Origin of the sequence: Actinoplanes sp. NPDC051470, assembly GCF_040682035.1 — a bacterium.
GTDB lineage: Bacteria > Actinomycetota > Actinomycetes > Mycobacteriales > Micromonosporaceae > Actinoplanes.
Genome location: NZ_JBFBAA010000003.1, coordinates 114,428 through 171,736 on the forward strand (window position 1 = coordinate 114,428; position 57,309 = coordinate 171,736).

General features: G+C 71.7%; 53 protein-coding genes and 1 riboswitch (2 of these 54 only partly in view). Of the genes, 11 read left to right on the forward strand and 42 right to left on the reverse strand.

Annotated elements, in window-relative coordinates; translation table 11 throughout:
* Positions 1–257, forward strand: the 3' portion of a protein-coding gene (gene rpsD / locus AB0M54_RS07655) for a 30S ribosomal protein S4 (protein ID WP_364325355.1). 352 nt of this gene lie to the left of the window's left edge; the window shows 257 of its 609 coding nt (coding positions 353–609); its start codon lies beyond the left edge, outside the window; its stop codon occupies positions 255–257.
* A gap of 52 nt (positions 258–309) precedes the next feature.
* Here rpsD and AB0M54_RS07660 read toward each other — a convergent pair whose 3' ends face one another.
* Both AB0M54_RS07660 and AB0M54_RS07665 read right to left on the reverse strand, forming a co-directional pair.
* Positions 310–2,094, reverse strand: a complete 1,785-nt coding sequence (locus AB0M54_RS07660; protein WP_364325357.1) for an ABC transporter ATP-binding protein — start codon at positions 2,092–2,094, stop codon at positions 310–312.
* On the reverse strand, positions 2,091–3,878 hold the full coding sequence (locus AB0M54_RS07665) for an ABC transporter ATP-binding protein (protein WP_364325556.1): 1,788 nt from the start codon (positions 3,876–3,878) through the stop codon (positions 2,091–2,093). The genes AB0M54_RS07660 and AB0M54_RS07665 overlap by 4 nt, the downstream gene beginning before the upstream one ends.
* A gap of 132 nt (positions 3,879–4,010) precedes the next feature.
* On the opposite strand from AB0M54_RS07665, the gene AB0M54_RS07670 reads away from it, so the two are divergent.
* Both AB0M54_RS07670 and AB0M54_RS07675 read left to right on the forward strand, forming a co-directional pair.
* Positions 4,011–4,640, forward strand: coding sequence for a TIGR03085 family metal-binding protein (locus tag AB0M54_RS07670; protein WP_364469771.1), 630 nt, complete (start codon positions 4,011–4,013; stop codon positions 4,638–4,640).
* A 68-nt stretch (positions 4,641–4,708) separates the two neighbouring features.
* Positions 4,709–6,079 (forward strand): amino acid permease, encoded by a 1,371-nt coding sequence (locus AB0M54_RS07675; RefSeq protein ID WP_364469773.1) that lies wholly within the window; start codon positions 4,709–4,711, stop codon positions 6,077–6,079.
* 12 nt (positions 6,080–6,091) lie between these two features.
* On the opposite strand, the gene AB0M54_RS07680 is transcribed toward AB0M54_RS07675, so the two are convergent.
* The 3 genes from AB0M54_RS07680 to AB0M54_RS07690 form a co-directional block, all read right to left on the reverse strand.
* Complete coding sequence (locus AB0M54_RS07680; RefSeq protein WP_364469775.1) at positions 6,092–6,874, reverse strand: methyltransferase domain-containing protein; 783 nt, start codon at positions 6,872–6,874, stop codon at positions 6,092–6,094.
* A gap of 355 nt (positions 6,875–7,229) precedes the next feature.
* A complete protein-coding gene (locus AB0M54_RS07685; protein WP_364469777.1) occupies positions 7,230–8,639 on the reverse strand; it encodes a PLP-dependent aminotransferase family protein in 1,410 nt (469 codons plus the stop codon).
* A gap of 1 nt (position 8,640) precedes the next feature.
* Positions 8,641–9,093, reverse strand: coding sequence for a hypothetical protein (locus tag AB0M54_RS07690; RefSeq protein ID WP_364325371.1), 453 nt, complete (start codon positions 9,091–9,093; stop codon positions 8,641–8,643).
* A 103-nt stretch (positions 9,094–9,196) separates the two neighbouring features.
* Between AB0M54_RS07690 and AB0M54_RS07695 the strand changes: the two genes are divergently transcribed.
* Both AB0M54_RS07695 and AB0M54_RS07700 read left to right on the forward strand, forming a co-directional pair.
* Entirely contained in the window at positions 9,197–9,880 is a 684-nt protein-coding gene (locus tag AB0M54_RS07695; protein ID WP_364469779.1) for a response regulator transcription factor, read from the forward strand.
* Positions 9,877–11,145, forward strand: coding sequence for a HAMP domain-containing sensor histidine kinase (locus tag AB0M54_RS07700; protein ID WP_364469781.1), 1,269 nt, complete (start codon positions 9,877–9,879; stop codon positions 11,143–11,145). Before AB0M54_RS07695 ends, AB0M54_RS07700 begins: the two co-directional genes overlap by 4 nt.
* Before the next feature lie 328 nt (positions 11,146–11,473).
* On the opposite strand, the gene AB0M54_RS07705 is transcribed toward AB0M54_RS07700, so the two are convergent.
* A complete protein-coding gene (locus tag AB0M54_RS07705) occupies positions 11,474–12,079 on the reverse strand; it encodes a PepSY domain-containing protein (protein WP_364469783.1) in 606 nt (201 codons plus the stop codon).
* Between the two features lie 318 nt (positions 12,080–12,397).
* Here AB0M54_RS07705 and AB0M54_RS07710 point away from each other — a divergent pair, with 318 nt between their 5' ends.
* Positions 12,398–14,221, forward strand: a complete 1,824-nt coding sequence (locus AB0M54_RS07710; protein WP_364469785.1) for a long-chain fatty acid--CoA ligase — start codon at positions 12,398–12,400, stop codon at positions 14,219–14,221.
* A 210-nt stretch (positions 14,222–14,431) separates the two neighbouring features.
* Here AB0M54_RS07710 and AB0M54_RS07715 read toward each other — a convergent pair whose 3' ends face one another.
* Positions 14,432–15,886, reverse strand: coding sequence for a PLP-dependent aminotransferase family protein (locus AB0M54_RS07715; protein WP_364325385.1), 1,455 nt, complete (start codon positions 15,884–15,886; stop codon positions 14,432–14,434).
* Between the two features lie 59 nt (positions 15,887–15,945).
* On the opposite strand from AB0M54_RS07715, the gene AB0M54_RS07720 reads away from it, so the two are divergent.
* The 3 genes from AB0M54_RS07720 (at position 15,946) to AB0M54_RS07730 (ending at position 18,078) form a co-directional block, all read left to right on the forward strand.
* Complete coding sequence (locus AB0M54_RS07720; protein WP_364469787.1) at positions 15,946–16,581, forward strand: hypothetical protein; 636 nt, start codon at positions 15,946–15,948, stop codon at positions 16,579–16,581.
* Between the two features lie 103 nt (positions 16,582–16,684).
* On the forward strand, positions 16,685–17,119 hold the full coding sequence (locus AB0M54_RS07725) for a hypothetical protein (protein ID WP_364469789.1): 435 nt from the start codon (positions 16,685–16,687) through the stop codon (positions 17,117–17,119).
* A gap of 92 nt (positions 17,120–17,211) precedes the next feature.
* The gene (locus AB0M54_RS07730) at positions 17,212–18,078 is read left to right on the forward strand and encodes a hypothetical protein (RefSeq protein WP_364325394.1); all 867 of its coding nucleotides are present in this window, start codon (positions 17,212–17,214) and stop codon (positions 18,076–18,078) included.
* Positions 18,079–18,114: 36 nt separating this feature from the next.
* On the opposite strand, the gene hisF is transcribed toward AB0M54_RS07730, so the two are convergent.
* Genes hisF through hisD form a run of 9 tightly spaced genes read right to left on the reverse strand, consistent with a single transcriptional unit; the run spans position 18,115 to position 24,082 of the window.
* Positions 18,115–18,873 carry an imidazole glycerol phosphate synthase subunit HisF gene (hisF, locus tag AB0M54_RS07735; protein ID WP_364469791.1) on the reverse strand — a complete coding sequence of 253 codons (759 nt, stop codon included), beginning with the start codon at positions 18,871–18,873 and terminating at the stop codon, positions 18,115–18,117.
* Positions 18,870–19,205, reverse strand: coding sequence for a Rid family hydrolase (locus tag AB0M54_RS07740; protein ID WP_364469794.1), 336 nt, complete (start codon positions 19,203–19,205; stop codon positions 18,870–18,872). The genes hisF and AB0M54_RS07740 overlap by 4 nt, the downstream gene beginning before the upstream one ends.
* Entirely contained in the window at positions 19,202–19,927 is a 726-nt protein-coding gene (gene priA, locus AB0M54_RS07745; protein ID WP_364325403.1) for a bifunctional 1-(5-phosphoribosyl)-5-((5-phosphoribosylamino)methylideneamino)imidazole-4-carboxamide isomerase/phosphoribosylanthranilate isomerase PriA, read from the reverse strand. Before priA ends, AB0M54_RS07740 begins: the two co-directional genes overlap by 4 nt.
* A 14-nt stretch (positions 19,928–19,941) precedes the next feature.
* Positions 19,942–20,259 (reverse strand): hypothetical protein, encoded by a 318-nt coding sequence (locus AB0M54_RS07750; protein ID WP_364325406.1) that lies wholly within the window; start codon positions 20,257–20,259, stop codon positions 19,942–19,944.
* Entirely contained in the window at positions 20,259–20,882 is a 624-nt protein-coding gene (gene hisH, locus AB0M54_RS07755) for an imidazole glycerol phosphate synthase subunit HisH (protein ID WP_364325409.1), read from the reverse strand. Before hisH ends, AB0M54_RS07750 begins: the two co-directional genes overlap by 1 nt.
* A complete protein-coding gene (locus tag AB0M54_RS07760; protein ID WP_364325412.1) occupies positions 20,882–21,040 on the reverse strand; it encodes a hypothetical protein in 159 nt (52 codons plus the stop codon). Before AB0M54_RS07760 ends, hisH begins: the two co-directional genes overlap by 1 nt.
* On the reverse strand, positions 21,040–21,651 hold the full coding sequence (hisB, locus tag AB0M54_RS07765; protein ID WP_364325415.1) for an imidazoleglycerol-phosphate dehydratase HisB: 612 nt from the start codon (positions 21,649–21,651) through the stop codon (positions 21,040–21,042). The genes AB0M54_RS07760 and hisB overlap by 1 nt, the downstream gene beginning before the upstream one ends.
* On the reverse strand, positions 21,648–22,775 hold the full coding sequence (locus AB0M54_RS07770; RefSeq protein ID WP_364325418.1) for a histidinol-phosphate transaminase: 1,128 nt from the start codon (positions 22,773–22,775) through the stop codon (positions 21,648–21,650). The genes hisB and AB0M54_RS07770 overlap by 4 nt, the downstream gene beginning before the upstream one ends.
* On the reverse strand, positions 22,772–24,082 hold the full coding sequence (hisD, locus tag AB0M54_RS07775; RefSeq protein WP_364325421.1) for a histidinol dehydrogenase: 1,311 nt from the start codon (positions 24,080–24,082) through the stop codon (positions 22,772–22,774). Before hisD ends, AB0M54_RS07770 begins: the two co-directional genes overlap by 4 nt.
* Positions 24,083–24,220: 138 nt before the next feature.
* On the opposite strand from hisD, the gene AB0M54_RS07780 reads away from it, so the two are divergent.
* Entirely contained in the window at positions 24,221–24,934 is a 714-nt protein-coding gene (locus AB0M54_RS07780; protein WP_364325424.1) for an LON peptidase substrate-binding domain-containing protein, read from the forward strand.
* Here the strand turns inward: AB0M54_RS07780 and AB0M54_RS07785 are convergent.
* From AB0M54_RS07785 to AB0M54_RS07910, 26 genes are all read right to left on the reverse strand, one after another.
* Entirely contained in the window at positions 24,849–25,556 is a 708-nt protein-coding gene (locus tag AB0M54_RS07785; protein WP_364325426.1) for a hypothetical protein, read from the reverse strand. The genes AB0M54_RS07780 and AB0M54_RS07785 overlap by 86 nt on opposite strands.
* Before the next feature lie 22 nt (positions 25,557–25,578).
* Complete coding sequence (dnaE, locus tag AB0M54_RS07790) at positions 25,579–29,106, reverse strand: DNA polymerase III subunit alpha (protein WP_364325429.1); 3,528 nt, start codon at positions 29,104–29,106, stop codon at positions 25,579–25,581.
* An 83-nt stretch (positions 29,107–29,189) separates the two neighbouring features.
* On the reverse strand, positions 29,190–30,692 hold the full coding sequence (locus tag AB0M54_RS07795; protein ID WP_364469796.1) for an AAA family ATPase: 1,503 nt from the start codon (positions 30,690–30,692) through the stop codon (positions 29,190–29,192).
* Positions 30,693–30,845: 153 nt separating this feature from the next.
* Complete coding sequence (locus tag AB0M54_RS07800; protein WP_364325435.1) at positions 30,846–31,817, reverse strand: hypothetical protein; 972 nt, start codon at positions 31,815–31,817, stop codon at positions 30,846–30,848.
* A gap of 24 nt (positions 31,818–31,841) precedes the next feature.
* Entirely contained in the window at positions 31,842–32,726 is an 885-nt protein-coding gene (locus tag AB0M54_RS07805) for an RluA family pseudouridine synthase (RefSeq protein WP_364325559.1), read from the reverse strand.
* Between the two features lie 38 nt (positions 32,727–32,764).
* Positions 32,765–33,313, reverse strand: coding sequence for a signal peptidase II (gene lspA / locus AB0M54_RS07810; protein WP_364325437.1), 549 nt, complete (start codon positions 33,311–33,313; stop codon positions 32,765–32,767).
* Between the two features lie 20 nt (positions 33,314–33,333).
* Positions 33,334–33,738 (reverse strand): TraR/DksA family transcriptional regulator, encoded by a 405-nt coding sequence (locus tag AB0M54_RS07815; protein WP_364325440.1) that lies wholly within the window; start codon positions 33,736–33,738, stop codon positions 33,334–33,336.
* A 204-nt stretch (positions 33,739–33,942) separates the two neighbouring features.
* On the reverse strand, positions 33,943–35,478 hold the full coding sequence (locus tag AB0M54_RS07820) for a potassium/proton antiporter (RefSeq protein WP_364325443.1): 1,536 nt from the start codon (positions 35,476–35,478) through the stop codon (positions 33,943–33,945).
* A gap of 145 nt (positions 35,479–35,623) precedes the next feature.
* A complete protein-coding gene (locus AB0M54_RS07825) occupies positions 35,624–36,430 on the reverse strand; it encodes a hypothetical protein (protein WP_364470041.1) in 807 nt (268 codons plus the stop codon).
* A 385-nt stretch (positions 36,431–36,815) separates the two neighbouring features.
* Positions 36,816–37,634, reverse strand: a complete 819-nt coding sequence (locus AB0M54_RS07830) for a DivIVA domain-containing protein (RefSeq protein WP_364325446.1) — start codon at positions 37,632–37,634, stop codon at positions 36,816–36,818.
* A 43-nt stretch (positions 37,635–37,677) separates the two neighbouring features.
* Positions 37,678–37,989 carry a YggT family protein gene (locus AB0M54_RS07835; RefSeq protein ID WP_364325449.1) on the reverse strand — a complete coding sequence of 104 codons (312 nt, stop codon included), beginning with the start codon at positions 37,987–37,989 and terminating at the stop codon, positions 37,678–37,680.
* A 23-nt stretch (positions 37,990–38,012) separates the two neighbouring features.
* Entirely contained in the window at positions 38,013–38,723 is a 711-nt protein-coding gene (locus AB0M54_RS07840; RefSeq protein WP_364325452.1) for a cell division protein SepF, read from the reverse strand.
* 199 nt (positions 38,724–38,922) lie between these two features.
* Entirely contained in the window at positions 38,923–39,633 is a 711-nt protein-coding gene (locus AB0M54_RS07845) for a YggS family pyridoxal phosphate-dependent enzyme (RefSeq protein ID WP_364325455.1), read from the reverse strand.
* Positions 39,634–39,687: 54 nt separating this feature from the next.
* Positions 39,688–40,815, reverse strand: a complete 1,128-nt coding sequence (gene ftsZ / locus AB0M54_RS07850; protein WP_364325458.1) for a cell division protein FtsZ — start codon at positions 40,813–40,815, stop codon at positions 39,688–39,690.
* A gap of 300 nt (positions 40,816–41,115) precedes the next feature.
* Complete coding sequence (locus AB0M54_RS07855) at positions 41,116–41,886, reverse strand: FtsQ-type POTRA domain-containing protein (protein WP_364469798.1); 771 nt, start codon at positions 41,884–41,886, stop codon at positions 41,116–41,118.
* Positions 41,887–41,890: 4 nt separating this feature from the next.
* Complete coding sequence (gene murC / locus AB0M54_RS07860; RefSeq protein ID WP_364325464.1) at positions 41,891–43,318, reverse strand: UDP-N-acetylmuramate--L-alanine ligase; 1,428 nt, start codon at positions 43,316–43,318, stop codon at positions 41,891–41,893.
* Positions 43,319–43,391: 73 nt separating this feature from the next.
* Positions 43,392–44,501, reverse strand: coding sequence for an undecaprenyldiphospho-muramoylpentapeptide beta-N-acetylglucosaminyltransferase (murG, locus tag AB0M54_RS07865; RefSeq protein WP_364325467.1), 1,110 nt, complete (start codon positions 44,499–44,501; stop codon positions 43,392–43,394).
* Positions 44,501–45,871, reverse strand: coding sequence for a putative peptidoglycan glycosyltransferase FtsW (locus tag AB0M54_RS07870; RefSeq protein WP_364325470.1), 1,371 nt, complete (start codon positions 45,869–45,871; stop codon positions 44,501–44,503). Before AB0M54_RS07870 ends, murG begins: the two co-directional genes overlap by 1 nt.
* A gap of 75 nt (positions 45,872–45,946) precedes the next feature.
* On the reverse strand, positions 45,947–47,050 hold the full coding sequence (mraY, locus tag AB0M54_RS07875) for a phospho-N-acetylmuramoyl-pentapeptide-transferase (RefSeq protein WP_364325473.1): 1,104 nt from the start codon (positions 47,048–47,050) through the stop codon (positions 45,947–45,949).
* On the reverse strand, positions 47,047–48,399 hold the full coding sequence (gene murF / locus AB0M54_RS07880; protein ID WP_364469800.1) for a UDP-N-acetylmuramoyl-tripeptide--D-alanyl-D-alanine ligase: 1,353 nt from the start codon (positions 48,397–48,399) through the stop codon (positions 47,047–47,049). The genes mraY and murF overlap by 4 nt, the downstream gene beginning before the upstream one ends.
* Positions 48,396–49,907 carry a UDP-N-acetylmuramoyl-L-alanyl-D-glutamate--2,6-diaminopimelate ligase gene (locus AB0M54_RS07885; RefSeq protein WP_364469802.1) on the reverse strand — a complete coding sequence of 504 codons (1,512 nt, stop codon included), beginning with the start codon at positions 49,905–49,907 and terminating at the stop codon, positions 48,396–48,398. The genes murF and AB0M54_RS07885 overlap by 4 nt, the downstream gene beginning before the upstream one ends.
* Positions 49,908–49,928: 21 nt before the next feature.
* Positions 49,929–52,175, reverse strand: coding sequence for a penicillin-binding protein 2 (locus AB0M54_RS07890; RefSeq protein ID WP_364469804.1), 2,247 nt, complete (start codon positions 52,173–52,175; stop codon positions 49,929–49,931).
* 5 nt (positions 52,176–52,180) lie between these two features.
* The gene (locus AB0M54_RS07895) at positions 52,181–52,804 is read right to left on the reverse strand and encodes a hypothetical protein (protein WP_364325485.1); all 624 of its coding nucleotides are present in this window, start codon (positions 52,802–52,804) and stop codon (positions 52,181–52,183) included.
* Positions 52,801–53,868 carry a 16S rRNA (cytosine(1402)-N(4))-methyltransferase RsmH gene (gene rsmH / locus AB0M54_RS07900; RefSeq protein ID WP_364325565.1) on the reverse strand — a complete coding sequence of 356 codons (1,068 nt, stop codon included), beginning with the start codon at positions 53,866–53,868 and terminating at the stop codon, positions 52,801–52,803. The genes AB0M54_RS07895 and rsmH overlap by 4 nt, the downstream gene beginning before the upstream one ends.
* 191 nt (positions 53,869–54,059) lie before the next feature.
* Positions 54,060–54,491: a division/cell wall cluster transcriptional repressor MraZ gene (mraZ, locus tag AB0M54_RS07905; protein WP_364325488.1), complete on the reverse strand. Its 432-nt coding sequence runs from the start codon at positions 54,489–54,491 to the stop codon at positions 54,060–54,062.
* 415 nt (positions 54,492–54,906) lie between these two features.
* Positions 54,907–55,707, reverse strand: a complete 801-nt coding sequence (locus AB0M54_RS07910) for an NlpC/P60 family protein (RefSeq protein WP_364325491.1) — start codon at positions 55,705–55,707, stop codon at positions 54,907–54,909.
* A gap of 6 nt (positions 55,708–55,713) precedes the next feature.
* Positions 55,714–55,915, reverse strand: a riboswitch (cyclic di-AMP (ydaO/yuaA leader).
* Between the two features lie 374 nt (positions 55,916–56,289).
* On the opposite strand from AB0M54_RS07910, the gene AB0M54_RS07915 reads away from it, so the two are divergent.
* Positions 56,290–57,309: the 5' portion of a MurT ligase domain-containing protein gene (locus AB0M54_RS07915; RefSeq protein ID WP_364470043.1), read on the forward strand. The gene runs 204 nt beyond the window's last position; the window shows 1,020 of its 1,224 coding nt (coding positions 1–1,020); its start codon is at positions 56,290–56,292; the stop codon falls past the right edge of the window.

The following is a 57,309-nucleotide window of genomic DNA, read 5'->3' on the forward strand; positions in this document are numbered from 1 at the left end:
TCACGGTGGACGGCAAGAAGGTCGACCGCCCGTCCTACCGGCTCAAGCCCGGCCAGGTCGTCGAGGTGCGCGCGACCAGCCGCGACAAGACGCCGTTCCAGGTCGCCGCGGCCGGCGCGCACGTCGACGGCCCGACCCCGCCCTACCTGTCCACGGTGCTCGATGAGCTGCGCACCACGGTCATCCGCGAGCCGCTGCGCACCGAGATCCCGGTGGTCTGCGACGAGCAGCTCGTCGTCGAGTTCTACGCCCGCTAGTGATCGCCGCCGGTGAGATGATCACTCGCGGAGCGGAGCGACGCCGGCCAACTCAGCGGGTCTGCTCCAGCCACGACGCGTACAGCTTGGCGTAGATCGAATCGGTGTCCTGGAGCAGCTGGGCGTGCGGGCCGCGTTGCACCACGCGGCCCGCATCCACCACGATCACCTCGTCGGCGGCCCGGGCCGTGGACAGCCGGTGTGCGATCGCCACGGTCGTCCGGCCCCTGGTCACCGCGTCGAGCGCCCGCTGCAACCGGACCTCCGTGGCCGGGTCGACGGCACTGGTGGCCTCGTCGAGAACCAGAAGATCAGGATCGGCCACGTACGCCCGGACGAGCGCGACCAGCTGACGCTCCCCCACGCTCAGCGCCTCGCCCCGCTCACCGACCGGGGTGTCCACCCCGTGTGGCAGTCCGGCGACCCAGTCGGCCAGGCCCAGCTCGGTGAACGCCAGGTCGAGCTGGTCGTCGCTGAGCTCGGGCCTGGCGAAGCGCACGTTCTCGGCCACCGTGGCGTCGAACAGGAACCCGTCCTGCGGGACCATGACCACCCGCGACCGCAGCGAGTCGAACCGGACCGTGGTCAGCGGCTCGCCGGAGAGCAGCACCGCGCCGGACGCCGGGTCCATCAGCCGGGTGAGCAGCTTCGCGAACGTGGTCTTGCCGCTGCCGGTCTCGCCGACCACGGCCACCCGGGTCCGCGGCGCGATCTCCAGGTCGACGTCGGCCAGCACGATCGGGCCGCCGGGATAGCGGTACGACACGTCGTCGAAGCGCACCGACAGCGGACCCTCGGGCAGCGCCACCCCGTCGGCGGCCGGGTCGGCCACGTCCGGCGCGATGTCGAGCACGTCGAGCACCCGCCGCCAGCCGGCCACCGCGTTCTGGGCCTCGTTCAGCACCTCGGTGGCGATCTGCACCGGCTGGATGAACAGCGTCACCAGGAACAGGAAGGCGGTCAGCTGCCCGACCGTGAGCCCGCCGCCGACACCCAGCCAGACGCCGACGGCCACCACCGCGGCCAGGGCCAGCCCGGCCGCCAGCTCACCGGTGGAGAAGCTGGTGACGCTGGTCCGCAACGCCCGCTGCTGGGACACCCGCAGGCGGTCGACGGCGATGTCGAGCCGGCGCTCGGTGCGGCCGGCCACCCCGTACGCGCGAATCACCAGGGCCCCGACGACGCTCTCGCCGATCGCGCCCAGCAGCACGCCGGTGCGCTCACGCACCGAGCGGTAGACCTTGGCCAGCCGGCGCTGGTAGAGCCGGATCACCACCGCGGCCGGCAGGAACGCGGCGAACACCACGAGGGTCAGTTGCCAGGAGTACGCCACCATGACGATCGTGGTGACCACCAGCTGGCCCGAGGTGACGAGCAGCATCACGCCGCCGGTCTGCAGGAACTGGGTGATCTGGTCGATGTCGGTGGTCACCCGGGAGGTCAGCGAGCCACGCCGCTCGGACTGCTGGTGCAGCATCGACAGGTCGTGGATGTGCCGGAAGGTGCGTGACCGCAGGGCGCCCAGGGCGGTCTCGGAGACCGTGAACAGGCGGCGGGTCATCAGGTAGCCGCAAGCCGTGGAGATCACCAGGGTGGCCACCGTGATCAGCACGACGACCAGGATCACGCCGAGGTCGGGGCCGCCGGGCGCACGGATGCCCCGGTCGATGCCCTGCTGCACGGCGATCGGCACGGCCACCCGGCCGGCCATCGAGACCATGGCCAGCGCGAGCGTGCCGGCCAGCCCCGGCCGCAGCTCCGGCGAGAGCCTCAGCCCCCGCTTGACCGTGGCGAGCGTGCCCTCTTCCGGAGCCGCTTCGAGAGTCACCGCGGTCATGCGCTGACCTCGCTCTCGGCTTCGGCCCGCTCATAGGCCGTCACCAGCGCGTTGTAGGCCGGGACCCGCTCCATCAGGTCGTGGTGGGTGCCGGTCGCCACCACCCGGCCGTGATCGAGGAAGACCACCTCGTCGGCCAGCGCGATCGTGGCCCGGCGGTAGGCCACCACCAGGATCGAGGCACCGGCGTCACGGTCGCGCAGCGCCGACAGGATCGCCGCCTCGACCCGCGGGTCGACCGCGCTCGTGGCGTCGTCGAGGACCAGCAGCCGCGGGTGGCCGGCCAGCGCCCGGGCCAGCGTGAGCCGCTGCCGCTGGCCGCCGGAGAGCGAGGTGCCACGCTCGCCGACCGGGGTGTCGAGCCCCTCGGGCAGCTTGCTCACGAACCCGTCGGCCTGGGCGAGCCGCAGCGCCCCCCACGCGTCGTCGTCGGTCAGGCCCTCGCGGTCGAGCGTGATGTTGCCGCGGACGGTGTCGTCGAACACGAACGGGATCTGCGGCACCACCGCGGCCACCGAGGCCAGGCCCTGGGCGGAGAGATCGGGCAGTGGCACGCCCTCGACGGTGATCCGGCCGGACACCGGGTCGACCAGCCGGACCGCGAGCGACGCGATCGTCGACTTGCCGGAGCCGGTCGCCCCGACCAGCGCGACCGTGCGCCCGGCCGGGACGGTGAAGCAGACGTCGTGCAACACGCGCGGGCCGTCGGCGTACGCGAAAGAGACCTGATCGAAGACCAGCCCGGCCGGACCACCGCCGGGCGCCGAGGCCGAGCCGTAGGCGAGGTCGCCCTCCGCGCCGAGCACCGCCTGCACCCGCTCCCAGCCCGCGACGCTGCGCGGCAGTTCGGCGACCACCCAGCCGATCGCCCGCACCGGGAACGCCAGCACGGTGAACAGGAACGCCACGCTGACCAGCTCGGTCACGGTCAGGTCGCCGGTCTTCAGCCGCCACCCGCCGAGCAGCAGCACGGCCAGCGTGCCCAGGCTGGGCAGCGCGTCCATCACCGGGTCGAACAGGCCACGCAGCCGGCCGACCGAGATCAGCGCGTCACGAAGGTCGGACACGTGCACGCCGAACCGCTGCGACTCGGTCGCCTCGCGGCCCATCGTCTTGACCACCAGCGCGCCGTCGAAGCTCTCGTGCGCGACCGCGCTGACCTGGGCCCGGAGCCGCTGCGCCCGGATCTGCCGGGGCGACATCCGCCGGGAGTAGACCACGTTGAGCCCGAACAGCGCCGGGAAGAGCGTCAGGCCGATCAGCGCGAGCACCCAGTCGGTGGCGAACAGCGAGGCCACCGCCCCGATGATCATCACGATCGTGCCGACCGCGAAGGGCAACGGCGCGATGGGTACGAAGGCCGCCTCGACGTCGGAGTTGGCGTTCGACAGCAGCGTGCCGGTGGCGTGCCGCTGGTGCCAGGCCGGCGGCAGGGCCAGGTAGCGCCGGGTCACCGCGCGGCGGTAGCGCGCCTGCAGCCGGAACTGCATGTAACCCGCGCCGAGGCGGCGGGCGAAGATCGTGCCGACCCGCAGGATGCTGATGCCGATGAACGCCGCGCCGATCAGGCCCAGCGTGGCGGCGGTCGCCCGGCGCTCGGCGAAGGCCGGCACCACGACCTGGCCGATCACGTAACCCACCACGTACGAGTTGACGATCACCAGCCCGCCGAACAGGCTGCTGCCGATCGCTCCGAGCAGGAAGAGCCGAGGCTCCGTACGGATAGCGCGGCCCAGCACCTTCAGGCCACGCCCTAAAACGTCGCGGCTCGCCCTGCCACTCACCCGGCCGGTCACCCCCGTAGATCGCGTCTGCCCCTTACCGCATCCATCCTGCCCAACCGGGGACCCGTGTTCACACCTAATAAGTTGTGGCCGCCGACACACCCGTCAATGCGTGGTCATACGATCACTCGTATGACCTCCTTTGCCCGGCTCGAACGGGCTCGCCTGGCCGATCTCCTGCTGGAGGCCGGCCCGGACGCTCCCACCCTGTGCGCCGGCTGGACCACCCGCGATCTGGCCGCCCATCTGGTCATCCGGGAACGCCGGCCGGATGCCGGCCTCGGCATCATCGCGCCGCCGCTCGCCGGGCACGGTGAACACGTGCGCAAGCAGAAGGCGGCCCAGCCGTACGAGAAGGTGGTCGCCGAGGTCCGTCGCCCGCCGTGGTGGAGCCCGCTCAGCAACCCCCTGACGCACGAGCTGGTCAACCACGGCGAGTTCTTCGTCCACCACGAGGACGTACGCCGCGGCGGCGCCTCCTGGGAGCCGCGTGACCTGGACGACGACGAGCGCCGGGCGCTGTGGCGGCTGGCCCGCTTCGGCTCCCGGCTCGCCCTGCGCAAGCTGCACATCCCCGTGGTGGTGCGGTCGCCCGGGCTGGGCGAGGTGACCATCGGCGCGGGACCGTCACCGGCCGTTCTGGAGGCCGAGCCGGGCGAGTTCGTGCTGTTCTTCTTCGGCCGGCAGCGCGCGACGCGGGTCGCCATCGAGGCTTCGCCGGAGATCCAGGAGAGGCTCCGGACGGCACGTTTCGGCCGGTGACATTGGCCCATTCAGATCGGGCCGTATTGGCCCGATCATGAAGCCAATTCGCGCCTAGGGTCGGTCTCATGAGCAAACTGACCGTCCCGCAGGGCACCGCGCTCTCGATCGGCGCCGTCCTCGGCACCGGCGTCATCTCGATGCCCGCCCTGGCCGCCGGCGTCGCCGGGCCGGCCTCGCTGATCGCCTGGGTCGCGCTGATCCTGCTGTCGGCGCCGCTGGCCTGGACCTTCGCCGCGCTGGGCGGACGGCACCCGGACGGCGGCGGCGTGTCCACGTACGTCGGCCTGGCCTTCGGCCCGCGCGCCTCGGCCGCGGTCGGCTGGATCTTCTACTTCGCGGTCCCGCTGGGCGCCCCCGCCGCGGCCGCGTTCGCCGGCGGCTACGTGGCCGACGTGGTCGGCGGCGGCAACACCACGGTCCTCATCACGTACTTCCTGATCATCGCCGTCGTGTTCGCCATGAACTGGTTCGGCCTGCGGGTATCCGGCCGCGCCCAGCTCATCCTCACCGCGGTCCTGGCCCTGCTGCTGGTGATCACGGTGTGCACCGCGCTGCCGCACGCCTCGCTCGCCAACCTGCGGCCCTTCGCCCCGCACGGCTGGTCCGGCGTCGGCGCGGCGGCGGCCATCCTGGTGTGGGGTTTCGCCGGTTGGGAGGCCGTGTCGTCCCTGTCCGCCGACTACCGCAACCCCCGGCGCGAGGTCCCCCGGGCCACGATGATCGCGGTCGCCGTCGTCGGCGTGCTCTACCTGGCCGTCGCGGCGACCAGCGTGCTCGTCCTCGGTCCCGCGCTGGGCTCCAGTCCCGCGCCGCTCGCCGACCTGCTGGCCATCGGCGTCGGCGGCCCCGTACGCCTGCTCACCGCCGTGGTCGCCGTGCTGCTGACGATCGGGGCGGTCAACGCGTACTTCGCCGGCGCCTCCCGCCTCGGCGCATCCCTGGCCTCCAGCGGCGCCCTGCCCACCTTCCTGGCCGCCAACGTCCGCCGCTCCCTGGCCGTGGTGACCATCGGCAGCAGCCTGGCGGTGTTCCTGCCGTTCCCCCTCCACACGGTGATGTTGCTGGTCACGGGTTGCTTCACCCTCGTGTACGTCCTGGGCACGGCCGCCGCGGTCAAGCTCCTGCCGCGCGGGTGGTCGCGGGTGGTCGCCGGGTTCGCGTTCGTCGCGGTGCTCGGGCTGCTGTGGCTCAACGGGCTTCCCGCCCTGCTCAGCCTGGTCATCGCGGGCGCCGCGATCGTCTATCAGGGGCTGCGCTCCCGGCGGGCCGCCCGGACGGGGCTCTCCCCCGAGGCCTCGCTCTCCCCCGGCATCCCGCCCGCTCCCGGCACCCTGCTCGCCGCTGACGCCTCGTTCTCCGCCGACGGCCCGCTGCTCCGGCGTGATGGTGGCCTTTCCAGCGACGGCCCCGCGCCGTGCCAGGTGCCTGCCGGCTGAGCCGGTCGCCGTTCAGACCCGGCGAGCGGTGACCAGCCACGCCCGCGAGTCGAACTGGACGCCGTCGTCGCCCAGGTGCGCGGAGAGTGTCTCCTTCAGCCGCCCGACCGCCCTTTCCACCCCGGCGGCGTCCAGCCGGCCCAACACCTCACTCGTACAGCTGAACCGCCGAACCCGAGCCAACGCACCGTCCACATCGGAACCATGGAAAACCGGCTCCCGGACATCCACAAGGGCGATGTCGCCGAACCCCGCGGCCCCGAGAATCCCCTCCACCGTCGACGGGTCACCGAGCGAGAACGGATCCAGACCAGTCCCGCCGCCGCACTTTGCCCCCTCACCGCTCTCCTCGTGATCACCAAGAGATCGACGGATCGCGACGGACCATTCATTGCGTTCGTGGGCCTGCCACACCAGCATCACCAGGCGCCCACCCGGCCGCAGCGCCCGTCCGATGTTGGCGAACGCCGCAACCGGCTCACCGAAGAACATCCCGCCGAACCGGCTGATCACCAGATCGAAGCGTTCCCCCGGAAACTCATGCACCTGCGCATCCGCACACTCGAAGGTGACGTTGCCCAGCCCTTCAGCCAGAGCAAGCCCTCTCGCCCGCTCAACCGCGGCACCGGAGATGTCGACCCCGAGCGCGCTGCCCGCATGAGCCGCCCGCGCCGCCTGACGGGTCGTCAGCCCACTGCCGCATCCCACATCCAGCACCTGGTCATCGGGCCGAACGCCGGCCGCCCGCCGCAGCATCTCGTTGTGTCGCCGCAGTTCGTCGTCGTAGCCGATCAACGCTTCCCCAAGATCAAATCCAACACGCGCGCCGCCACCTCCCCCACCCCGGCACTGGGTGGGTAAGAACGTAGCGCGCGATTTCGACGATCTGGTTGCCTGTCCACAGGCCAGTCTCCGATGCCGGCTGCCCTACCAGGGATCGCCCGCGCCGGAGAGTGGTCAAGGGAGCAGCGCGCCGCCCGCCCGCCGTGCCCACTCACCGTCGCTGCCGCCGCTCCCGGCCGACGGCCACGTCGCAAGAGCCGACGACCCCAAGCCGCCCCAGATACCGTCCCCACCCACCACCAAACACCCCAGCGGTAGCCCAGGCCGCGATCCAGCCCTGCCACCGGGCCCGCGAAACCGAAATGCCTCAGGAGCCGACCGCCTGGCGCAGCACCGAAGCGAAAACCCCCAGCCCCTCCTCGATCAACGCCGGATCCACCGCCCCGAGCCCGAACACGAACCCAGCCATCCCGTCGGCCGAATATCCGGCCAGGTCATCCAGGGCGATCCCGCGAGAAGCAGCCGCCGCCACCACCCGACCGGAGGAGCCCGACCGGAGCAACGCCGTCACATGCAGCCCGGCCGAGGACGGCACCACGTCCAGCGACGGGAGCGACGACAAGAAGGACACGATCGCCGCGTGGCGGGAAGCGTAGGACCGGGTGGCCCGTCGTACGTGCCGGGCGAGCTCGCCGTCGTCGATGAAGCGGGCCAGCGCCGCCTGCACCGCGGCCTGCCCGAAGCCGTCGGTGACCTGGCGGGCGGCCACGAGCGCGGGGCGCAGCGACGGCGGCGTGAGGACGAAGCCGGTCCGCACGGTCGGCAGCATGCTCTTGGAGAAGGTGCCGGCGTAGAGGACGCGGCCGGGGCCCAGCCCGTACAGCGGCTCCAAGGGTCTGGCGCTGAAGCGGAACTCGGAGTCGTAGTCGTCCTCCACGATGGCGGCGGGGCGGCGCCTCGCCCAGTCGAGCAGGGCGTGGCGCCGGGCCAGGCTCATCGGCCGGCCGAGCGGGAACTGGTGTGACGGCGTGGTGTAGACGAGCCGGGCATTTCCCGGCAGGGACGCGACGACCAGGCCTTCCGCGTCGACCGGGACGCCGACCACGCGGGCGCCGAGGGAGCCGAAGAGGCGCCGCGCCGGTGGGTAGCCGGGTTCTTCGACGGCCACCACGTCGCCGGCCTTGACCAGCACCCGGGCGATGATGTCGAGGGCCTGCTGGGTGCCGTTGGTGACCAGCACGTCGTCGGCGGTGACCCGGATCGAGCGGGACACGCCGAGGTAGCGGGCGATCGCGGCGCGCAGCGCGGGGTGGCCGGCCGGGTCGGCGTACGTGCCGGGGCTGTTGGCCCGCAGCCGGACCTCGGCCGCGACCAGCCGCCGCCAGGTGTCGAACGGGAACAGTTCGGCGTCGGGGATGCCGGTGCGGAAGTCGTAGCGAGGCTTGGTGTCGTCGGCGCTGACCGGCAGCGGGAGCAGGTCCCAGCCGGCGCGCGGGCGCAGCGGGTCGTCGACGGTCCGGCGGGGTGCGCTGCCGGTGCGTACCGGCGCCACGAACGTGCCTCGGCCGACGCGGGCGGTCAGATAGCCTTCCGCGACCAGGCGCTCGTACGCCGCCGCGACGCTTCCACGCGCCACGCCCAGCTCGGTCGCGAACGCCCGGGTGGCCGGCAGCCGCTGTCCGGTGGGCAGCCGCCCGTCCTCGATCGCCGCGCGCAACGCCCGGTAGACCCGTACCGTCTTCTCCCCGGCGCCGTCCAGGCTGATGACCAGGTCCACGTCAGTCGTCGCGCTCCTCGATGTCGATGTCGGGGGTGTCGCCGTCGCAGCCGATCCGCACCTTGACGCGGTCGTGGTTGTCGCTCACCCCGCGGAATTCGCCTTCCGCGCGGCCCATCTCGTGCAGGTTCCAGCCCTGCCCCGGTGACATGGACACGATCTCGGGCGCGCCGTCGACGCACCGGGCCACCACGGTCCCGCCCGGCGTACGGAAGGTCGAATTGTCCGAAGCAGGGGGAACGACCGACGGCGGCGGCGAGGGCACGAGCGAGGGCGGGGTGGAACCCGGAGGCTCCGCGGCCAGGCGGCGGGCCACCTCCGACTCGGGGAGCGGCCGCCCCACCGACCCGGTCAGCCCGTCGCCGATGACGCTGATCGCGACCAGCCCCACCAGCACGGCCAGCACGGCCGCGGCCAGCCAGCCCGCGGCGATGATCAGTCGCTGTGTGGTCATGGCCCCGACTATGCCCGGCCGGACGCTAAGACTGTGCCCCGCGCGCCCTAAAGGAGGGTTAAGAAGCACCTCGGCCGGACGGGCAGCCGATAGCGTTCACGCCGTGGCCCACCTGCTTCTGATCGAGGACGACGCTGCCATCCGTACCAATCTGCTCCGCTCCTTGCGCGACCGCGGCCATGCCGTGGCCTCCTCGCACACCGCGATGGACGGCCTGCAGACGGCGCTGGCCGAGCGTCCCGACCTGGTGGTCCTCGACCTGGGCCTGCCCGACCTGGACGGCAAGGAGCTGCTGCGGATGCTGCGCGCGGTGAGCCGGGTGCCGGTGATCGTGGCGACGGCCCGCGACGACGAGGCCGAGATCGTGAAGGTGCTCGACGCGGGCGCCGACGACTACGTCGTCAAGCCGTTCACGGCGGCTCAGCTGGACGCCCGGGTCCGTGCGGTGTTGCGGCGCGGGGCGAGCGGGCGTACGGAGCCGTCCGTGATCGCCGTCGGTGGCCTGCGCATCGACCCCGGTGCCCGGACCGCGACCCTGGACGGTGCGGGCCTCGACCTGACGCCGCGCGAGTTCGACCTGCTGCACCATCTGGCCACGCGGGCCGGGCAGGTGGTGACGAAGCGCGAGCTGCTGAGCGAGGTGTGGCAGGCGCCGTACGGCGGCGCCGACAAGACCGTCGACGTGCATCTGTCCTGGCTGCGCCGGAAGCTGGGCGAGACCGCGCAGGAGCCGCGCTACCTGCACACGGTGCGCGGGGTCGGGGTCCGGTTGAGCGAGCCGTCGTGAGGCGCCGGCTGACCCTGCTGGTCGCGGCGACCACGGTGCTGGTGCTGATGGCGTTCGTCGTCCCGGCGGCGCTGCTGGTGCGCGAGGTGGCGGAGGACCGCGCGCTGAGCCGCGCCACCGACGTCATCCAGGCGCTGGTCCCGCTGGTCGGCGTCAGCGACCCCGGCCAGTTGCGCAACGCGGTCGACGGCGGCAACTTCCCGGTGACCGTCTACCTGCCCGGCGGCGGCGCCCCGATCGGCGAGCAGGTCGCGCCCACGCCGGCCGTGCGGCTGTCCCAGCTCACCAGGCAGCCGCTCACCGTGGACACCGCCGCCGGCATCGAGATCGTGGTGCCGGTCACCGGCACGAACGGCACGTCGGTGGTGCGCGCGGTGGTGCCGGACGCCGAGCTGACCCGCGGCGTGCCCCGGGCCTGGCTGGTGCTGGCCGCCCTGGGCCTGGCGCTGGTCCTGGTCGGCCTGCTGGTGGCGGACCGGCTCGCGCGTACCCTCATCGCCCCCATCGCCGACCTCTCCCAGGTCTCCCACCGGCTGGCCCGCGCCGAGCTGACCGCCCGCGCCGATCCGGCCGGGCCGCCCGAGATCCGTGAGGTCGCCGGCGCCCTGAACCACCTGGCCGGCCGCATCCAGGACCTGCTCAGCGAGGAACGCGAGCAGGTGGCCGACCTCTCCCACCGCCTGCGCACCCCGCTGACCGCGCTGCGCCTGGAGGCCGAGGCCCTGCACGACCCCGACGAGTCGGCCCGCGTCACGGCGGCCGCCGACGACATCGAACGCGCCGTGACCGCCGTCATCCAGCAGGCCCGCCGCCGCGGCACCGAACGCCCCGCCGCCACCTGCGACGCCACCGCCGTGGTCACCGCCCGCGTCGCCTTCTGGGCGGTCCTGGCCGACGACACCGACCGCGAGGTCCACCGCGACCTCCCCCAGGTCCCGCTGCCGGTCGCGGTGCCGGCCGACGATCTGGCCGCCGCCCTCGACGCCGTCCTGGGCAACGTCTTCGCCCACACCCCCGACGGCACCGCCTTCACCGTGTCCCTCACCCCGCGCCCCGGCGGCGGCGCCGTCCTCACGGTCGCCGACGAGGGTCCCGGCTTCCCCGCCTCGCACACCGGCGTCCTCCAGCGCGGCGCGTCCGGCGGCGGCTCGACCGGCCTGGGCCTGGACATCGCCCGCCGCGCCGCCGAGGAGAGCGGCGGCTCCCTGTCCCTCGACGCGGCCCCGTCGGGCGGTGCGCTGGTCCGCCTGGAGCTGGCGGTATAGCCGATCCGATATGACGCCTTGACCCAGCGTGATGCTTACGCTCTCCGCATGGTCTCTCTCCTTTGATCGAGTACGCCCACAGCAAAGTCCCGCCATCAACCGGATCAATTGCCTTGGTCCGGGCCGTAGCCGACCATCCGGCTGATGCGTCGGTCCGGCCAACCCCGTCAGTGGTAGGTCAGGGCGGTATCCGGGTCCCGGATACCGCCCTGACCTACCACTGACAACGGGCCCACCCCACTGACAACGGGCCCGCCCCGCGCACACGACAGTGGCCCGGCCCGCTGCGTTCCGCAGCCGACCGGGCCATCGCCCGTACCGGGCCTGATCAGTCGTCGGAGCCGTGGCCGCCGTGCCGGCCTCCGCGGTCGTCGCCGCCCTTGTCGTCGCTGCCGTGACCGCCCCGGTCGTCGCTGCCCGAGCGACCGCGGTCGTCGTCGCTGCCCTTGACCCGGTGCCGGGTGACCGCGCCGGTCGACCGGTCCACGTCGATGTCGTGCTCGACGCCGTTGACGATGACGTCCACGTCCCAGACGGCCCGGCCGTGCTCGGTCTCCCGCTCGACGCTCTCGACCCGGCCGCCACCGGCCGCCCGGATCGCGATCGCCCTGGCCCGGTCGATGCTGATCCCGGCCGCCGAGGTGGCGCTCCGGCTCGACGGGCTGCTGGACGACGGGCTGCTGGACGACGGTGACGAGGACGCCGACGACGACGGGTTCGGCGAGTCGTCGGTGGAAGGGCTGGGGCTGGGCGAGGCGCCGGCGCTCTCCGACGGCGTCGGCTCGGCGACGTCCCCGTTCGGAAGCATCGTGACGGCCCCCGACGTGGCCTCGGGCGACGGGTCGTCGGCGCCGGCGGCGAGAGCGGCCCCGCCCACGGCGAGCGCCGCGACGGCGCCGACGGTGATTGCGGTGACCTTGCGGACCTTGTTCATTGCTTACCTCCGGTGCGATGCGTTCTTGATGACACCCACCGTCGCCGGATTCGCCCTATGGCCGCGCTGTGTGATCCCTAAGGCCGGGTTAAGCGCCGCGCCTGCCCTTGCCGACGCGATCCGGTGCCCAGCCGGACACGTCCACCGGGCGGTTGGCCGGACAAGCCGGGCGGCTCTCGGCCGTTGCCCGGGCCTATGGATAGGATTGTCGTGCAGGTCACGTTCGGCGCGGTCGTTCCCTGGCCCTCGGCCCGCCCCGTCCGTACGCTTCGGTAACACCGAATTGACGTTTGTGCAGCGGCAGAAGGCGGAGCCCCGATGGCTACAGAAGTCCCCTACCGGTCGATCTCCGACATGTTCCTGCAGCGTGTCAGCGCGACGCCGAACGCGAAGGCGTTCGCCACCCCCAGCGCTGACGACAGCTCGGTGAACTGGCTGACCTGGGCCCAGGTCGGCGCGCGGGTCAAGGCGATCGCCGCGGGCCTGCGTGAGATCGGGGTGGGTCTCGAAGACCGGGTGGCCATCCTCTCCAGCACGCGGCTCGAGTGGGTGCTGGTCGACTTCGGCATCAACTGCGCCGGCGGCGCGACCACCACGGTCTACCCCACCACCGAGCCCGAGGACGCGTCGTACATCGTGTCCGACTCCGGTTCGAAGGTGTTGATCGCCGAGAACCCGCAGCAGGCGATGAAGATCGCCGGGGCCGACACGTCGGTCACCCAGGTCGTGCTGATCGAGGGTCTGGCCGACTCCGGCGCGCAGCCGCCGCAGATCACGCTGGCCGAGCTCGAGGAGCGCGGCAACGCCGCGCTGGCCCAGAAGCCGACGCTGATCCAGGACATCTGCGACTCGATCGCGCCGGAGAACGTCGCCACCCTCATCTACACCTCCGGCACCACCGGCCGCCCGAAGGGCGTCGAGCTGCTGCACAGCGGCTGGACCTGGGAGGGCGTCGCGCAACAGAACCTGGGCCTGTTCGAGTCGACCGATCTCCAGTACCTCTGGCTCCCCCTGTCCCACTCGTTCGGCAAGACGCTGCTCTGCGGCATCGTCCATGTGGGCGTGCCGACCTATGTGGATGGCCGGGTCGACAAGCTGGTCGAGATGCTCTCGGTGGTCCGGCCGACGCTGATGTGCGCGGCGCCGCGGATCTTCGAGAAGGTCTACAACCGCACCGTCACCACGGCGATCGGCGGCGGCGGGCTGAAGGCCAAGATCTTCAGCTGGGCGCTCGCCACCGGCAAGCAGAAGGTGGCGCTGGAGCAGGCCGGCAAGCCGGTTCCCGGCTTCCTGAACGCGAAGTACGGTGTCGCCGAGAAGCTGGTCTTCTCGAAGATCCAGGAGCGGCTGGGCGGCCGGTTGCGGGTGCTGGTGTCCGGTTCGGCGCCGCTGAGCCACGACATCGCCGAGTTCTTCGCCGCCGCCAACCTGCCGATCATGGAGGGCTACGGCCTCACCGAGAGCAGCGCGGCCAACTTCGTCAACCGGCTCGGCAAGCTGAAGATCGGCACGGTCGGCCAGCCCCTCGGTGACCTCGAGTGCAAGATCGACTCGGACGGCGAGGTGCTCCTGCGCGGCGCCCCGGTCATGCGCGGCTACCACAACCTGCCGGCCGAGACGGCCGAAGCGTTCACCGAGGACGGCTTCTTCCGCACCGGCGACATCGGCGAGCTCGACAGCGACGGCTACCTGAAGATCACCGACCGCAAGAAAGACCTGGTCAAGACGTCCGGCGGCAAGTACATCGCCCCCAGCCACATCGAGGGCATGTTCAAGGCGGTCTGCCCGTACACGTCGCAGGCGGTGGTTGTCGGCCAGGCCCGCAACTTCGTCACGATGCTGATCAGCCTGGACGAGGACGCGATCAAGTCCTGGGCCGCGGGTGGCCCGCTCGAGGGCAAGCCGTACGCCGAGATCGTCGGTTCGGCCGACGCCGAGAAGATGGTCGCCGGCTACATCGAGGAGCTGAACGGCAAGCTCAACCGCTGGGAGACGATCAAGAAGTTCGCCATCCTCCCCCGCGACCTGACGATCGAGGACGGCGAAATCACCCCGTCCATGAAGATCAAGCGCCGCGGTGTCGAGGCCAACTTCGCCGAGCAGATCGAGAAGATGTACGCCGGTTCGCTGGCCCAGATCTGACGACCGTTGCAGCGCCCGCCCTCACCAGGGCGGGCGCTGTGCCGTTTCACCCCCACGGTTCCTGGTCGCTGCTCGCAGTCGGCGTCCTGCCGCCCCGGATGCCCGAGCCCGAGGTCCGATCGCGCGCTCAGCGTGACCACATTCTCGGCCAGGCGGATAACCGCCAGGAGCTCCACGCGCAATAGGGACGGAGTGGCGGAACAGCCGAGCTCAGGCGATGACCGCCGGCGTACGCCAGGTCGGGCGGGTGGTCTGGTCAAGATCATGGCGTACGGCGGCGATCCGCCGGATCGCCTCGGCCAGGTCGTCGGCGGGCAGCGCGAACGGCAGACGCAGGAACCGTTCCAGCGTGCCGTCGAGGCCGAACCGCGGTCCGGGGGCCAGCCGGACGCCGACCTCCTCGGCGGCCCGGGCCAGGGCGCTGGAGATCGGCCCGTCCAGTTCGGCCCACAGGCTCGCGCCGCCCCGCGGCACCGTGAACCGCCACTCCGGCAACTGCTCGCGCAACTCGGCGACCAGAGCGTCGCGTCGTTCGACGAGCTGCCGGCGGCGGGCCGCCACGATCGTCTCCGCGTCGGCCAGCAGACGCACCGCCACCAGCTGATCCAGCACCGGACTGCCCATGTCCACGCCCACCCGCAGCGCGGCCAGCCGCTGCACGAGCGGGGCCGACGCCCGGATCCAGCCGATCCGCAGTCCGCCCCAGTACGCCTTGCTCATCCCGCCGATCGACACCACCCGCGAGTGCCGGTCGAAGACCGCGACGGGCGGTGGCATCTCGAGGCCGTCCAGGGCCAGGTCCACGAAGGACTCGTCGGCGACCAGCTCGACGCCGCCGGCGTGGGCCGCCGCGACGAGGCGCTCGCGCAGTTCCGCCGACATCAGGTGGCCGGTCGGGTTCTGGAACTCGGGGATCACGTAGGCCAGCCGGGGCCGGGCCTGGCGCATCGCCTCCAGCAGCAGCTCACCGTCCCAGCCGGTGGCAGCGTCCAGGCCGTGCGTGCTGATCCGGGCGCGGCGGGCGGCCAGCGCGGCCAGCGCGTTGGGATAGGTGGGCGATTCGACCAGCACGTTGGCGCCGACCGGCAGCGAGAGCCGGAGCACCAGGTCGAGGGCCTGCTGGGTGCCGCTGGTGATCAAGATCTGCTCGGCCGTGGTCGCCACCCCGCGGGCGGTGTAACCGGCGGCGACCACGTCACGCAGCTCGTGCAGCCCGGCCGGGCGGTAACCGGCGCTGCCGAGGTAGCGGGGCAGGTCGTCCGCGGCGGCCCGGGCGGCGGTGATCAGCTCGACCGGGGCGGCACAGGCGGCCACGCCGAGGTCGATCATGTCCGGGTCGTCCGAAGCGGTCCACAGGCCGGAGGTGGCGATGCGGTGGCCGGTGGGCAGCGTGGTCCAGCTGCCGGCGCCGCGGCGGCTGGTCAGGTGGCCGGTCTCGCGGAGCATCCGGTACGAGGCGGTGACCGTGGTGCGGCTGATGCCGAGGGCCTCGGCCAGCTCGCGTTCCGCGGGAAGGCGTACGCCCAGGGCCAGCCGGCCGTCGGAGAGCAGCCCGCGGACGGCGCCGGCGAGCGCGGCGTAGTCGGGGCTTCGATTGCGGCCCGGCAGGGAGTGCCATTGTCCGAGCAGACGTGCCAATTGGCTGCCTCGTACCGCGCTGGTCACAACCACCTCCGGCGAATTGGCTCTTGGGACGGAGCCAATTGGCCTCCAGAGTGGCACTCATGAGCGTCCTGAGCAACCGGCGGCTGGTCCGGCGAACCGTCCAGCTCTTCCTGGGCCTGATCCTCTACGGCGTCAGCATGGCGCTGATGGTGGAGTCCGGGCTCGGCCTGAACCCGTGGGACGTGTTGCACCAGGGGCTGTCGCGGACGCTGGGGCTGAGCATCGGCACGGTGGTGATCATCATCGGCGCCGTGGTGCTGCTGCTGTGGATCCCGCTGCGGCAGCGGCCGGGCTTCGGGACGATCGCCAACATCTTCGTGATCGGGTTCGCCATCGACGCGGCCCTTCTGGTCCTGCCGACCGCGACCGGGCTGCCGTTGCGCATCGCGTTCCTCGCGGCCGGGGTGCTGTTCAACGGCCTGGCGACCGGGCTGTACATCGGCAGCCGGCTGGGCCCGGGCCCGCGTGACGGGCTGATGACCGGCCTGCGGGCACGCCTTCCGCGGGTGTCGCTGCGCGTGATCCGCACCGGCATCGAGGTGCTCGTGCTGGCCACCGGCTTCCTGCTCGGCGGCACGGTGGGCATCGGCACGGTGGTGTATGCCCTGGCCATCGGGCCGCTGGCGCAGTTCTTCATCCCGCGGTGCACGGTGCGGCCGGCCGCGGCGGAGCCGGTCGGGGTTCGTCCTCAATAGACCGGGTGAAATGTCCGGAGCGGTACGAGACCCGGGACACAGCTTGGTGATCATCCCGACACATTCGCTTCCCGGTGGGCCGACCAGACGGCATCATGACGACATGGGGGCAGGGGCAGGGGGCTGGCATTGGAACGACGCGTGGATCTTCGTGTCCGTGGTGATCGCCGAACGCCTGGAGCGCGACCGCGCGCTGCACGCCGCCCTGCCGATGGTCGGAGCGACGCTCGCCGACGTATTGGCCGCCGCTGATTTCCTGCACCACAGCGTGCCGAGCCGCGCCGAATTGCAAGACTCGGTCCGTCGCCTGGCCGGGGCGGGACTTCTCACCATCGACGACGACCTGGTCGAGGTCGCTCCGGCCGGCGAGCAGCTGTGGCGGACGCGCCCTTTCAGCGGCCTGTCGTCGGCGGTGCTGTCTCTTCAGGCCCAGCTGAATCGATCCAGCACCCCGGGCGATCATGACTGGACCCTCGACGATTCGACCTACGCGGCCGCGGTCCGCGAATACTCCCTGCGCCTGGCCGACGGCCGATAGCCCCCGCCGCGCGGCTGTGAGACGGCTGTGGATTTGGCCGCGGTGTCGGATCAATGACGGTTCGGGTGGTCGGCCGCTCATAGGCTGGGCCGATGTCGCTGCGTTCGCGAGTGCCCGCCGCGTTGACCGCCGCCGCCGCGGCTGTGCTGGTCGGGTCGCCGGCCGCCGGGGCCGACGGGCGGGCCACCATCGACATCTCGGGGGTGGCGTTCAGCGTCGCCCACGTCGACGTCCGGCAGGGCGCCGCCGATGTGGTGCTGACCTGGACCGTCACCGATGCCGACCCCGCGGCGCTCGCGGTCAGCGGGTCGGTGGAGCTGCGGCAGTTCGCCGGCGCGACGGCGGTGGGGGCCACCACGTTCATCCCCTACGACGCGGTCCTGGTGGGAAGCTCGCCGGGCGAGGCGCCGCGGGCCACGTCGCGGGTTCATCTTCCGGTGCCTCGGTACGGGGCCACGCCCGAGGCCGTCTGGCGGGTCACGAAGCTGACGGCTCATGACGTGAACGGGAACTTCCAGGCGCTCCGCGGCGAGGGCGTCGCCGAGTTCGGGGTGACCCAGCTGGTCGAGGCCGACGGGCCGGTGCTCGATCAGATCGCGCTCGGGCCGGCCCAGGCCACACACGTGCTGGACACCGGCGGCGGGGTCACGCTCGACTACCGGGTGACCGCCACCGATCTGCAGGCCGGCCTGTGGAAGGGGGAGCTGACCGTGGCCGGGCCGGAGGGGCGGCGGATCGGCACGCGCTTCTCGATGTCCGCCGACGGCCGGCCCCTGACCTGTGGTTTCGGGAGTCTGAGCAACAACATCTACGACCACGTCGAGTGCGCCGTCCAGGTGGACGTCCCGGCCGGCACCCCGGCGGGCGTGTGGACGCCGGCCCGGCTGGCCCTGACCGACCAGGCCGGTAACACCCGCGTCCTGAACCACCCGGCAGCGCCGAAGATCACCGTGATCTGAAGGCGGCCACCCGGCAGCGCCGACGATCACCGTGATCTAGCGGCGGACCGGGTGGCCCGATTCCCGGAGAGCGTCTTTGACCTCGCCGATGGCGAGGTCTCCGAAGTGGAACACGCTGGCCGCCAGGACCGCGTCGGCGCCGGCCGCCACGGCCGGCGGGAAGTGGCCCACCTGGCCCGCGCCGCCGCTGGCGATCACCGGGATGTCGACCACCTCGCGCACGGCCCGGATCAGCGGGAGGTCGAACCCGGCCTTCGTGCCGTCGGCGTCCATCGAATTGAGCAGGATCTCCCCGGCGCCCAGTTCGGCCACCCGGGCCGCCCACGCGATCGCGTCCAGGCCGGCGCTGCGCCGGCCGCCGTGCGTGGTGACCTCCCACGTGCCGTCCGGCGTCCGGCGCACGTCGAGCGACAGCACCAGCACCTGGTTGCCGAACCGGGACGCGATCTCGCTGATCAGCTCGGGGCGGTTGATGGCCGCCGTGTTCACGCCCACCTTGTCGGCGCCGGCCCGGAGCAGGACGTCGACGTCGGCGACCGAGCGCACTCCCCCGCCCACGGTCAGCGGGATGAACACCGTCTCGGCCGTGCGGCGTACCACGTCCAGCATGGTTCCGCGGGCGTCCGACGAGGCGGTCACGTCCAGGAAGGTGAGCTCGTCGGCGCCGGCCGCGTCGTACGCGGAAGCAAGCTCGACCGGATCGCCCGCGTCTCGCAGGTCGACGAAGTTGACGCCCTTGACCACCCGGCCGGCGTCCACGTCCAGGCAGGGGATGACCCGCACCGCGACCGTCACAGCTGCGCCTCCACTTCCACCTCGACCAGCAGAGAGCCGTCGATCAGCCCGGCCACGACGACCATCGTGGCGACCGGCCGTACCGATCCGAACAGCGAGCCGTGCACCTGCCCGACCTCGTCCGCGAAGGCCCGATCGGTGATGTACATCCGCGTGCGCACCACATTCTCGGCCGAGGCGCCGTGCACGGCCAGGGCGTCGAGCGCGATGGCGAAGGCGGACGACGCCTGCGCGGCGGCCGAAGGGCCCGGCGCGGTGGTCCCGGAGGTGATCACCCGGTCGCCGATGCGACGAGCGCGCTGATAGCCGTACCGCGATTCCCAGCGGCTCATGCCGCCGCCAGCACGTCCAGCGCCTCACGCACGGTGAACGCCCCGGCGTAGAGCGCCTTGCCCGCGATGACCCCCTCGACGCCGACCGGCTCCAGCGTGGCCAGGGCGCGCAGGTCGTCCAGGGTGGACACACCGCCGCTGGCGATCACCGGACGGTCGGTCTGCTCGCACACGGAGCGCAGCAGGTCGAGGTTGGGCCCGCGCATGGTGCCGTCCTTGGTGATGTCGGTGACCACGTACCGGGCCGCGCCGGCCTTGTCCAGGCGGGCCAGCACCTCGTACAGGTCACCGCCGTCGCGGGTCCAGCCGCGGGCCGAGAGGGTACGGCCACGCACGTCGAGCCCGATGGCCACGCGGTCGCCGTACTCGCCGACGATCCGGTCGCACCACGACGGGTCCTCCAGCGCCGCCGTGCCGATGTTGACCCGCGCCGCGCCGGTGGCCAGCGCCCTGGTCAGCGACTCGTCGTCGCGGATGCCGCCGGAGAGTTCGACCTTCACGTCGAGCCGGCCCACCACGTCGGCCAGCAGCCCGGCGTTGGAGCCGCGGCCGAACGCGGCGTCGAGGTCGACCAGATGCACCCACTCCGCCCCGTCGTTCTGCCACGCCAGCGCCGCCTCCAGCGGGTCGCCGTACGCGGTCTCCGACCCGGCCGCGCCCTGCACGAGGCGAACGGCCTGGCCGTCGGCGACATCCACGGCGGGCAGCAGTGCGAGCGTCACAACATCTCCAAAAGTCAGCGGCGGCCGAGGACGACAACCGTGAGTGCGGGCAGGACCAACAAGATCAAGGCGATGAGTACGATACGGAGCGCGACATCCGGCACCAGGAACCAGACCGCCGACGCCGCCACCAACGGCACCACGACCAGCCCGATCCGCTCGGCCCGGCGGAACCGGTAGACCGTCCCGGTGCGCCCGCGCCGCTTCGGGGTGAGCTTCCGCACCACGTCACGGCGTTGCTGCCGCCGGGCCACCTTGCGCGCCCGGACGGCCTTCTCCTTCTCCAGCACGGCCAGCCGCTCGGCCCGCCGTCGCGCCCGCTCCTTGGACATCAGAGCTGAGCGACCCAGTTGCGCAGCAGCGCGTACCCGGCGTCCCCGGATTTCTCCGGGTGGAACTGCGCGGCCGACAGCGACCCGAGCTCGACGGCCGCGGCGAAGGGCTGATCATGCGACGCGGTCGTGATCAACGCGCCGGCGCCGGCGAGCAGATCAAGATCCGACGCCGCGTACGAGTGGACGAAGTAGAACCGCTCCCCCGCCGGCGCGTCCGGCAGCAACCGCGACCCGGCGGGCACGGTGACCGTGTTCCACCCCATGTGCGGGATCCGGGTGGCGGTGAGCCGGGTGACCGACCCGGGCAGCGCCCCGATCCCCTTGGTCTCGACCCCGTGCTCGACCCCGGAGTCGAACAGGATCTGCATGCCGACGCAGATGCCGAGCACCGGCCGCCCGGCCGCGACCCGGTCGGTGATGACCGGGGCGGCGCCGAGCGCGTCGATGCCGGCCATGCACGCGGCGTAGGCGCCCACGCCCGGCACCACCAGTCCGTCCGCGGCGGCCGCCTCGTCCAGCGAGGACGTGACCGTGACCGAGGCCCCGGTGCGGGCCAGCGCCCGCTCGGCCGAGCGGAGGTTTCCGGAGCCGTAGTCGAGAACCACAACGTTCGGCGACATCAGCCGTCCCCGGGCATCAGCCAGAGCACGCCACCGGTCGCGGCCAGCACCGCGAGCACGGCGACGAGCCCGATGCTGAACTTGGTCGCGCCCTGCCTGGCCAGCGAGATCACCCCGCCGACGAGGATGCCGGCCACGATGAACAGCACGATCGCCATCAGAGCACGCCCTTGGTGGACGGCAGCTGCCCGGCGTTGCGCGGGTCGATCTCGACGGCCTCGCGCAGCGCCCGGCTGAACGCCTTGAACTGGGCCTCGACCACGTGGTGGGCGTCGGCCTTGCCGCCGTCACGGGCCGCCCGCAGCACGCTGACGTGCAGGGTGAGCTTGGCGGCGAGCCCGAACGACTCGAAGATGTGCCGGGTCATGCTGGTCGGGTAGACCGGCCCGATGTACGGCGCCAGCTCCGGCTCGTCGTGCACCACGTACGGCCGGCCGGACAGGTCGACGGCGGCCCGGCACAGCACCTCGTCCATCGGGATGGTGGCCGACCCGTACCGCCGGATGCCGGCCTTGTCGCCCAGCGCGCGGGCGAACGCCTCGCCCAGCGCCAGCGCGGTGTCCTCCATCGTGTGGTGCGCGTCGATCTCCAGGTCGCCCTCGGTGCGGACGAGCAGATCGAACCCGCCGTGCCGGGCCAGCTGGTTGAGCATGTGGTCGTAGAAGCCGACACCGGTGGACAGGTCACCCTTGCCGGCGCCGTCGAGGTCGATCTCGACGAGCACCTTGGTCTCGTTGGTGACGCGCTCGATGCGCGCGGTGCGGCTCACGGCAGTGCCTCCAGAAAGGCGTCGGTCTCGGCGGGGGTTCCAGCGGTCACGCGTAGCCAGCCCGGCAGGCCGACGTCACGCACCAGCACCCCGCGGGTCAAAAGGTGCTGCCACACTACTTTCTGATCCTTGGGCCGTTGATCACCGCCTACTTCGAAGAGCACGAAGTTGGCGTCGCTGTCGGCCACCCGCAACCCGCGGTCCCGCAGGGTGCGGACGATGCGGTCGCGCTCGCTCTTGATCGCGTCGACGTTCGCGAGCAGAACCTCACGGTGGGCCAGCGCGGCGCGAGCGGCCGCCTGGGTCAAAGACGACAAATGGTACGGCAACCGCACGAGCTGCACGGCGTCGACCACCGCGGGCGCGGCGGCCAGATAGCCCAGCCGGCCCCCGGCGAACCCGAACGCCTTGCTCATCGTCCGGGTCACCACGAGCCGGTTGGAGGACGACAGCGACGACAGCGCGCTCGGCGTTCCCGGCCGGGCGAACTCCGCGTAGGCCTCGTCCACCACGACCATCCCGACACCGCAGTCGAGCACCGCGTTGATCACCTCGGGGTCGAGCGCGGTTCCGGTGGGATTGTTCGGCGAGCACAGGAAGGTGACATCGGGCCCGTGCCGCAGAACCACGTCGGCGGCGGCGTCCGGGGTGAGCCCGAAGTCCGGGTCACGCAGGGCGCCGATCCACCGCGTCCCGGTGCCCGCGGCGAGGAGCGGATGCATGGAGTACGACGGGCCGAAGCCCAGCGCCGTCCGGCCCGGCCCGGCGAACGCCTGGAGCAACTGCTGCTGCACCTCGTTCGACCCGTTGGCCGCCCACACCCGGTCGGCGGTCAGGCCGTGTCCCAGATAGGCGGCGAGATCGGCGCGCAGGGCATCGGCCTCGCGGTCGGGATAGCGGTTGAGGTCGCGCAGTTCGGCCTGCACGGCCTTCCCGATCGCCTCCGCCACCTCGTCCGGCAGCGGGTACGAGTTCTCGTTGGTGTTCAGCCGCACCGCGACGTCGAGCTGAGGCGCGCCGTAGGGCTTCTGTCCACGAAGGTCGTCGCGGATGGGCAGATCGTCGACCGTGAGGTTGGCCCAGGGAAGCGGCTGAGACTCCGGAACCGGCTGGGACGCGGTCACGACGGGAACCGCGCCGTGACGGCCTGACCGTGGGCCGGCAGGTCTTCGGCGTTGGCCAGCGCCACGACATGCGGCGCGGCGGCGCGCAGGGCCGCCTCGTCGTAGTCGATCACGTGGATGCCCCGCAGGAACGACTGCACCGACAGCCCGGACGAGTGCCGCGCGCAACCGGCGGTCGGCAGCACGTGGTTGGACCCGGCCGCGTAGTCGCCGAGCGACACCGGCGAATAGGCCCCGACGAAGATCGCCCCGGCGTTGCGGACCCGCATCGCCAGATCGCGAGCATTGCGGGTCTGGATCTCCAGGTGCTCCGCCGCGTACGCGTCGACCACGGCGAGGCCCTGCTCCACATCGTCGACCAGCACGATGCCGGACTGCCGGCCGCCCAGCGACTCGCGCACCCGGGACTCGTGCTTGGTCACGCCGACCTGGAGGGACAACTGCGCGTCGACCGCGTCGGCCAGCGCGACCGAGTCGGTGACCAGCACCGAAGCGGCCAGCGGATCGTGTTCGGCCTGGCTGATCAGGTCGGCGGCGACGTGGGCCGGGGCGGCGGAGTCGTCGGCCAGGATGGCGATCTCGGTCGGGCCGGCTTCGGCGTCGATGCCGACGCGACCCTGGAGCAGCCGTTTGGCCGCGGTGACCCAGATGTTGCCCGGCCCGGTGATCATGTCGACCGGAGCGCAGGCGTCGGCCTCGTCGGCGCCGGCCGAGCCGTAGCCGAGCATGGCGATCGCCTGGGCGCCGCCGACCCCGTAGACCTCGGTGACGCCGAGCAGGGCGCACGCGCCGAGGATGGTGGGGTCGGGCAGCCCGTTGTTGGACTGCTGCGGCGGGCTCGCCACGGCCAGCGACTGGACCCCCGCCTCCTGAGCAGGCACCACGTTCATCACCACGGTGGAGGCGAGCACGGCCAGGCCGCCGGGGACGTAGAGGCCGACCCGGGTGACCGGGACCCACCGCTCGGTGACCGTTCCACCCGGGACGACCTGGGTGGTGACGTCGGTCCGGCGCTGGTCGGCGTGCACCCGGCGGGTCCGCGCGATGATTTCCAGGAGCGCCGCGCGTACATCGGGATCGAGGGTTTCCGCGGCAGCGGCGATGGCGGCGGGCGGCACCCGGAGGCGGGCCAGCTCGACCCCGTCGAAGCGATGGGTCGCGTCTCGGATCGCGGCGAAACCATGCTCCCGCACCGCCTCGACGGTCGGGCGGATCTGCTCGACCGCGGCGGAGACGTCGAGTTGAGCACGGGGCAGCAGGTCGCGCGGGTCGTCCGAGGAGCCGCGCAGGTCGATCCGATTCAGCACGTGGCTAATTCTAGGCCGGGCCGGATTATGCGCCGGAGGCCGATTCCAGCCATCGGGATGGCCGGTATGCCCGAATGGCCGTCACATCGCCCCACCCGGCGCAAGCGCGGACAGCAATCATGCCGATACGCTCGCCGGGTGGGCACGATTCTCCCGGTCTTTCCGTTGAGCACGGTGCTTTTCCCCGGGCTCGTCCTGCCCCTGCACATCTTCGAGGAGCGCTACCAGACGCTGGTGAACGAGCTGGTGGCCGCGCCCGAGGACGGGCCGCACGAGTTCGGCGTGGTGACCCTGCGACACGGGTCCGAGGTGCTGACGCCGGCCGAGGGCGAGTCCGGCCCGCCGGTGGCGGAGTCACCGGTCACCGCCGAGCAGCTCTACGAGGTGGGCTGCACCGCCGAGCTGCGCCAGGTCACCGAGCTCGAGGACGGACGGTTCGACATCGTCACGGTGGGGCGGCGCCGGTTCCGGGTGCTGGCGGTGACCGCCGGGCCCGAGCCGTACCTGACCGCCGAGGTCGAGTGGCTGCCCGAGGAGGAAGCCGCCGGCGAGACGGCCGACCTGCTGGCCCCGCGGGTGCTGGCCGCCTTCCGCACCTACCTCGACCTGCTGCGCCCGGCCACCGAGGTGCTCGACGCGGTGCCCGACGACCCGACCGTGCTCTCCCACCTGGTCGCGGCGACGGCCCAGCTCACCACCGACGAACGGCAGCTGCTGCTGGCCGCGCCCGACACGGCGAGCCGGCTGCGCACCGAGCTCAAGCTGCTCAACCGCGAGGCGGGCCTGCTGGCTCGGGTCCGGGCGGTGCCGGTGCCGCTGTCCGATCTGGCTCGCCCGGCAAGCCCGAACTGACCTCGGCCGGCGGCGGCATCGGCGCGTTGCCCAGGTCGTTGCCGTAGCCGGGGCGGGAGCCGGGCGCGTCCAGGTCGGGGTCGTTGGCCCAGCCCGCCATCAGGGTCAGCACGATGGCCGCCCCGAACGCGGCGACCAGGAGCGCCCCGTACGCGCTGAGGTCGGGTGGCGCGGTGTAGGTGGCCCCGGGTGACGACGAGCCACGCCAGTCCTCGTACGCCCCCAGCCCGATCAGCCGCCCCACCTGCCAGGCCACCACCGGCGCGGCCAGCGTGCCCAGGATCACGCCGCCGAGCAGCCACGGGCCGCGGTTCCGGCGCAGCACCAGCCACGCGACCACGGCCGCGAGCAGGCCGAAGACCAGGCAGAGCAGGCTGAACCAGCCGTCCGCGGCGATGTACTCCTCGGGCGACGGGTCGTTCACCACGACCCGTCCCTGCCCGGCGTTGATCACCGGGATGGTCGGCGCGAGGAAGTGCCACAGCACGCCGAGCGGGCCGCCGGCCACCGCGAGCGCCACGGCCGTGGCGCCGGCCACGGCCAGGTCACGGCCGAGCGGGCGGCGCGGCGGCGGAGGCGGCTCCACCACCCAGGAGTACGGCGCCTCGGTGTCCGGGTTCACGCTTCGATCCTGCCAGGCCCGCTCAGGCCACCGCGGACGGGCCGAGAATCATCTTCAGGTCGGCCCGCAGCGCCGGGGTGGGCGCCACCTTGAACCCGCCCAGCCGCATCACCGTGGTCCGGCCGCCGTTCACCAGGTTGACGTGCACCTCGCAGCCGCCGGGGTGGCTGACCAGGATCTCCTTGAGTTCCTTGACCAGCGGGGGCGTGCACCGGGTGATCGGCATGGTGAGGGTGACCGGCTTGGTGTCGGGGTTGTGCGTGACGTCCGGCAGGGACATGTCCATCGCCATGATCCGCGGGGTGTCGTCGCGCCGGTCGATCCGGCCCTTGACCACCACGATCGCGTCCTCGGCGATGTACTGCCCGATCACCTCGTAGGTGTTCGGGAAGAACAGCGCCTCCACGCCACCGGCCAGGTCTTCCAGCGTGGCCGAGGCCCAGGCCCGGCCCTGCTTGGTGATCCGACGCTGCACGCCGGTGAGGATGCCGGCCAGCGTGACGACCGAGCCGTCCGGGACCGAGCCCTCCTCGTTGAGCGAGGCGATCGTGGTGTCGGCCGCGTTGGCCAGCATCTGCTCCAGCCCGGCCAGCGGGTGGTCGGAGACGTACAGGCCGAGCATCTCGCGCTCGAAGGCCAGCTTGTCGCGCTTGTCCCACTCTCCATCTGGGATAACCGGCATCACGGCGCTGGTCGACATCTCGACATCGCTGCCAGCTCCGAAAAGGTCGAACTGTCCGGTTGCTTCCTTGCGCTTCAGCTCTGTGTATCCATCGATTGCTTCTGCATGGATGGAGAGCAAACCCTTTCGAGTCTCCCCCAGAGAGTCGAAAGCGCCGGCCTTGATCAGCGATTCGATCGTCCGCTTGTTGCAGACCACCGCGTCGACCTTGGACAGGAAGTCGTAGAAGTCTTGGTATTCGCCCTTCTCGGTGCGGCACCGGGCGATCGACTCGACCACGTTGGCGCCGACGTTGCGCACCGCGCCGAGGCCGAAGCGGATGTCCTTGCCGACCGGGGTGAACGGGCCGGCCGACTGGTTGACGTCGGGCGGCAGGACCTGGATGTGCATCCGGCGGCACTCCGCCAGGTACATCGCCATCTTGTCCTTGTCGTCGCCGACGCTGGTCAGCAGCCCGCCCATGTACTCGGCCGGGTAGTGCGCCTTCAGGTACGCGGTGAAGTACGAGACCAGGCCGTACGCGGCCGAGTGGGCCTTGTTGAACGCGTACCCGGCGAACGGGACCAGCACGTCCCACACCGCCTGGATCGCCTCGTCGGAGTAGCCCTTCGCGCGGCAGCCGTCCCGGAACGGGATGAACTCCTTGTCGAGGATCTCCTTCTTCTTCTTACCCATCGCCCGGCGGAGCAGGTCGGCCTGTCCCAGCGTGTAGCCGGCCAGGATCTGCGCGGCGCGCTGCACCTGCTCCTGGTAGACGATCAGGCCGTAGGTCGGCTCCAGGATCTCGCGCAGCGGCTCTTCCAGCTCGGGATGGATCGGCGTGATGTCCTGCAGCTTGTTCTTGCGCAGCGCGTAGTTGGTGTGCGACTCGACGCCCATCGGGCCGGGGCGGTAGAGCGCCAGCACGGCCGAGATGTCCTCGAAGTTGTCCGGCTTCATCAGCCGCAGCAGCGAGCGCATCGGGCCGCCGTCGAGCTGGAACACGCCCAGGGTGTCGCCGCGGGCCAGCAACTCGTAGGCCGGCTTGTCGTCCAGCGGGAGGGCCAGCAGGTCGAGGTCGAGGTCGTGGTTGAGCTTGATGTTCTTGACCGCGTCGTCGAGGATCGTCAGGTTCCGCAGCCCGAGGAAGTCCATCTTGAGCAGGCCGAGCGTCTCGCAGGTCGGGTAGTCGAACTGCGTGATGATCACGCCGTCGCTGGCCCGGCGCATCAGCGGGATGTGCTCGATGATCGGCTCGGCCGACATGATCACGCCGGCCGCGTGCACCCCGGTCTGCCGGATCAGGCCCTCGATGCCGCGGGCGGTGTCGATCACCTTCTTGACGTCGGGGTCCTGCTCGTACAGCGTGCGGACCTCGCCGGCCTCGCCGTACCGCTTGTCGTCGGAGTTGAAAATGCCGGACAGCGAGATGCCCTTGCCCATCACGTCGGGCGGCAGCGCCTTGGTGATGCGGTCGCCGACCGCGAACGGGTAACCCAGCACCCGGGCCGAGTCCTTGATCGCGGCCTTCGCCTTGATCGTGCCGAAGGTGGCGATCTGGGCGACCTTGTCCTCGCCCCAGCGGTCGGTCACGTACTTGATGACCTCGCCGCGCCGGCGCTCGTCGAAGTCGATGTCGACATCGGGCATCGAGATGCGCTCGGGGTTGAGGAACCGCTCGAAGATCAGGCCGTGCGGCAGGGGGTCGAGGTCAGTGATGCCCATCGCGTACGCGACCAGGGAACCCGCCGCCGAACCACGGCCGGGGCCGACCGCGATGCCGTTCTTCTTCGACCACTGGATGAAGTCGGCGACCACGAGGAAGTACGACGGGAAGCCCATCTGGATGATGACCCCGAGCTCGTACTCGGCCTGCTTGACGTGCGTCTCGGGGATGCCGTCGGGGAACCGGCGCTTGAGCCCCTCGAACGCCTCGTGGCGGAAGTACTCCTCCTCGGTGTAGCCGTCCGGGATCGGGAACCGGGGCATCAGGTTCTTGAACGTGAACATGCCCTCGGTGTCGACCCGCTCGGCCACCAGCAGCGTCGTCCGGCAGCCTTCCTGCCAGGCCTCGGAGGAGTCGACCGCACGCATCTGGTCGGCCGACTTCACGAAGTAGCCGTTGCCGTCGAAACGGAACCGGTTGGGGTCGGCCACGTTGCTGCCGGTCTGCACACACAGCAGCACGTCGTGGGCGGCCGACTGCTCCTCGAAGGTGTAGTGCGAGTCGTTGGTGACCAGCGGCCGGATGTTGAGCTTCCGACCGATCTCGAGCAGGCCGTCGCGGACCCGCTTCTCGATGGACAGGCCGTGGTCCATGATCTCGAGGAAGTAGTTGTCCTTCCCGAGCGCCTCCTGGTACATCGCCGCGGACTTCAGGGCCTCGTCGAACTGGCCCAGCCGCAGGCGGGTCTGCACCGCGCCGGACGGGCAGCCGGTGGTGCCCATGATCCCCTCGGCGTGCTCGGCGATGGTGTCGAAGTCCATCCGCGGGTACTTGCCGAGCTGGCCCTCCATCGACGCCCGGGAGCTGAGGCGGAAGAGGTTCTTCAGGCCGACCGCGTTGCGCGCCCACATCGTCATGTGGGTGTACGCGCCGTTACCGGAGACGTCGTCGCTCTTCTGCTCGGGCCGGCCCCACTTGATGCGGCTCTTGTTGAAGCGGGAGTCGGGCGCCACGTAGGCCTCGATGCCGATCACCGGGGTGATCTCGGCCGCCCGGGCCTGGGTGTAGAAGTCGTACGCCCCATGCATGTTGCCGTGGTCGGTGATCGCCGCGGCCGGCATGCCCAGCCGTTTCGCCTCACCGAGAAGGTCCTTGACCCGGGCGGCTCCGTCGAGCATCGAGTACTCGGTGTGCACATGCAGGTGCACGAAGGAGTCAGACACCCGGGCCCCCTCTCGCCGCCGTCGAAATCAGCGTCCCCGAGCCTAGTCCGAGACCCTCCGTGGTCGTTGGCGACCCGCCCTGGCTACTCGGCGAACGGCTCGATCATCATCGACGCCGCCTTGATCCACGCGGCTCGGGTCTCGGGCTGCAGGTCGGCGTACTCGATCGACGATCCGACCTCGAGCGACGGGTCGTAGGGCACCACCGCGACGGCCCGGGTCCGGGTGCCGAAATGCTTGACCAGGTCGTCGAGCAGCGGGGCCTTCCCGGCCGACGGGCAGGAGATCAACGTCACGGCGTTGCGGACCAGATCTTCCTGGCCGGTCTCGTCGAGCAGGTCGAGCATCCAGTCGGCGGTGAACGCGGCGTCCTCCCGCGGGACCGTGGTCACCACGAGCTGATCGGCCGCTCGCATCACCGTCTGCCAGTTGACGCTCTCGACGTTGTTGCCGGTGTCCACGCAGATCACGTCGTGGGTGCGGCGCAGCAGGTCCATCACGCGGCGCACGGTGTGCTGGTCGAGTCGCTGGGCGAAGCGCGGGTTCTCCTCGCCGGCCAGCACGTCGTAGGAGCCGTCCGAGGCGTGTCGCAGGTAGCCGTCCAGCTCCTGGAGCAGGGCGTCGCCATGCATGTTCTCGATCTGGAGCAGATCGTGCAGCAGGTGCCGGATGGTCCGGGCGTGACGGGCGCTGCCGGCCCGCAGGCCCAGCGTGCCCCGCAACTCATTGTCGTCCCAGGCCAGCACGCCGCGGCCGCGGACACTGCCGATGGTCGCGGCGGCGAGCACGGTCGCGGTCGTCTTGTGTACGCCACCCTTGGGGTTGGCGAACGCCAGCACCCGCGGCCGGCCGACCTTGCGCCGCAGGATCTGCACCGCGCGGTCGGCCTCTTGCGCCGGCGCGGCCTGCCGCCACTCGATGCGGGCCGGCGCCGGGGACTGCTGGGCGATCGTCGGCCGGGCCACCGGGGGCAGGACCGGCGGCGGGACGGCGGCCGCGGCGCGATAGGCCGGTTGTGGCGGCGGGGCGCCCGGGGTGAAGTAGCTGTGCGGCTGAGCCGGGGCGGGCGGAGGCGCGGCCACCGCGTCGGCGCGCCCTTGGAAGCCCTCGGCGAGGCGGGAGCGGCGTGGCTCGAGCGGGTTGACCGGCCGCTGTTCCAGGGGGTTGGGCGACCGCTGGTCGAGCGGGTTGGCCGACCGCTGGTCGAGCGGGTTCATCGGCCGCGGCTCGGGCTGCGGGGGCATCGGCCGGGCCGGGGTACGCCGGTCGAGCGGGTTCACCGGCCGGCGGTCGAGCGGGTTGGCCGGGCGGGCGGCGGGCTGCTCGTAACCGTTCTGCCGGGGAGCGGGCTGGCCGTTCTCGGGGCGTGCCGTCTCGGGCAGCCACGAGCGCCGGTCGAGCGGGCGCATCGGCAGCGGCTGGGCCGGGGCCGACGGACGCCGCGGCTCAGGCGCGCTCTCGTCGGCCGGCTCCTCGGGCTCGTCGTCGTGCGGGGACCGCGACCCGTGGCGGGCGCGGTCGAGCAGACCACGCCAGCGGCGCCCGGAGTCCGCAGGCCGGCCCCAGCCGGTCTCGGTCCCGTCCACGGCTCGTCCTCCCTGCGTAACTCGATGATTCCTCTGGGCCACGGGTGTCGCCGCCACGCAACAGGCTACGGAGCTGAACCCCTTTCGGGCCACTCTCCGGCGGTCCAACCTCGGCCGCCGGGCGGGCCATCGGGTGCTCGGCCGACATGGTTTCTAACGCGTGGACGCCCCGCCGGGTTCACCCGACCCGCTCGCCGGAGCGCCGGGTGGTGACGTCGGGGCTGGTGCGGCGGGTGGGGCAGGGTCTTCCTCCGAACTAGGGAGAGAAGGGCCGGTTCCCGCCGAGGGGGCAGCGGGCTGCTGGGGTGAGGCAGATGTCACAGTGGCCCCGAGCGCAGAGGGTACTGGCGTCGGGGTTGCGGCGGCAACCGTCGAAGTGCCACCGGGTGCCGGAGTGATCGCGGTCCGTCGAGCATTTTCCTGGTCAGAGGGGAATTGCTCGGGCAAAGGGGGCCGAAACTCAACCCGGTCCAATTGCCGCACTTCGGGTGCAGGATCCACGGCTCGCACCTCGGCCCGACCGGCGATGCCCCGGAGGGCGGCCGGGTCGGCGTGGACCACGGCGGCGAAGACACAGGCGCAGTGCGCGCGGTAGGCGTGCGCCTCGGCCGCCGCGGCGCCGGCCGCGTCCTCGTACGCCCGGCGCAGCCTGTTCCGATCCTGGCCGGCGCCGTCGAGATCGTGGCTGAGGCGGCCGTAGTCGGCCCGCTCCTGATCGCGCTGACCGGCCGTGGCCAGCATCCCGGCGACCACATCGTCGGGAACGCGGTACGCCGGGATGCGTACCACCCTGGTCTCGGTTCTCGGCAGGGGCGCCCGGGCGTAGACCTGGGCCACGGCGCTGCCGCTCAGCACCGACGGCAGCTCGCCCGGCGGGACGTAACCGCTGAGCGACACCAGCGCCCAGGCCGGCCCGCCCAGCGACGCCAGCTCGCCCTGACTGCTCCGGAGATAGCCCGGAACGGACTGGCCCTCGACCACCCCGACCCGCACGACGTCACCGGGCGCGGACGGCGCCGGGGCCGGCGGGTGATTGCGGTCGGCGGCCAAGATGATCATGGCAAGCAGCGACGCCGCGGAGGCCACCGCGAACCCGGTCGCGATGCGCTGACCGGCCGCGGCCATCGGACAACCCCCTGCGGTTCTGTCTCAGTCGGCGTCTTTCAGCACGTTGAGCGCGTGCTCCAGATCGTCAGGGTAGTCCGAGACGAAGCGCACCACATCTCGAGTCGCCGGATGCTCGAAGGCCAGCTCGCGGGCGTGCAGCCACTGCCGGGTCAGCCCCAGCCGGGCGGCCAGGGCCGGGTCGGCGCCGTAGGTGAGGTCGCCCGCGCAGGGGTGCTTCAGCGCCGAGAAGTGCACCCGGATCTGATGGGTCCGCCCGGTCTCCAGCCGCACGTCGACCAGGCTGGCCGAACGGAACGCCTCGAGCGTGTCGTAGTGGGTCACGCTCGGCTTGCCGGTCGACATCACCGCGAACCGCCAGTCGGAGGTCGGGTGCCGGTCGATCGGGGCGTCGATGGTGCCGCGCAGCGGGTCGAGGTGGCCCTGCACCACGGCGTGGTAGCGCTTCTCGACCTCGCGCTCCTTGAACGCCCGCTTCAGCGACGTGTAGGCCTGCTCGCTCTTGGCCACCACCATCAGCCCGGTGGTGCCGGCGTCGAGGCGGTGCACCACACCCTGCCGCTCGGCCGCGCCGCTGGTCGCCACGCTCTGGCCCATCGCGGCGAGCCCGCCGATCACGGTCGGGCCGGTCCAGCCCGGGCTCGGGTGGGCGGCCACGCCGACCGGCTTGTCGACCACCACGATGTCGTCGTCGCTGTAGATGATCTTCAGGCCGTCGACCGGTTCGGCCACGACCACCGGGGCGGACACCGGCGCCGGCAACGTGACCTCGAGCCAGGCGCCGGCCGCGACCTTGTCGGACTTGGGCCGCGGGAAGCCGTCGACCATCGCGTCGCCGGCCTCGACCAGGGTCGCGGCGGCCGTGCGGGAGAGTCCGAAGAGCCGCGAGACGACCTGGTCGAGGCGCATGCCGTCGAGACCGTCCGGGACGGGGAGGGATCTGGAGGTCACGGTGCTTTCTTTTTCGCAGGGGTACGGCTGCCGTCGCGCTGCCGCCCGGTCAGTTCGAGCAGGACAGCCAGCACCACGCCGACGCTCAGGCAGGCGTCGGCGATGTTGAACACGGCGAAGTACTTGGCGTACGGCCCGAAGAGGCTGATCATGTCGACCACGTGCCCCTGGAGGAAGCCGGGGGCCCGGAACAGCCGGTCGGTCAGGTTGCCCAGCGCCCCGCCGAGCACCAGGCCCAGCGCCAGCGCCCACGGCGCCGAGCGCAGCTTGCGGGCCATGAACCCGATCCAGGTCACCACGGCGATCGTCACCAGCGGGAAGACCCAGGTGTAGTCGCTGCCCAGGCTGAACGCCGCGCCGCTGTTGCGCAGCAGGGACAGGTAGATGAGGCCGCCCAGGATCTTGACCGGCTCACCCTCCACCAGCTCGTTGGTGGAGATCTCCTTGACCAGCTGGTCGAGCCCCACGGCGATCACCGCGGTCACGGTGAGCACCAGCAGGGCGCGGCCGGCAAAGCCGCGTGCGGTGACCGGCTCGTCGGTCACCGTTGCCTCGTCGGCGTCGTTCAGCGTCGCTCCTCAAGCTGCTTGCAGGACACGCACAGGGTCGCGGACGGGAACGCCGCCAGCCGCTCGACCGGGATGGCGTTGCCGCACTTCTCGCACCAACCGTAGTTGCCCTCGCCGAGGCGGTCGATGGCGCGTTCCACCTGTGTGATCCGCTCCAGCAGATTGTTGGCCAGAGTGATCTCCTGCTCACGCTCGAACGTCTTGGTGCCGGTGTCGGCGGTGTCGTCGCCGGCCGAGTCGTCCAGGCGCTCCCGCTGCAGCTCAGCGATCTCGGTAAGGGTCTGGTCGTACTCGGTCTGAAGCTCGCTGCGACGCTCCTCGAGAGCGGCGTGGATCTTCTTGGTCTCGGCCGCGCTGCGGGTCCGCTTGGCGGCGGGCTTCGTCTCGGTTGCCTTGGCCATGATCGCTCCCTCGACCGCGCGCGGCGCGCGGATGTCTGCCCCCTACGTACCTACCAAAACGGCGTGGCGACAAGGGTCGCACACACCGGAGGCTCGCAAGGATACGGAACGTGAAGGACACCGACAACACGGCGCACCGGCCCCCAGGACGCCAACCCGGGCGAAACGCCCTGGTCACAGGTCGGATACCCGACGATGTCCGGGTTACGCGCGGGGTTCGTCCCCGGTTTCGCCGAACCACCGGGCCAGCCGGCCCCGGCGGCTCACCGCGCGCAGCCGCCGCTCGGCCAGGTCACGGGCGGCGGCGGTGGCCACGATCAGCAGCGCGTCGCCGGAGCGCAGACGGGTGTCCGGGCCGGGGACGAAGCCGGCGCCGTCCCGCACCACCAGCGTGATCGCGGCGCCGACGGGCAGCCGCAACTCGTCGATGTGCACGCCGGCCAGCCGGGAGCCGTCCGGCACGTCCACCTGGAGCAGGTCGGCGTTCATCTTCTCCAGCGGGGCCGTCTCCACGTGCAGTTCGGTCGCCTCGCCGGGGGCGGTCACGCCGAGCAGGCGGGCGGCCGGGGCCAGCGTGCCGGCCTGCAGCAGGGTGAAGATGATCACCAGGACGAAGACGGCGTCGAACAGGCCGTCGGCGCCCGGCGTGCCGGCCGAGAGCGGAATCGTGGCCAGCACGATGGGCACGGCGCCGCGCAGGCCGGCCCAGGAGAGGAAGGCGCTCCCCCGCCAGCCGATCCGCATCTCGGGCCGGCGCGGGCCCCGGAGCGGGCGGGCCAGCACCGCGGAGACGACCACCGACAGCGGGCGGGCCAGCAGCACCAGGGCGACGCCGACGACCAGGGCCGGAACCAGCGCGGCGCTCAGCCGGCTCGGCGACACCAGCAGCCCGAGCAACACGAACAGACCGATCTGGGCCACCCAGGCCAGCCCGTCGGCGAACCCGAGGATCGACCGGCGATGGGGCAGCCGGGCGTTGCCGAGCACCACCCCGGCCACGTAGACGGCCAGGAAGCCGCTGGCGTGGGCGACGGCGCCGGCCGCGTACGCCAGGAACATCAGCCCGACCGCCGCGATCGGATAGAGCCCGGACGAGGGCAGCGCGGCGTGCCGCAGCAACCAGCGCCCGGCCATCGCCACCAGCCAGCCCAGCGCGCCGCCGGCGGCCAGCTCGTAGATCACGATGATCAGCTCGTACCACCAGGGGTGTGGCATCGGCCCCGCGGCCGAGAGCAGGACGACCAGCAGGACCACCGGGGCGTCGTTCATGCCCGACTCGGCCTCCAGCGTCGCCACCAGCCTCGGGGGCAGCCGGAGCCGGCGCAGCGTCGCGAACACCGCGGCGGCGTCGGTCGACGAGAGCACCGCGCCGTAGAGCAGGGCCAGCTTCCAGTCGAGCCCCAGGATCAGGTGCACGGCGAGGCCGACGATCGCGATGCTGACCGCCACCCCGACCGTGGCCAGCACGGCCGAGAGCCCCAGCACGGGCCGGAGGGTGGTCCAGCGCGCGGTCAGCCCGCCCTCGGCGATGATCATGATGAGGGCGCAGAAGCCGAGGGTACGGGTGAGCTCCGCGTCGTCGAACCGGATGCCGAAGCCCGACTCCCCGATCACGATCCCGATCAGCAGGTAGACCAGCAGACTGGGCAGCCCGAGCCGCGTCGAGACGCGCACCGCGGCCACGGCGACCAGCAGCACCGCCGCCCCGACCAGCAGCGCTTGATCCAGGCCGCCGCTCACGCTCGGCCATCAAGCAGGTCGCCGACCCGGGCGGCGGCGGTCGGACCGGCGTCAGGAGCGCTCGGGTCGGGGGTCCGCCGCTTGGCCATGACCCCATTGTCGCGATCTTCTCCATCGACAGCGCACCGGGGCCACGCCGCGACGATCAGTGATGGTTGGCGCGGGCGACCAGGCGGTCGACCGGGCGGCACAGGCCGCACGGGTTGAAGCCGAGCTCGACGGCCTCGCTCACCGGCAGGCCCTCGGTGAGGCGGCCGACCAGGTGGGGGCAGTCGGCCATGTGGTAGCGCGGGCGCCCGTCGACGACCAGGACCTCGGCGTCCATCCGGGCGACCTGGACCGCGTCACCGGGGTGGACCGCCTGCGGCAGCGGCTCGTCCTCGGGGTCGTCGTCGTCGGCCTCGTCGAACTCCTCCTCGGCCGGGGCGTCCGTCGACGGCGCGGTCGCCCCGGGCGCCGGGGCCGGGTCGTCGAGCAGCAGCGGGGCCTCGTCGTCGAACGGCTCGGCCGGGCGGGTGCCGGGGTCGGTCAGCGTGGGGTCGGTGCGCCACGCCTCGGGCCGGCCCTCGGCGCGGGCCGAGTCGATGGTCGAGGAGGCACGGTCGTAGTCGGGGGCGCGGCGGCCGGGCTCGGGCTCGAGCAGGTCGTCGTCGTCCTCATCGTCCAAGATCGGGTCAGACGCGGAGAAATCGGAATCGGCGTCGCGCGCCGGGCGGGCCGCGCGAGCAGCGGCCGGCGGTGGCGGCGGGAACTCGTCGGCGTAGGCCTCGGACAACGACGATCCGGGCGGCGGCGGCAGGAAGTCCTCGCGGCCGGGCGGGGCGTAGTCGGCGGCCGGGCCGGGCGGCGGCGGGAAGTCTTCGTGGACGACGGTCGCGGCGGGCGGCGGAGACGGGTAGTCGCCGGGGCCGGTCGCGGCGGGCGGCGGAGGCGGCGCGAACTCGTCGTACACGACCTCGGAGGGCGCGGGGGCGGCGGCGCGGCGGGCCGCTCGGGCGCCCTGGCCGGTGTGGGTGCCGCCGGGGCCGGGGCCGGTGGAGGTTCGCGCGCCGGCCGTGGCGAACTCGGCGGGCGACGGCGACTCGCTCAGGAAGGCGTCGTCAGCGGGGCTCGCCGGGACGCCCTCGGCGGCGCGGCGGAGCGTGGCCGCGCGGCGGGCGCCGATGACCAGGGCGACCGCGGCCAGCAGGCTGGCCACGATCGAGCCGATCAGCATCGTGCTCGCCCCGTCGGCGAGGCCCAGGACGAGCAGCGTCACCGCGACGAGGATGAGCAGAAGGGTCACAACGATCATGGCTCATCCTCGTCGAGGTGCAGCCGACCGATGACAGGAAGTGTCAGCGGCCGGATTCGATGGAGTTGGCGCGGCTGCCGCCGTACGAGCCGGCGAGACCCGCGGCGGCCAGGCCACCGGAGCCACCGACCGAACGACCGGCGTCGGCACGGGCGATCTCGGCCTCGAGGCCCTGCCCACGACCGTCCAGGTCACGCAGCTGGCTCTCCAGGTACGCCTTCAAACGGGTGCGGTACTCCCGCTCGAACTGCTTCAGCTCCTCGATGTGCTTCTGCAGCGCGGACCGCTTGGCGTCGAGGCCGCCCATGGCCTCCTGGTGACGCTGACGCGCGTCCCGCTCGAGGGCATCCGCCTTGGCGCGCGCCTCGCGGGTGACCTCCTCGGCCTTGGACCGGGCGTCGGACAGCAGCTTGTCGGCCTCGCGGCGGGCGTCGGACACGTGGTCGTCGGCGGTGCGCTGGGCCATCATGAGCACGCGCAGGGCCTGCTGTTCGCCGTCGCCGCCGGAAGAGGTGGAACCGGCGCCGACCGGACCCTGGGCACGCACCTGGTCGAGCTCGGCCTGCATCTGCCGTGCGGCCTGCTCAGCTGCGGCCTTGTCCCGCTGGATGCGGTCCAACTGGGCCTTCATGTCGTTGAGCTCGGCGGCCATGCGGGGGTCGGCACCCGGGACGGCTGGCGCGCCACCCCGACCGCCGCGCTCCACCTGGGCGCGCAGCTCGTTGTTCTCCTCGATCAGACGGGCGAGTTCGCGCTCGACCTCATCCAGGAAGGCGTCGACCTCCTCCTCGTCGTACCCCCGCTTGCCGATCGGAGGCTTCTTGAAGGCGACGTTGTGCACGTCGGCCGGGGTCAGCGGCATCGAAACTCCTCGGGTCAGTTGCGGCCGCGTGGGGAGGGCCTCATCAACCCCTGCTGAAGGTGACGATGAGGCTCTCTAACACGAAGTTCAAAAGCACGAACAGGATAACCAGCAGGACCAGGGACGCCAGGTCCACGCTCACGTTACCAATTCGAAGCGGTGGGATCACACGCCTCAACGCCTTGAGGGGTGGATCAGTGACGCTCCACACCGACTCCAATGCCGCCGACGCGCCTCGGCCGGGCTGCCAGCGGCGTCCGTACTGCAACACCGCGCCCATGACGAAGCGCGCCAGCAGAGTCAGGAAGAAGACGTAGACAAGTAGATAGAGAACCTGAAACAAAATCGACAGCACGTGGGCGGTTTCCCTCGTTCGGGTCAGCTCTGGGCGAAGAACCCGCCCTCAGCGATCTTGGCCTTGTCCTCTGCCGTGACCTGGACATTTGCCGGTGAGAGCAGGAAAACCCGGTTGGTCACGCGCTCGATCGTACCGCGCAGGCCGAAAGCCAGACCGGCGGCGAAGTCGACCAGCCGGCGGGCGTCGCTCTCGTCCATCTCGGTCAGGTTGATGATCACCGGCACACCGTCGCGGAAGTGCTCGCCGATCGTCCGCGCCTCACGGTAGGTGGTCGGGTGCAGCGTGGTGATCTGGTAGCGCTGATCTTCCTCGGCTGCGCGCTGGTGCACCTGGACCTGGGGCGCGAGGGCAAGATCGCCCCGGGTCGGGTAGCTGTCCGCGTTGGAGTTGTTACGGCTGGTGCCGGAGGGCGCGATGTGGCGCACGGTGGCCCGCTCGGGGCGGTCGTCACGCTCGGCGGCCGCGCGCTCCTCCTCTTCCTCGAGCTCGGCGACGGCGCGCTGGAGCCGGCCGGATCCGCGGTCGCGGTTGTTCGGGCGGGACCGCTGGACCGGCGCCGGCTCCTCGGCGTCTTCGTCCTCGTCGGCGAACTCGTCCGCGTAGCGGTAACCGGAGTCCCGGTCACGCTCGCGGTAGCCACTGTTCTCGCGGTAGCCACGGTCGTCGTACGCGCGATCGTCGTCCTCTTCGACGAGACCGAGCCACACACCGGCCTTACGCAGAGCACTCACGCTGTCACCTCGTCCCGCTCGGCGCCGAACCGACCGTCCATTGCCCCCACCTCAATTCCGATCGCGGCCCGCAACCCCCAGTCGGGGCCGCTTCCCCCCTTGCACGCGCCTTACGCACACGCGCCGCGCTGTCCGGGCGCCGTCCCCGCAAAGGGAGGCGCGTAAACAACACCTATGTAGTTTGCTGCCCGCCGCAAGGCTACCGCAGCCTGTTTCGCATCCCGAGTAAAGAAGTGCCGATCCTTACGTGTGTCGCTCCGTGCGCGACGGCCTCTTCCAGGTCCCCGCTCATCCCCGCGGAGACGACGGTCGCCTCGGGGTGATCGGCCACCAGCCGGGCCGAGAAAGTGCGCAGAACCTCGAAGGCGGATCCGGCCGGTACGCCCAGCGGCGCCACCGCCATCAGCCCGCGAAGCCGCAGGGCGGAGGAGGCGGCGACCGCGTCGACGACTTCCCAGAGCGAGGAACCGTGGGCGCCCCCACGCCCGGGCGACTCGTCCAGGCTGGCCTGGACCAGCACGTCCAGCGGTTCTTCCCGCAGGTCAGCGGCGGCACGATCGAGCGCCACGGCCAGCCGGACCGAGTCCACCGACTCGACCACGTCGGCATAGGTCACGACCGAACGGGCCTTGTTGCGCTGGAGCTGCCCGACGAAATGCCAGCGCGGCGAGGCGCCGGCCGCGCGTACCTCAGCCGCCTTGGGCCCGGCCTCTTGATCTTTGTTCTCGCCGACGTCGGCGATGCCGAGCGAGGTCAGCAGCACCACGTCGCCGGCCGGATAGGTCTTGGTGACGGCCACCAGGGTGACCTCGTCGGCCGCCCGGCCGGCCGCCGAGCAGGCGCGCGCGATCCTCTCCCGCACCTCGCCGAGGTTGCTGTCGAGCTGCGCGCGCCTGTCGATGCTAGCCACCGAAGCCTGGTCCTCCGGACGGCACGGAGAACCCGGACCCTTCGGGCTCGAGCATTACGACCCGTTCTTCAGGAAGTCCGGCACGTCGACGTCGTCGAAGAGCACCCGGCGCGGCGGCGGGGTGGTGGCCGCCGGCGGCGCGCTCGCCACCGGGACCGGCGCCGGCGTGGTCGCCGGCGGCGCGCTCGGCTGCTGGACCACCTTGCGCGCGGTCTCGACCGGCTTGTACGAGGGCGTGCCCCCGTCGAAGCCCGCCGCGATCACGGTGACCCGCACCTCGTCGCCGAGCGCGTCGTCGATGACCGCGCCGAAGATGATGTTGGCGTCCGGGTGGGCCGCGTCGGTGACCAGCTGCGCCGCGTCGTTGATCTCGAACAGGCCGAGGTCGGAGCCGCCGGCGATGGAGAGCAGCACGCCGCGGGCGCCGTCCATGCTCTGCTCGAGCAACGGGCTGGAGATCGCCTTCTCGGCCGCCTCGACCGCGCGGTTGTCGCCGCGCGCCGAGCCGATGCCCATGAGCGCGCTGCCGGCCCCGGACATGACGCTCTTGACGTCGGCGAAGTCCAGGTTGATCAGGCCCGGCGTGGTGATCAGGTCGGTGATGCCCTGGACGCCGGAGAGCAGCACCTGGTCGGCCTGCCGGAACGCGTCCATCATGCTGATCCCGCGGTCGCCCAGCGCGAGCAGCCGGTCGTTCGGGATGACGATCAGGGTGTCGCACTGGTTGCGCAGCTCGTCTATGCCGGCCTCGGCCTGCACCTGGCGGCGCTTGCCCTCGAACGAGAACGGCCGGGTGACCACGCCGATGGTGAGCGCACCAAGTTTACGGGCTATCTGCGCCACGACCGGCGCGCCGCCGGTGCCCGTGCCACCGCCCTCGCCGCAGGTCACGAAGACCATGTCGGCGCCCTTGAGCACCTCTTCGATCTCGTCGCGGTGGTCCTCGGCCGCGTTCTTGCCGACCTCGGGCTGGGCGCCGGCGCCCAGGCCACGCGTCAGCTCGCGGCCGACGTCGAGCTTGACGTCGGCGTCACTCATCAGCAGCGCCTGCGCATCGGTGTTGATCGCGATGAACTCGACGCCCTTGAGCCCGACCTCGATCATGCGGTTCACGGCGTTGACGCCACCGCCACCGATGCCGACCACCTTGATGACGGCTAGGTAGTTGTGTGGAGGAGTCATCGGGCTCAGCCTTCCCTTCCAGGGTTAGTGGCAGAAGAAGGCCCCTGCGGTCCGTGGTGGGGACCGCACTTCGACTGCCGCTGGCCGTACAAGGGAGGGCGAGGAAACCCTCACCCTCTACTAGAGGCTTAGTCTTATGTCAACCATCGAACCTCTGGTCGCAACGTAAGCAGCCGTCACTGGTGAAACCAAGGACCCACGCGGCGTGTCGGCGGCCGGTTACGTGGCGGAAATCCGACGAAGCCGTAACCTCCGCCGTAAAGCTCCGTTTGTGCGCGTGTGTCCGGTTAATGCCCCACTCTAGCGGATCGTCACGACCGTCGGCGCACTGACATCGATGGTCTGCCCATCCCTCTTCAGCAGAGCCGTCGAGACCTGGGCCTTCGTCTCGCTGGCCGAGTCGTCGCCCCAGATCACCTTGCGGTCCTTGCGGAGCGAGAGTTCGATCCGGGCCGGCGCCAGGACCGAGATCTGCAGCAGCTGCTCCCGAAGCTCCTCGGTGAGCGAGCCGAGCACGGTCAGCATGGCCCGGGTGTTGACGTCGTCCGGGCCCGGCTTGGGCAGCGCGGCCAGCGGGATGGCCGAGGGCTTGCGCTCGACCGTCCGGTACGGCACGCCCTCGCCGTCGATCAGGGTGAACTGCTGGCCGGCCCGGACCGCGGCCACCGGTGTCCGCTCGACCACCTCGACCACCACGGTGGCCGGCCAGCTCCGGGACACCACGGCGTGGTCGACCGCGGCCAGGCCCTGCACCCGGCCCCGGACCGCGTCCAGGTCGACCCGGGCCAGCGGCTCACGCAGCCGCACCGACGCGGCCTCCTCGACCTCGACGGTGCTGAGCGAATCGGCGCCGACCACCCGCACCTCGCGGACGCCGAGCACCGGGGTCGCGTACACCATCCAGACCAGGCCGCCGATCACCAGCGCCACGCCGAACGCGACCGCCCACGGCAACGCCGCGCGGAGCCGGCGCTGCCGGGCGCGGGCCATGAACCGGCGCACCGACGACGGCACCGCGTCGGTGTCCGCCCGGACCAGTCGCCAGTTCCGCCCGCCCCCGCCGGCCATCATCGAATCAGTCCTTGTCCGCGGCGGCGAGGACGTCCAGCAGCTCGTCACCCATCATCGAGATCGGCGGCGCGCCCATCGTCACCACCACGTCGCCCGGGCGGCTGCGCCGGACCACCTCGGCCGGCACGTCCTCCCAGGACGGCACGAACACCTTGTGCCCGGCGGGCAGGTCGATCGCCGCGGTCAGCGCCACGCCACCCTCGCCCGGCTGCCGGGTCTCGCCCGGACCGAACACCTCCATGCAGATCACCTCGTCGGCCAGCGCCAGCCCCTCGGCCAGCTCGGCCTGCAGGTCACGGGTGCGGTAGACCCGGTACGGCTGGAAGACCACCAGCAGCCGCCCGTCGCCGGCCACCTCGCGCAGCGTGCGCAGGGCCGCCTTGACCGAGGTCGGGTGGTACGCGTACTCGTCGTAGACCCGCACGCCGGCCGCGATGCCCTTGCGCTCGAACCGGCGCCGGACCCCCGGGAACGAGGACAGCGCCTCGCTGATCGAGGCCAGCGGGATGCCCAGCTCGAGGGCGGTCAGCACGGCCGCCGCGCTGTTCAGGCCCATGTGCGTGCCGGGCAGCGCCAGCTTGAGCTCGCCGAGCGGCTGCCCGTTCAGCGAGGCCTGGTAGCGCACGCCGCCGGTGGCCGAGGAGATGTCCCAGATCCGGAGGTCGGCCGCCTCGCTCTCGCCGTACGTGAAGACGCTCTTGCCCTCAGCGCGCAGCGCCGCGATCAGCTCCTGTGTCCCCGGGTCGTCGGCGCAGGTGACCACGAAGCCGTCGGCGTCGGTGAGCCGGGCGAAGTCGAGGAACCCGGCCTTGAGCCCGGCCAGGTCACCCCAGTTGTTGAGGTGGTCGCCCTCGATGTTGGTGATGATCGCGACGTGTGGCCGATAGATCAGGAACGACTTGTCGCTCTCGTCGGCCTCGGCCACGAAGTGCGGGCCGGTGCCGTGGTGGCCGTTGGAGCCGGCCTCGGAGATCTCGCCACCGATCACGAACGACGGGTCCTGACCGGCGTGCTGCAGGATCACCGTCATGATCGAGGTGGTGGTGGTCTTGCCGTGGGTGCCCGCCACCGCGATGGCCTGCCGGTTGGTCATCGCCGCGGCCAGCGCCTCGGACCGATGCAGCACGCGCAGCCCCCGCCGGCGGGCCTCGGCCAGCTCGACGTGGTCGAACGGGATCGCGGTGGAGTAGACCACCGTGTCCACGCCGTCCAGGTTGGACTCCACATGGGACATGTGCACGGTGCCGCCGAGCGCGCGCAACGCGGCCAGGGTCGGCCACTCGCGCAGCTCGCTGCCGGAGACCGGCACGCCCCGGGTCAGCAGCAGCCGGGCCAGGCCGCACATGCCGACGCCGCCGATCCCGATCAGGTGCACACTGCCCAGGTCCTCGGCGGTCAACTCACCGGCCGGCGTCAGCTCCGCCGTGTTCACGCTGCGACTCCCCTGCTCATCATCGATTTTCCACCGCTACGCGGCCTCATCGGCTCTGCACCGCTACGCGACCTCATCGGCTCTCCACGGCTTCGCACACGAAGTCGACCAGCGCCTCGTCGCCGTCCCGGCGTCCGTAGGCCGCGGCGGCCTGGCCCATCGCCCGCAGCCGCCCCGGGTCGCGCAGCAGCGGGATCACCGTACGCTCGACCCAGTCCGGGGTCAGCTCGGCGTCTTCGACCATCAGGCCGCCGCCCGCCTCGACCACCGGCAACGCGTTGCGTTTCTGTTCGCCGTTGCCCCACGGCAGCGGCACGTAGATCGACGGCACCCCGACCGCCGTGGTCTCGGCGACCGTCATCGCGCCGCCCCGGCAGACGATCAGGTCGGCGACCGCGTACCCGAGCTGCATGTCGGACAGGTAGGGCACCACCACATAGGGCGCCGGCAGCCCCGGTGGCACCTCGAACGGGTCGCGGCGGCCACCCTGGACGTGCAGCACCTGGACGCCGGCGTGGGTCAGCGCCTTGGCCGCGCCGGAGACCGCGTCGTTGATCGAGCCGGCCCCCTGGGACGCGCCGAAGACGAACAGCACCGGCAGGTCGGGGCGCAGGCCGAAGTGGGCCAGCGCCTGCGGACGAATCGCGGCGCGGTCCATCCGGGAGATCGAGGTGCGGATCGGTACGCCCACCACGCGAGCATCCCGCAGCGCCTCGGACTGCTGGGGCTGGTGCGGGAAGCCGACGGCCACATTCTTGGTGAACTTCATGCCGAGCTTGTTGGCCACGCCCGGTGGCACGTTCACCTCGTGGATCACCATCGGCAGCTCGCGACGCCAGCCCGCCAGGTAGGCCGGCACCGACACGTAGCCGCCGAAGCCGACGATCACATCGGCCTTGACCTCGTCGATCACCTTGCCGGCGGCGTGCGCCGACTTCCACATCCGGTCGGGGGTGCGGATCAGGTTCATGTTCAGCGACCGCGGCAGCTGGTGCACGGGGATGATGCGCAGGTCGTACCCGGCGGCCGGGATGATCTCGCGTTCCATCCCCTTCTCGCCGCCCAGGGCGGTGATCTGCACCTGCGGGAAGGCCCGGCGTAACGCGTCGGCGAAGGCGAGCAGCGGGTAGATGTGACCACCGGTGCCTCCGCCGGCGACCACGACCGACCGCAGCGAGACCATCACCGTCTCCTTTCACTCCCCGCCTTCACCGGAGCCTTCTTCTGAAGGGGCCGCCGCGGCGGGGGGAGCGGCGGCAGCGGGGCCCAGACTAGCCGTACCCATCTCGACGGCGGACGGGCGTTCAGGGCCCGGGCCGCGTCCGGCTCGGCGCGGGCGAACGAGGCGAGGATGCCGATGGCGGCCAGCGTGACGACCAGGGCGCTACCGCCGGCCGAGATGAACGGCAGCGGCAGGCCGGTGATCGGCAGCAGGCCGACCACGCCGCCGATGTTGATCACGGCCTGGGCCACCAGCCAGGTGGTGATGCCGGTCGCGGCCAGCCGGCGGAACGGGTCGTCGACCCGGCGGGCGATCCGGAAGCCGGTGTACGCGAGCACGGAGAGCAGCGCCAGCACCACGAAGCAGCCGACCACGCCCAGCTCCTCGGCGAAGATCGCGAAGATGAAGTCGTTGTCCGACTGGGGCAGCCAGTCCCACTTGAGCGCGCTCTTGCCCAGCCCGACGCCGAACCAACCGCCCTCGTAGATCGCCGACCGGGCCTGCATGAGCTGGTAGCAGGGGCCCTGGCTGCAGTCCGGGGGCGGGGAGATGAACGAGGTGACCCGTTCCAGGCGGTAGTTGTCCTGGCCGACCGCGCCGGAACCGGCGCCCCGGGACGCGGCCGCGATCAGCAGCCCGATGCCGGAGAGCCCGAGCACACCGAGCGCGGCGAAGATCCGCAGCCGGACCCCGGCCGCCCAGAGCAGCCCGACGATCAGCGCCAGCAGCACCAGCATGGTGCCCAGGTCGTTGTAGCCGACCAGGACGAAGAGCAGGCCGACCATCGGGAACAGCGGCATCGCCAGCTCACGCCAGTGGCCGAGCGCGGCGCCCTTGCGGGCGATGATGTCCGCGCCCCACAGCACCACGCCCAGCTTGGCCAGCTCGGAGGGCTGGATGCCGATCGGCCCGATGTAGAGCCAGAGCAGCTGCGCCTCGAACGGCCCGACCTTGGCCGACTCCACGACGCCGGCCGACTCCAGCAGCACCAGCAGGTCGAGCAGCGCGAGCAGGGCGACCGCCCCGCCCAGCACGTACTTGGCCAGCGATCGCAGCGTTCCGGCGGGCAGCCGCTGGCACACCCAGAACGCGAGCAGGCCCAGCGCGGCGAAGATCGCCTGGTTACGGATCGCGCTGAAGGCGTTGCCGTGCTCCGAGTACGCCTTCACGCTGGTCGCCGAGAAGACCATGGTCAGGCCGATCAGCAGCAGCAGGCCACTGCTCGCGGTCAACAGGTAGTACGAGGACAGCGGCCGGGCCAGCAACCCGTGGATCGCGGGCAGGTACTGCCGGCTGAGCGACTGCCTCGACGTCCTCTGGTCCTCCCCCATGAGAAACATCATCGCTTTTGTCGGCGTCCCCGGGGCTCACCCGGGGCGCGTGTCGCGCCGCGACTTAGCGCACGTCTATCCCATCACCGCGAGGAAGTCGGAGTAGAAGAGCCCGAGACCGACCGCCACGCAGAGGCCGGCCACGATCCAGAACCGCACCACGATGTTGACCTCGCTCCAGCCGGCCAGCTCGAAGTGGTGCTGCAGCGGTGACATCCGGAAGACCCGCTTGCCGGTGGTCTTGAACGAGATGATCTGGATCACCACGGACATCGTGATGATCACGAAGAGCCCGCCGATGATGATCGAGAGCAGGGTCGTCCGGGTGGCCATGGCCAGACCGCCGATCAGGCCGCCCAGGCCGAGCGCGCCGGTGTCGCCCATGAAGATCCGGGCCGGGTTGGTGTTCCACCACAGGAAGCCGACACACGCCGCCGCGGCCGCCGCGGCGATCATCGTGACCTCCAAGGGGTCACGCACCTCGTAGCAGTAGGCGGCGACCCGCTGGTAGTTGGTGTCACCGCACCAGTGCCGGTACTGCCAGAACCCGATCAGGCTGTACGCGCCGAGCACCGCGATCGAGGCGCCGGTGGCCAGCCCGTCCAGGCCGTCGGTGAGGTTCACGCCGTTCGACATCGACATGATCACGAAGACGAAGACCAGCACCGAGCCGACCTTGCCGACGTCCAGCCAGCTGATGTCCCGGATGAACGAGATGCTCTCGCTGGCCACCGTCTGCCCGTTGGTGCTGGGCACGTAGAGCGCCGCGACACCGAAGCCGACGCCGACGACCAGCTGGCCGACCAGCTTGCCCCGGGCGCTCAGCCCGCCGGAGTGCGCCTTGCGGACCTTGAGGAAGTCGTCCAGGAAGCCGACCGCGCCGCAGAACACGAACAGGCCGAGCAGGACCAGCGCGGTCATGGTCGGCTTCTCCTGGGCGATCTGCCGCTCGGGCAGCGTGGTGAGCGCCAGGTGCCCGGCCGCGTACGAGATCACGGTGGCCACGATGAAGGCCACCCCGCCCATCGTGGGCGTGCCCTTCTTGCCCTGGTGGGACTGCGGGCCCAGGGTACGGATCGGCTGTCCCGCCTTGAGCGCGGTGAACACCCGGATGGCGATCGGGGTGCCGAACAGCGAGATGATGAACGCGACCGCGGCCGCGACGATGACTGCCCTCACGGGCGAACCCCCTCGGGCCGCAGTGCGTCCACCACGTCCCACGTCCGGTAACGAGAAGCCTTGACCAGGAAGACGTCGCCCGGCTCGGGGCGCAGCAGCGCGATCGCGGCCCGTTGGTCGGCGGCGAACTCGGCCGAGCCGGTCCAGCCCGGCACCTCGGCGGCGCCGTCCAGCACCGGCCGGGCCTCCTCGCTCACCGCGATCAGCCGGTCCACGCCCAGCTCGGCGGCCAGCCGGCCGACCTCGCGGTGCCCGGCGACCTCCTCGTCGCCCAGCTCGGCCATGTAACCGAGCACGGCCACCGTGCGGCGGCCGGCGCCGAGGGTGGCCAGCGACCGCAGGGCGGCCACGGTCGACGACGTGTTCGCGTTGTACGTGTCGTCGATGACGGTCACGCCGTCCGGCCGGTCGAAGACGTCCATCCGCCGTTCCGACTTGATGGTCACCTCGCCCAGGGCGGCGGCCGCGTCGGCGACCGGCATCCCGGCGGCGACCGCCACGGCGGCCGCGGCGAGCGTGTTGGACACCTGGTGCCGCCCGGTGACCCGCAACCGCACGGGGTGGCCGGCCAGCGTGTAGGAGGCGTGGTCGCGCTCGTCGACCCGCACGTCGGAAGCATCCGCCTCGCCGAAGAAGACCACGCGGGCCTGGGTCCGCACGGCCATCGCGGCCACCAGCGGGTCGTCGGCGTTCAGGATCGCCACGCCGTCCGCGGGCAGCGCCTCGATCAGCTCGCCCTTGGCGATCGCGGTCTGCTCCTTCGAGCCGAACTTGCCGATGTGCGCGGCGCCGACGTTGAGCACCACGCCGATCCGCGGCGGCGCGATCTCGGCCAGGTGCCGGATGTGCCCGACCTGCCGCGCGCCCATCTCGAGCACCAGGAAGCGGGTGCTCGCGGTCGCCTTCAGCGCCGTGTACGGGTGGCCGAGCTCGTTGTTCAGCGACCCCGGCGGCGCGATCGTCTCGCCCAGCCGGCTCAGCAGCTGGCCGATGTAGTCCTTGGTGGTGGTCTTGCCGGACGAGCCGGTCAGCCCGACCACGGTCAGGTCGGGCAGCCGGTCCAGCGAGAACCGGGCCAGCCGGGCCAGCGCCTCGATCTGGTCGGTCACCACGACGCCGGGCTGCCCGGTGTCCCGGGCGCCGAGCACGCCCGCCGCGCCCGAGGCGATCGCCGCGCCGGCGAACTCGTGGCCGTCCACCTTCTCGCCGTCGAAGGCCACGAACAGCCCGCCGGCCAGCGGGCGCCGGTTGTCGAACTCCACCGGGCCGTCCACGACGGTCTCCGGCCCGGCGTTCACCAGCCGGCCGCCGACGACCTCGGCGATCTCACCCAACGTCGTACGGATCATGCGGCACCGCCGTGCGCGGTGAGAGCCGCGGTCAGTTCCACCCGGTCGTCGAACGGCAGCATCTCGCCGCCCACCTCCTGGCCACGCTCGTGTCCCTTGCCCAGCACGGCCACCACGTCGCCGGGGGCGGCCATCCGGACCGCCTCGTCGATGGCGGCCCGCCGGCCGGCCACCTCGATGATCTTCGCCGGCGCCCCGGCCGCCTCGGCGCCGCTCCGGACCGCGGCCCGGATCGCCGCCGGGTCCTCGGTGCGGGGGTTGTCGTCGGTCACCACGACCAGGTCGGCGCCCCGGGCCGCCGCGGCGCCCATCACCGGCCGCTTGCCCAGGTCGCGGTCGCCGCCGGCGCCGATCACGCAGAGCAACCGGCCGCCGCGGGCGGTGGCCAGCTCGCGGAGGGCGGCCAGGGCGGCCACGATCGCGTCCGGCTTGTGCGCGTAGTCGACGACGCCGAGCACCTCGCCGGGCGCGTCGACCTGTTCCAGCCGGCCGGGCACCCCGGGGCAGGCGGCGACGCCGCGCGCGGCGGTGACCGGGTCGACGCCGGCCGCGGTCAGCGCGGCCAGGGCGAGCAGCGCGTTGGCCACGTTGTGCCGGCCGGGCAGGGCGACCCCGGCCTCGACCGGGCCGGACGGGCCGTGGGCGGTGAAGCGCTGGCCGTACGCGGAGGGCCGGATCTCGCTCGCCCACCAGGACGCGCCGGTGTCGCCGTCGGCCGAGTAGGTCAGCGTGGCCGGCTTGATCAGCCCGGTCAGCGCCTTGTCGTCGAGGTTGAGCACCTCGGACCGGCAGCGGCCGTCGAAGAGCTTGGCCTTGGCCGCGAAGTAGTCGTCGGCGTCGGCGTGGAAGTCGAGGTGGTCGAGGCCGAAGTTGGTCCAGCCGCCGACCTCGAACCGCACCCCGCCGACCCGGCCCATCGCCAGCGCGTGGCTGGACACCTCCATGACCACCGCGGTGACGCCCTGCTCGATCGCCGCGGCCAGCAGCGCGTGCAGGTCGGTGGCCTCGGGCGTGGTCCGGACACTGTCGACGACGAGGTCGCCGAGCCGGGTCTCCACGGTGCCGATCAGGCCGGTGGTCAGCCCGGCGGCGCGCAGGCCGGACTCGATCAGATAGGCGGTCGAGGTCTTGCCCGCGGTGCCGGTGATGCCGATCATCGTCAGCCGCGCGGTCGGGTCGCCGTAGATCGCCGAGGCCGCCTCGCCGAGCACCGCGCGGGGGTCGGCGACGACCAGCACCGGCAGCCCGGCGGCGACCGCGGCGGCACGGCCGGCCGGGTCGGTGAGCACCGCGACGGCGCCCGCCCCGGCGGCCGCCGCGACGAACTCCGCGCCGTGCCGGTTGGCCCCGGGCAGGGCCGCGTAGAGATCGCCGGGACGCACCTCACGACTGGCGTGGGTGATGCCGGTGATCTCTTGATCGCTGCCCGTGAAATCGGCCTTGAGCAGGGTTGCGAGCGCGGCCAGCCGATGTGGCGGGACACTCTGGGGGCGGGGAATGCCGGGCACGGCGTCAGACCCTACCCGGCGTCAGGGATACAGCTTGAACTTGGGCGGCTTGGTCGCCGAGAAAGGCACCTTGTAATGCAGCAACGTCGTCTTCATCATCTCGCTGAAGGCCGGCGCGGCCACGAAACCGCCCGATCCGGTGGGCACGTCGGCGAAGACGCCGATCACGTAGCGCGGGTTGTCGGCCGGCGCCATGCCGATGAACGACCCGGCGCTGTAGCTGGTGTACCGGCCGTCGATCAGCCGCTTGCCGGTGCCGGTCTTGCCCGCCACCAGCCAGCCGTCGACCTGGGCGTTCCGGCCCGTGCCGCCCTTGCTGTAGACCGGTGACTCGAGGAGCCGGCGCAGCTGCTGTGCCACCTCCGGGCGGAGCACCTGGTGGGTGGCCGCGGCCGGGGCGGCGACCGGCGGACCCTCGTACGGGAGGGTCGCCTTGATCAGGTGCGGCTGGATGTAGGTGCCGTCGTTGGCGATCGCGGCGTAGGCGGCGGACATCTGGAGCAGCGTGGCGTCGACGCTGTGCCCGACCGGGATCGACCCGGAGGCCGAACCGCTCCACTCGTCGGGCGCCAGCAGCCGGCCCCCGGCCTCGCCCGGCATGCCCTCGCCGGTGGCCCGGCCCAGGCCGAACTTCTGCTGGTACTCATACAGCTTCTCGGGTCCGAGCCGGTCGGCGATCAGGATGGTGCCGACGTTGGACGAGTAGGCGAGCAGGCCCGCCATCGTCACCCTGGTGCCCGCTTCCTGCCGGTGCGAGTCGGCGAACACCTTCCCGCCACGCCGCAGGCTCGGACCGATGACCTGGCTCGAGTCCGGGGTGATCAGCCCCTCCTGGAGCGCCGCGCCGAAGACGAGGGCCTTGTGGGTCGAGCCGGGGTCGGCGATCACGCTGGTGACCACGTCCTCCCGGTCGACCGCCTTGGCGTCGAACGGCTTCTGCGCGTTGTACGGCGGGTAGCTCGCCTGGGCCAGCACCTCGCCGGTCTTGGTGTCGATCACCACGGCGCCGCCGACCTTGGCGTTGACCGAGGCCATCTGCTTGGCCAGGATCCGCTGCACCTCGAACTGGAGGTCACGGTCGATGGTCAGCTGGAGCGAGGTGCCGGGCGAGGCCGGCACCAGCTTGTGGAAGCCGCCCGGGATCTCCTTGTCCAGGTCGCCGCGCCCGACCTCGTACACGCGCTTGCCGTCGGTGCCGCGCAGCAACTCGTCGTAGCGCGCCTCCAGCCCCTCCAGCCCGGTGTGCTCCTCGCCGGTGAAGCCGATCAGGTTGGCGGCCAGGTCGGCGCCGGGCACGTCGCGGCGCTCGTCGCGGTCCTCGCGGATGCCCTTGAGGTTCATCTTGGCGATCTTCTCGGCCACCGGCAGGTCGACGCCGCGGGCCAGGTAGACGAACCGCACCGGGCCGCCGCCGGGCTGCTTCTTCTTCCGCATCAGCGCGACCAGCTTGGACGGCGCGATGCCGAGCAGCGGGGACAGCTCGGCCGCGACCTGCGCCGCGTTCTCCACCAGTTCCGGGTCGGCGTAGATGTAGCGGGCCTCGACGCTGCGCGCGAGCTCGGCGCCGTCGCGGTCCAGGATGCTACCGCGCGGCGCCGGGAGCAGCACCGTGGCCAGCCGGTCCTGGCGCTGCTTGAGCAGTTGCTGCACGCTCTCCGGCGACTCCACCGCCTGGAGCACGACCAGCCGCACGCCGATCGTGGCGAACAGGGCGAGCGCCAGCACGGTGCCCAGCCGCAGCCGGCGGGTGCTGTTGGCCAGCTTGGGCGGCTCGGACGGGACGGCCGGGGCGGGACGCCGCGGCGGTGGCCGGCGGTTCGGCGGAGCCGCGGCCTTGGCGGGTCGCGCGCCGGCCGTCCGTCGTGGTGCGGGTGGGACGGCGACCTTGCGGTCCCGGGTGCCACGACCGGTTGCCTCGGTACGCGTACGCCCGGCGCCCGCCGTCGTCCGCTTGCGGGGAGCCGCCTTCGCGGGCGTCTCCTCCTCGGGCTCCTCGGGCTCCTCGGGCGCGGGCCGGCGGTCCCGGGGCTTGCCGCCCTCGAGCAGCTGGAGCGCGGGACGGAACGGATCGGTGGTGCGCCCGGCGCGGGGCGATCGGGTGCGCTGGTCGCGCTCGGCCACGGTACGCCCGCGCGGGGTGTACGCCCGGGCCTCGCCGATGCCACCGAACCCGCGCCGGCCGTCCTCGTCGCCGGGCGGAACGTCACGGGACGCACCGCGCCGGGGCTGCTGACCCCGGCGCGGTGGCTCGTCCTTCTTCGGCGGCACGGCGGCTACCGCCCGGTGCCCGGCGCCGCGTCGACCGGCGCCGAGCCGGCCGGTGCGTGGCCGGCCGCGGCGTCCGCCTGGTCCTGCGCGGTCACCGACTTCTTGCCCTGGCCCGGCACGGCCACCCCGATGATCTGGCCGTCCGGCAGCCGGATGTAGGCCGGCTCGCCCTTGACCAGACCGGCCCGCTTGGCCGCCGCGTCCAGGTTGCCCGCGCTCTCGTAGTCGGCGAGCTGGTTCTCCAGCTGCTGCTGCCGCTTGTCCAGGTTGCGCTGCTCGTCCTCGAGCCGGCTCAGCTCGAACGAGTTCTCCATCGTCTTGGTGTTGACCAGCAGGATGCCCAGCACCCCGGCCACCACCAGCACGATGACCAGCGCGATGAACGGCGTGCGGGGCGCCCGGATCGCGGCCGGCGGCGCGACCCGCAGCCGCGGCGCCGGGCTGTCCGGCCGGCCCTTGACGCGCGACCGCTCGGCCGGCGCCGGGTCCAGCCGCAGCGCGGCCGTGCCCTCGGTGCGGGCTTCCTGAGTCGTCCGGGTCACCTTGGCCGGATGCCGGCGCGCACCGGTCGTTGCGTTCTGTTCCGCGGTCCGGCCCCCCGACCGCGGCGCGTACGTACGCTCGCTCATGACCCCTCCCCCTCCGTGCGTTCCCCCGGGCGTCGCCGCCCTCTTCCCCCGTGTGGTGCGGACAGCCGGGGCCGCTCGCGGCCGGCACCCGGTGCCTGGTTCTGTTCGACGCGCTCCACCGCTCGCAACCTCACCGAGGCCGCTCGCGGGTTCGCTGCCACTTCCGCATCGCTCGGCGGCTCCGACCCCTTCGTCAGGAGACGCACTGTCGGACCGGTTCCGGGCAACTCGACCGGCAGGTCGAGCGGTCCGGTGCTGCGCGCCCTCGCGGCGATGGCGCGCTTGACGATCCGGTCTTCCAACGATTGGTAGCTCATCACCACAAGGCGCCCTTTCGGCGCCAATGCGTCCAAAGCCGATGGCACCGCGGACTCGACCGCGGCGAGTTCGCCATTTACCTCAATACGTAGCGCTTGAAACGTTCTTTTGGCGGGATTTCCACCCGTTCGTCGCGCGGCGGCCGGGATGGCCGCTTTGACCAGGTCGGCGAGCCGGCTCGTGGACGTGATCCGCCCCTGATCCCGCTCCTTGACGATCGCCGAGACGATCCGCGAGGCGAACTTCTCCTCGCCGTAGGTCCGTAGCACCCGGACCAGGTCGCCCGGCTGGTAGCCGTTCACGACCTCTTCGGCCGTGATCCCCCGCGACTGGTCCATGCGCATGTCCAGCGGTGCGTCCTGCGCGTAGGCGAACCCCCGGTCGGGCTCGTCCAGTTGCAGCGATGACACACCCAGGTCGAACAGGCCACTGTGGAACGCCTCGTGGCCCAGCCCCGCCAGCACCGACGGCAACTCGTCGTAGACCGCGTGCACCAGGTGCGTACGGTCCGCGAAGCGGGCCAGCCGTCGCCCGCTGTGCGCCAGCGCTTCCGGATCCCGGTCGAGCCCGATGAGGACCACGTCCGGGAAACGCTCGAGCACCGCCTCGGCGTGACCGCCGAGACCCAGAGTGAAGTCGACGTGCACGGCGTCCGGCAGACCCAGCGCGGGAGCGAGCAGCTCGAGACAGCGCTCGAGCAGCACCGGCACATGCGTGCCACGTTGCTCCCCCACGTCGACCCCCAGTCGCCAGGCTTCGTGCGTCACCCGGTCCGACCGGACGTCGAATCCGTACCGCCAGATCCCCATCCGCTCGTGCCCGCTGCCGGCGGGCGTCGCGCCTGGCGCCGGGGAAGAGGCGCCAGGAACTCAAGCGGCTGGAGATCTCGCAGTACGGGCGGCAGCGACGTCTTGTCCATCTCGTCCGTGTCACGCCGTCACAGTCCGCCGGGCAGCACCCCCTCCTCGATGTCGGCGAAGTCGTCCTCGCTCGACGAGAGGTAGTCCTCCCAGGACTGCTTGTCCCAGATCTCCACCCGCGTGCTCGCCCCGATCACGACCAGCTCACGGTCGAGGCCCGCGTACTCCCGCAGGTGTGCCGGGATGGTGACCCGGCCCTGCTTGTCGGGGACCTCGTCATGTGCGCTGGCGAAGAACACCCGGCTGTAGGCCCGGGCGGCCTTGTGGGTGACCGGCTGCTCGCGCAGCTGCCCCGCGATGCGCTGGAACTCCGGCATCGGGAACACGTACAGGCAACGCTCCTGCCCCTTGGTGATCACGACACCTCCCGCCAGCTCGTCCCGGAACTTCGCCGGAAGGATCAACCGGCCCTTCTCGTCCAGGCGTGGGGTATGCGTGCCGAGAAACATCGGCCAACCCCCCTACGCCCTGCCGGCGGTTCGCGGTCCGCCGTGTCGAATCGGGCCGGCAGGTCCCCCCTGCCACTGCGCTCCACTCTACTCCACTTCCCTCCACCCGCAACCGGAATCGTGCCGTCCATGAACCGGATTCGCAGACGAAAGCGCAGGTAGACGCGGTGGAGTGCCAGTGGAGGGCGAAGGCCTGATCATGGCGTCCGCTTTCCGACATGCCGCCCAGGTGGGCACGAAAAACTGCCCGGATCCGCGGTATCAGCGGCGCCGGGCGTGGATGTGGAGCGGAGTGGAGGAGATGCGGGGAGGGTGGTGGAGCAAGCACAGACGCCGGCGGGGTGCGACCCAGGAACCCCGGGTCGCACCCCGCCGGTGCGAAAGTGGTTACGCCTTACTTACTGCGGTCCTGAACTCAGACCAGGCGGCGGACCACGTAGTTGCCGCTGATCATCTTGCGCTTCGAGACCCGGGCGCCGGAGTGCGGCGAGTCCCAGATCTTGTTGGCGCCCGCGTACACCGCGGCGTGGTAGCCGTAGGAGCCGGAGCGGAAGATGATCAGATCGCCGGGCTGCCGGCTGCCCTTGCTGACCGACCTGCCGTACTTCTGCTGCGAGTTGGCCTTGTGGGGCAGCTTGCGACCGGTGGTCTTCTTGTAGACGTACAGCGTGAAGCCGGAGCAGTCGAAGCGCTTGGGACCCGCCGCGCCGTACTTGTACAGCGCTCCCTTGTGCCTCGCGGCCTCCGCCAGGACCATGGCGCCCTTGTTCGTCACCGACACCGACGAGTTGTTCCGGCTGACCGCCGCGCGCACTCCGCCGCCGCCGAGGAAGACGGTGCGGTAGGTGCCGGAGACCAGGGGCTTGAACGAGAAGGTGTAGGCGCCCGACTTCAGGATGGTCCGGGTCTGCCACGTCTGCCACTTGCCGCTGCGGAGCGCCTGCAGGCGCACCATGCCGCTCGTGACCTTCTTGCCGGTGCTCGGGTTGGCCACGAACGTCGTGATCCGGATCGAGGCGCCGTACTTCACCGATTTCGCGCTGGCCTTCTGGGTGACCTTGGCCAGCGGCCGCATCGCGGCGGCGGTGACGACCGGGGTGGCCGCGACCGCCGGCTGCGTGGCCACGATCTGGCCGGCGCCGAGGCAGATACCCAGGGACAGGGCGATGCTGCCGGTGCCGAGGGTGCGGCGCCGGCTCGAGGTGCTTTGTTGCACGGTAGAGAGATCCCTCCGGCACGCCTGCGAGGTTAGCTGTCGGGTTCGGGCGGGAAGGTGTGCCCGGCCGCCGTGGCGGCTTCACCCCAAGACCGTGTCGTACGGCCTGAGCCCTCAGGTCACCGCCGGTAGTGACGGTGCCTTCGCGAGGACCCGATTGGGTCCCCCGTCTCTGCCCCTCGTCGCCTTGTGTGGATGTTCTCGAACTCGGGTCGTGGAATCGGGCCGGGGCAGAGCTCGGCGTTGACCCGCGTGTCCACGAACTGCGGGCGGTCGCCGGCAGCCAGACCTTGATAACCGAATTTCCGTACGGTTGCAGATCGTGACTGGCCACGGAGAGTAATTGGCATGTGCGCCGATGTCCGGTTTGGACATCGCTCAAGACAAATGCCACTGCGGTACGCAGTGCGGTGATCACCGAACGTCGAAGGTAACGGGTGAGTCTCGCCACACAATTAACAAACTTTCGAATGATCTTGAGGACCGCGATTTCCGGTATGACCGTCCCGCCGGCAGCCACCGGGCGGCCGGATCGACGCTCTGTCCGGTTCGGGTACTGTCGCCACCGTGACGGACGGGAAGATGCCCATGCGCGCGAAGGTGGCGAGCTCCGTCTCGCGCACCGCCGCTGCGATCTCCAGGGCCGCGGGACGCGGCGACGGCTCGGTCATCGGCGGCTGGATCGGTCTCAAGATCGACCCTGACCTGCTGAAGAACCTGGCCACCGGCCGGGCGATCGCGCTTGTCTCCGGCACCAACGGCAAGACCACCACCACCCGGCTCACCGCCGCCGCGCTGGGCGTGCTCGGCCCGGTGGCGACCAACTCGTTCGGCGCCAACATGCCCAGCGGGCACACCTCGGCCCTGGCCAAGGCCGGTGCCACGCCGTTCGCGGTGCTCGAGGTCGACGAGCACTACCTGGCCCGGGTGATCGACGAGACCACCCCGCGCGCGGTCGCGCTGCTCAACCTCAGCCGCGACCAGCTCGACCGGGCGAAGGAGGTGGCGATGATGGCGCAGCTGTGGCGGACCGCGCTGGCCGACCACCCCGACATCCGGGTGATCGCCAACGCCGACGACCCGATGGTGGTCTGGTCGGCCGTCGGCAGCCCCAACGTCACGTGGTTCAGCGCCGGCCAGCGGTGGCACGACGACTCCTGGGTCTGCCCCGAGTGCGGCTCGTCGATCGAGCGCCGCGAGGGCGAGTGGTGGTGCGTCGGCTGCCCGCTGCGCCGGCCGCGGGCCCAGTGGGTGGTCGAGGACGAGGGCGTCACCGACCCGAACGGCGACTGGCACCTGGTCAAGCTCCAGCTGCCGGGCCGGGTCAACCTCGGCAACGCCGCCGCCGCCCTGGCCACCGCGGCCGAGTTCGGCGTCCGCGCGATCGAGGGCGTGCCCCGGCTGTCCTCGGTCACCTCGGTGGCCGGCCGGTACGCCCAGGTCGACCGCGACGGCCGCAACATCCGGCTGCTGCTGGCCAAGAACCCGGCGAGCTGGCTCGAGGCCTTCGACATGGCCGATGTGGCGCCGACCCTGCTCTCCATCAACGCCCGCGACCCCGACGGCCTGGACACCTCCTGGCTCTACGACGTCGACTTCGCA

Coding starts and splice junctions, on each gene's coding strand:
- AB0M54_RS07660 (WP_364325357.1), bottom strand. CDS start 2,094: ATGACCGCGGTGACTCTCGAAGCGGCTCCGGAAGAGGGCACGCTCGCC.
- AB0M54_RS07670 (WP_364469771.1), top strand. CDS start 4,011: ATGACCTCCTTTGCCCGGCTCGAACGGGCTCGCCTGGCCGATCTCCTG.
- AB0M54_RS07675 (WP_364469773.1), top strand. CDS start 4,709: ATGAGCAAACTGACCGTCCCGCAGGGCACCGCGCTCTCGATCGGCGCC.
- AB0M54_RS07690 (WP_364325371.1), bottom strand. CDS start 9,093: ATGACCACACAGCGACTGATCATCGCCGCGGGCTGGCTGGCCGCGGCC.
- AB0M54_RS07705 (WP_364469783.1), bottom strand. CDS start 12,079: ATGAACAAGGTCCGCAAGGTCACCGCAATCACCGTCGGCGCCGTCGCG.
- AB0M54_RS07710 (WP_364469785.1), top strand. CDS start 12,398: ATGGCTACAGAAGTCCCCTACCGGTCGATCTCCGACATGTTCCTGCAG.
- AB0M54_RS07720 (WP_364469787.1), top strand. CDS start 15,946: ATGAGCGTCCTGAGCAACCGGCGGCTGGTCCGGCGAACCGTCCAGCTC.
- AB0M54_RS07725 (WP_364469789.1), top strand. CDS start 16,685: ATGGGGGCAGGGGCAGGGGGCTGGCATTGGAACGACGCGTGGATCTTC.
- AB0M54_RS07730 (WP_364325394.1), top strand. CDS start 17,212: ATGTCGCTGCGTTCGCGAGTGCCCGCCGCGTTGACCGCCGCCGCCGCG.
- AB0M54_RS07740 (WP_364469794.1), bottom strand. CDS start 19,205: ATGAGCCGCTGGGAATCGCGGTACGGCTATCAGCGCGCTCGTCGCATC.
- AB0M54_RS07750 (WP_364325406.1), bottom strand. CDS start 20,259: ATGTCCAAGGAGCGGGCGCGACGGCGGGCCGAGCGGCTGGCCGTGCTG.
- hisH (WP_364325409.1), bottom strand. CDS start 20,882: ATGTCGCCGAACGTTGTGGTTCTCGACTACGGCTCCGGAAACCTCCGC.
- AB0M54_RS07760 (WP_364325412.1), bottom strand. CDS start 21,040: ATGGCGATCGTGCTGTTCATCGTGGCCGGCATCCTCGTCGGCGGGGTG.
- AB0M54_RS07800 (WP_364325435.1), bottom strand. CDS start 31,817: ATGGCCGCGGCCGGTCAGCGCATCGCGACCGGGTTCGCGGTGGCCTCC.
- AB0M54_RS07805 (WP_364325559.1), bottom strand. CDS start 32,726: ATGCGCCTCGACCAGGTCGTCTCGCGGCTCTTCGGACTCTCCCGCACG.
- AB0M54_RS07815 (WP_364325440.1), bottom strand. CDS start 33,738: ATGGCCAAGGCAACCGAGACGAAGCCCGCCGCCAAGCGGACCCGCAGC.
- AB0M54_RS07830 (WP_364325446.1), bottom strand. CDS start 37,634: ATGCCGCTGACCCCGGCCGACGTGCACAACGTCGCCTTCAAGAAGCCT.
- ftsZ (WP_364325458.1), bottom strand. CDS start 40,815: ATGACTCCTCCACACAACTACCTAGCCGTCATCAAGGTGGTCGGCATC.
- AB0M54_RS07855 (WP_364469798.1), bottom strand. CDS start 41,886: ATGATGGCCGGCGGGGGCGGGCGGAACTGGCGACTGGTCCGGGCGGAC.
- murG (WP_364325467.1), bottom strand. CDS start 44,501: ATGGTCTCGCTGCGGTCGGTCGTGGTCGCCGGCGGAGGCACCGGTGGT.
- AB0M54_RS07870 (WP_364325470.1), bottom strand. CDS start 45,871: ATGGGGGAGGACCAGAGGACGTCGAGGCAGTCGCTCAGCCGGCAGTAC.
- murF (WP_364469800.1), bottom strand. CDS start 48,399: ATGATCCGTACGACGTTGGGTGAGATCGCCGAGGTCGTCGGCGGCCGG.
- AB0M54_RS07895 (WP_364325485.1), bottom strand. CDS start 52,804: ATGAGCGAGCGTACGTACGCGCCGCGGTCGGGGGGCCGGACCGCGGAA.
- mraZ (WP_364325488.1), bottom strand. CDS start 54,491: ATGTTTCTCGGCACGCATACCCCACGCCTGGACGAGAAGGGCCGGTTG.